Origin of the sequence: Actinomadura hibisca NBRC 15177 (genome assembly GCF_001552635.1) — a bacterium.
Classification (GTDB): domain Bacteria; phylum Actinomycetota; class Actinomycetes; order Streptosporangiales; family Streptosporangiaceae; genus Spirillospora; species Spirillospora hibisca.
Genome location: NZ_BCRO01000046.1, coordinates 1 through 49054, shown reverse-complemented (window position 1 = coordinate 49054; position 49054 = coordinate 1). Strand labels below are relative to the sequence as shown.

Sequence of the window (49054 nt, the reverse complement as noted above, 5' to 3'; positions counted from 1 at the left end):
GCCAGGCGAGCCCCCTGGGCCGGGACTTTGAAACACCGCTAGTCCAGGGCGTCGACGAACCGCTCGGCCTCTTCGCGGCTCATGCCGGTCTCGGCGCGCACCAGCGCGACGGCCCCGGCGAGGTTCTCGGCGGCCTTGAACGCCCGGACACGATCCGACAACGAGCCGTCGAGCCGCGGCGGCCGCGGCACGCGCCCCGCCTCAAGCGCGTCGACGTAGTCCTTGGCCTCCTTGAGGCCCATGCCGGTGGCCTCCCGGACCTCCTTGACGGCCTGGATCTTCCTGTTCTGGGCGAGCAGGCGCGCCGCCCGGTCACGGGCGGCGGCAGGCACCCGCTCCCACGGCGCGGGCGGCGCGACGGACGCGGCGAGCGTGGGGCGGCCGTCCTTGAGGGCGTCCACGTAGTCCTTGGCGTCCTTCAGCGACAGGCCGGTCTCCTGGCGGACCTCCTTGACCGCCTGGACCGGCAGGCCCTGGGAGATCAGTTCGAGCGCCCGCGCCTCGACGTGCGGCGGCATCCCGGCGCCCGGCACGGCTCCCTTGCCGAACAGCTCCTCGCGCCGCGCACGGGCGGCGCGCTTCGACCGTTCGCCCCACACGAGCATCACCACCGCGATTCCGAGGATCAGCAGAGAAAGGAGGATTTCACTCGGCATCGCGCCATCCTAACCAGCACGGCCGGACAACCTCGATGAGCTGTGGGACCAGCACAGAAGAGTGGCCCCGGTGGCCTGCGGGACCGGCTCGGCGCTAGCGCGGGCGGGCCGCCTCGATCGCCTGCGGGATCAGTTCGGCCAGCGCGCGGAAGGCGCGGCCGCGGTGGCTGATGGCGTCCTTCTCCTCGGCGGTCAGCTCGGCGCTGGTGCGGTCGTGGCCGTCCGGCAGGAAGATCGGGTCGTAGCCGAAGCCGCCGGTGCCGCGCGGGGCGTCGATGACGCGCCCGTGCATGCGGCCCTCCACCACGTGCTCGGGGCCGCCCGGCACCACCAGCACGGCGGCGCAGACGAAGTGCGCGGCGCGCCGGTCCTCGGCGACGTCGGCCAGCTGGTCGAGCACCAGCTCCAGGTTGGCGCGGTCGGCGTCGCCCGCGCCGAACCGGCCCGACCAGCGCGCCGACAACACGCCCGGCATGTCGTTCAGGGCGCGCACGCACAGGCCCGAGTCGTCGGCGACGGCGGGCAGGCCGGTGTGGGCGGCGATGGCGCGGGCCTTCAGCAGGGCGTTGCCCTCGAAGGTCAGCTCGGTCTCGGGCACCTCGGGGGCGTCCGGGAACGCCTCCAGCCCGACGACCTCGATGCCGGACAGGATGCGGTGCAGCTCGGCGACCTTGCCCGCGTTGCGGGTGGCCAGAACGATGGTGCTCAACGGCCCAGCGCTTCCTTCTGGAGACGGGTCAGGTCGGCGCAGCCCGCGGCGGCCAGGTCGAGCAGGGCGTCCAGCTCGGCGCGGTCGAAGGGCGCGCCCTCGGCGGTGCCCTGCACCTCGACGAAGCGCCCGTCGCCGGTGCAGACCACGTTCATGTCGGTCTCGGCGACCGAGTCCTCGGCGTAGGCGAGATCGAGCATCGGCTGCCCCTTGACGATGCCGACGCTGACGGCCGCGATCGAGGTGGTGAGCGGGTCGGTCTTGATCCGGCCGCGCTCGCGCATCCAGGTGACCGCGTCGGCGAACGCGAGGTAGGCACCGGTGATCGCGGCGGTGCGGGTGCCGCCGTCGGCCTGGAGCACGTCGCAGTCGAGCTGGACGGTGTTGTCGCCCAGCGCCTTGAAGTCCACGCAGGCGCGGATCGAGCGGCCGATCAGCCGGGAGATCTCGTGCGTGCGCCCGCCGACCCGGCCCTTGGTGGCCTCGCGGTCGTTGCGGGTGTTGGTGGCGCGCGGCAACATCGCGTACTCGGCCGTCACCCAGCCGAGCCCGCTGTCGCGCCGCCAGCGCGGCACCGAGTCCTGGACGGACGCGGCGCACAGCACCCGGGTCCCGCCGAACTCGATGAGCACCGAGCCCTCGGCGTGGTCGAGCCAGCCGCGCTGGATGCGGACGGGACGGAGCTGGTCGGGCGCGCGGCCGTCAAGACGGGACATGCGCTCCAGCCTAGTGCCCCCGCGCTCCGGCGGCGCGCCCGTCAGAGGTCGTAGACCGCGCCGACGTGGGCCAGCTCGATCGGCCCCTGGTAGGCGCTGCCCTTGGCCTCGGCCAGGGAGCGGTCGGCGTCGTTCCACGGCACCAGATGGGTCAGCACCAGCCGCCCCACGTCCGCGCGGGCGGCGTGCTCGCCGGCCTCGCGGGCGGTCAGGTGCAGGTCGGGCGGGTTGCCCGGACCGTCCAGGAACGACGCCTCGCACAGGAACAGGTCCGCGCCCCGGGCGGTGTCGACCAGCTCGGCGGCCGGGCCGGTGTCGCCGGAGTAGGCCAGCACCCTGCCGCCGTGCTCGACGCGGAACGCGAACGCCTCCACCGGGTGCGGCATCAGCGAGGTGGTGACGCGGAACGGCCCCAGCTCGAAGGTGCGCTCCAGGGTGCGGAAGTCGAAGGTCCCGGTCATGCCGGGGTCGGGGTCCAGGTCGTAGGCGCGGGCCATGCGGTCCGGGGTGTCCGCCGGCCCGTAGACCGGCAGCTTCGGCAGCGGCCCGTTCGGACAGTAGGTGCGCGCCACCCAGTACCCGCACAGGTCCAGGCAGTGGTCGGCGTGCAGGTGCGAGACGCACACGGCGTCGATGTCGTACAACGACTGGTGGCGCTGGAGCGGACCCAGCGCGCCGCTGCCCAGGTCCAGCAGCAGGGAGTAGCCCTCCGCCTGGACCAGGTAGCAGGACGCGGGGCTGTCCGGCCCCGGGTAGCTGCCGGAGCAGCCGATCACAGTGACCCGCACGCGCACTCCTCCTCTTTCGTCCCCCGAGGAATCAGGTGGTCAGAGCCTTGCCGGCGGTGGTCTCCACCGAAACGATCTTCGGTCCCAGGAACCGGCGGCCCAGGGTGGCGAACACCTCGGGGTCACCGGTGGCCCGGAACCGGTGCTGGGGCGCGGGCGACGCCTGCGCCCGCGCCAGCCCCCGGTCGCGCAGCACCCGGTACACGTCCTTGGCGGTCTCGTCGGCACTTGAGACCAGTGTGACCCCGTCTCCGACGACATACGAGATGACGCCGGCCAGAAGGGGGTAGTGCGTGCAGCCCAGGATGAGGGTGTCGCACCCGGCGTCCAGGATCGGCTGGAGGTACTCGCGGGCGGCGTCCAGCAGCTCGTCGCCCATCGTGACGCCCGACTCCACGAACTCGACGAAGCGCGGGCAGGCGACGCTGGTCAGCTCGATGTGCGGGGCGGCGGCGAAGGCGTCCTCGTAGGCGCGGCTGGTGACGGTGGCCTGGGTCGCGATCAGCCCGACCCGGCCGGTGGAGGTGGTGCGGGCGGCCCGGCGGGTGGCCGGGTTGATCACCTCGACGACCGGGACGTCGTAGCGCTCCCGGGCGTCGCGCAACATCGCCGACGACGCGCTGTTGCAGGCGATGACCAGCATCTTCACGCCCTCGGCCACCAGCTCGTCCAGCATCTCCAGCGCGTAGGCGCGCACCTGCGCGATCGGGCGCGGGCCGTAGGGCTGGCGGGCCGAGTCGCCCAGGTAGAGGATCGGCTCGTCCGGCAGCTGGTCGAAGATCGCGCGGGCCACGGTGAGGCCGCCGAAACCGCTGTCGAACACCCCGATCGGGGCCTGGGACCGCGGGTCGGGCGAGGCCCCGGGCGTGCGGGGGCCCACCTCCGCTGAGGACGCTGGCATGGTCCATAAGGCTAGGCGAGAACGCGGGATGGCTGCGCGTCATGCGGCCGACATCACATGGTCACATTCGTGAAACCGGACACTTTCCGGGGGGACGCGCCCGCCCTCGGGTCAGCCCGCCGGGCCCGCGGCGCCTACGCCGCCGGGCCTCGCCCCAGGCGGGCGATCTGGCGGCTCTGTGCCACCAGGCGGCCGGCCGAGTCCCACACCTCGACGTTCTCGTCGAACCAGCCGTCGGCGATCAGCCGGCCGTCGCCGTGCACCGCCAGCCAGCCGGGCGCGGGCACGGCCCGCATGTGCCAGGTCAGCTCGACGGTCGGCGACCAGCCCTTGGCCCCGGCGTTCAGCGCCACCGGCGGCAGCGCGTCCACCGCGAGCGCGAGGGCGTAGGCGTCGGGCTCGTAGCCGTCGCGCAGCCGGAACCAGGCGCGCACCTCGGGGCGGCCGCTGGGGTTGCCGTCCAGCCAGCCCATCGTGGCCGGGTCGAAGCGCATGTCCACGCGGTCGGCGAAGCCGCGGTCCTGCTCGCGCAGGTCGTCGCGGCCCTTGTCGAAGTCCAGGCAGTCGGCGAGCGGCGGCAGGGCGGGCTCGGGGGTCGCGCCGGCGAAGGAGGGCTCGACGGCGGCGTCCAGCGTGCCGGTGGTGATCAGGGCGTCCACCACGGGACGGTCGTCCTGCACCAGCGACACCAGCGCGGTGGCGGCGGTGCGGCCGGTCTTGCGGGCGTCCACGACGATCTCGGCGCGGCCGGGCTTGGCCACGCGCAGGAAGTTCGTCGCGGTCGCGATCGGGTGCGCGTGCGGGGACGCGTCGACGGCGGCGCGGCCCAGCACCGCCATCAGGTAGCCGCCGTTGATCGCCTCGGCGAACCCGAAGCCGGGGTCCAGCTCGACCTCGTAGCGCCCCTCGTCGACCCGCTTGACGGCGGTCGCGTCGCCGAACCTGCTCATCCGCACTCTCCCGGGACGTTCTAGAATCACGTTCGAGTACGCAGCCTACCCCGCCCACCCGATCGCGATCATGAGCGGACCGGGTGGAACGGGGCGGGACGGGGCGGTCACGCCCAGAGCTGGCCTTCCAGGCGCGCCTCGGCCTGCTCCAGCGTGCCCGCGTAGGCGCCGGTGGACAGGTACTTCCAGCCGCCGTCGGCCACCACGAACGCGATGTCGGCGCGCTCGCCCGCCTTGACCGCCTTGGCGGCCATGCCGAGCGCGGCGTGCAGCGCCCCGCCGGTGGAGATCCCGGCGAAGACGCCCTCCTGCTCCAGGAGTTGCCGGGTGCGGCGCAGCGCGTCGGCCGACCCCACCGAGAAGCGGGTGGTCAGCACCGACTCGTCGTACAGCTCGGGGATGAAGCCCTCGTCGATGTTGCGCAGGCCGTAGACCAGCTCGCCGTAGCGCGGCTCGGCCGCGACGATCCTGACGTCGGGCCGCTGCTCGCGCAGGTAGCGGCCGACGCCCATCAGCGTCCCGGTGGTGCCGAGCCCGGCCACGAAGTGGGTGATCTCCGGCAGGTCGGCCAGCAGCTCGGGACCGGTGGTCTCGTAGTGCGCCCGCGCGTTGGCCTCGTTGCCGTACTGGTAGAGCATCACCCAGTCGGGGTTCTCCGCCGCCAGCTTCTTGGCCACGCGCACGGCCTCGTTGGAGCCGCCCGCCGCCGGGGACGGGATGATCTCCGCCCCCCACATCTCCAGCAGCTGGCGCCGCTCGGCGGAGGTGTTCTCCGGCATCACGCAGACCATGCGGTAGCCGCGCAACTTGGCGACCATGGCCAGCGAGATGCCGGTGTTGCCCGAGGTGGGCTCCAGGATGGTGCGGCCGGGGGCCAGCACCCCGTCCTTCTCCGCCTTCTCGATCATGTAGAAGGCGGGCCGGTCCTTCACCGAACCGGTCGGGTTGCGGTCCTCCAGCTTGGCCCACAGCCGCACCTCGGGGCTCGGCGACAGCCGGGGCAGGCCGACCAGCGGGGTGCGGCCCAGGGAGTCCAGCAGCGAGTCGAAACGCATCGGCACGGGTTCCGGGACTCAGCCGCCGGCGACGGCCGGCAGGATGGTGACGTTGTCGCCGTCGGCGACCTCGGTCTCCAGGCCGCCCAGGAAGCGCACGTCCTCGTCGTTGAGGTAGACGTTGACGAACTTGCGCAGGCCCTTGGCGTCGACCAGCCGGTCGCGCAGGCCGGGGTGGCGCACGTCCAGGTCGGCGAACAGCTCGTCGAGCGTGCCGCCCTTGCCCTCGACGGCCTTGGCGCCATCGGTGAGGGTGCGCAGGATGGTGGGAATGCGGACCTCGATCGCCATGGCGATGATCTCCTTGCCTGCTCGGCGTGCGAGCACAGGGTCGTAAGGGCTCCCCGCCCACGGGGTCACTGGTGAAACCGGGCGGGGCATGGGGGAATTCCGGGCTGGGGTCGGCGCGTCAGCGACAGTCGTAGACGACCTCGGCGCGCGAATGCCCGAACAGGAAGCTCTGGACCGGGGACACGCGGACCGGCGGACGGCGCCGTGCGCCCGTCCCGCTCCCGCTCGTCCACATGGCCATCAGTTTACCGATCCGTCCCGGCCCCGCTCCCGTGCGCCCCGGCCCTGGTCAGGCCGAGGCCGCCGCGTCCCCGTAGGAGTCGACCACGACGACCTCCTCCTCGGTGATCACCCCGTCCACGATGCGGTAGGAGCGGAACTCGTCCTCCTCCGCGTCGCGGGTGGACACCAGCACGTAGTGCGCGTTCGGCTCGGCGGCGTAGGAGACGTCGGTGCGCGACGGGTAGGCCTCGGTCGCGGTGTGCGAGTGGTAGATCACCACGGGCTCCTCGTCGCGGTCGTCCATCTCCCGCCACACCTTGAGCTGCTCCAGGGAGTCGAAGCGGTAGAAGGTCGGGGACCGCTCGGCGTTGGCCATCGGGACGTACCGGGTGGGCCGGTCGGACCCGACCGGGCCGGCGATGACGCCGCAGGCCTCGTCGGGGTGGTCGGCGCGCGCGTGCGCGACGATCTGATCAACCAGGGCACGCTCGATCGTCAGCATGAGCGCAGGCTACCGCCCCTGCGCGCCCCGTCCGGAGGGGGCGTGGCCGGTGCGACGGAGGCCACGCCGGTGCGGGCGAGCCGCGCTGACGGGCCATGCCGACGAGCCGTGCCGGCGGACCGTGCCAGTGGGCGTCAGCGCAGCAGCATGTGGACGCGCACGCGGGTGCCCGCGTCCACGCCCCGGAAGCCCACGCCGCCGTCCGGCCCCTCCCCGGAGCGGATCTCCACGATGTGGCACAACCGCCGCACCGCCCAGAACGTCGCCTCGGCCGTCTGGTGCGGGGCGGGCGGCAGGTGGCCGAGGAAGTGGTCGGGCAGCCGCCCGCCGGGATCGGTGATGTCGCAGACCAGCTCGCCGTCGTGCGACCACACCCACACCGCGCCGTACCCGCCGCCCTCGCGGATGATCACGGTGGCGACCTCGTTGACCGCCAGCACGAACGGCAACATCTGCTCTTCGGGCAGGTCCAGCCGGGCGGCCTCGGCGTTCAGGAAGGTGCGCAACATCGGCAGCTCGCCCGCCGCGAACGCGCGGCGCGCGGCCGACAGCGGCGGCGGGTCGAGCGGGTGGGCGTTGCACTCGGCGTAGAACAGCGCCGGGTCGGCGTGGCGGGGGCTGGGCCGGACGGTGTCGGCGTCGGCCAGCTCGGGGTGGGCGCGGGCGGCGGCCGCCACGATCCCCGACGGCAGGCGGACCGCGTCGTAGGCGCACATCATGGTGGTCGGGGTGGCCGCCAGGGCGCGGGACACGACGGCCTCGTGCCGCAACCACTCGCGGACCTCCAGCTCGCTGCGGCCGTCCCAGACCGGCTCGGTCAGCACCCGCAACCGCCCCTGCGGCCACCAGTCGCGGGCGGTGCGCTCGTAGTACTTCGCCATCGCCTGCACCGGCGCGGTGTACCAGGACCCGGCGTCCACGAACTCCACCGGCCCGGCGCCGTCGCCCAGCCGTTCGCGCAACATCTCGGCGACGGCGGGCGAGACGATCGCGACGGTGGCGTCCCCGCTCGTCACGCCGTCCTGGAGGAACCGTCCGGCGACGGTGGTGAACTGCTCGGGCGAGCGGTACAGCAGCGCCCGGTGCACCAGGGTGCCGCCCTCGTGCGCGGTGTGCACCGGCGCGGCCATCATGCCGGGCGACGGGTCGGCGGACGCGCCGCCGAGAGGTCGTGCCGCTTTCATCGGGGCGCCCCCTGCCTGGGCGGGCCGGGAGTCACGTCCCAGCCGCCGATGCGCATCATCAGTTCAAGGTAGTCCGGAATCCCGCGCAACAGCACCTGCCGTCCGGGGCCGCCGGTGCCGGTGCCGGCCAGCAGCCGCAGGCCGGCCAGATCGCAGAACTCCAGGTCCGACAGGTCCAGGCAGAAGTGCCCGGCGCGGCCGGCCGCGCGGCGGATCTCGTCGCGCAGCGGCGGCAGCGTGGACTCGTCGATCGCCCCCGCCAGCCGCAGGCCGTAGGGGGTGAACATGGGGGTGATGCGCAGCACGCCGTCGTCGTACAGGTCGTCGACCCGGACGCGGCCGTCGTGGCAGGACGCCAGCGCGCGCAGCCGGTCGGGCGGGAACCAGCGCCGGTCGTACTGGCACAGCGCGATCGCGCGGAAGCGAGGGGCGCGCCCCGGGCGGCCCTGCCGCTCCAGGTCGGCCAGCCGGTCGCCGCCGGGCCAGCCGCGCAGCGAGAACGAGGTCTCGCCGGTGATGCGGGTGCCCGCGTAGCCCTGCGCCCGCGCCCGGTCGATCTCGGCGGCCAGCGTCGCGGCCCCGGCGTCGGGGTCGAAGCCGCCGGTGGCGAGGAAGGCGTCCACGATGGGGCGGATCACCAGGTCTCCGGCGTCGGCGGCGGCCCGCAGGTCGAGCCGGGCGGTGCCGGGCACGCCGGAGGCGGCCACCGCCGCCGACAGGCGGGCGAGCACGGCGTCGGGGTCGTCCTCGTCGGCGAGGTAGAGCACGCGGTGGCGGGCGGCCAGGCCGTCGCGGAGGTAGGCGGCCAGCACGGCGTAGCGCTCGGCGTCGGAGTCGTAGATGAGGCAGAGGTGGTCGCCGGGGACGACGTCGCCGACGGGGATCACCGCGTCGGGACCGGTGCGGGGCACGCGGACGGGCGCGGATCGGGCGGCGGCGGCCTCCCGCAGGGTGGCGGGACGTTCGCCGGACGGGTAGGACACGCCCGGGGACGTGCCCGGACGCTCACCGGCACCGGAATCCGACACGCGAACCTCCCGACCGGACCACCGCCCGCACCGGAGACGGACCGCGGCCCCTTGCAGAGAACGCTCGACGCCAAAGTACCAACACCCACCGCGAGGGGGACCGGACATCGCGTAATGGCTATGAATCGCGCACGACTCTGAACCCCGCCCCCCGGACATGGTTCCCAGCGGCCTCAGCCGTCACGCGAGTGACTAACCGGCCTGGTGGGGCAAGGCCGAAGGCGAGCCCCGCCGGGCCGGATCGCGAAGCGATGTGGCACTCGCCAAGGCGAAGTCAGGGGGCGAGCCGCCAGGCGAGCCCCCTGGGCTTCGACTCAATGAACGCTACGAATGATGCTCTCCTGGAGCATCGTCAGCCAGTCGTAGGCGGCGAACATCGCCAGCCTCGGGTCGTCGGGGTCCAGCCCGGCGGCCTCGTCGTACCAGTCCTCGGTGATGTCCAGCCGGGTGCCGAGCGCCAGCCGCACGTCGTTGAGCGCCTTCAGCCACGCCTGCGCCTGGTCGCGGTCCAGCACCGCGCGCACCTGGCCGGACGCGCCGGGCGTCTCCTCCCCCAGCGAGCCCAGCACGATGTCGGCGGCCTCGCGCTTGCCCTCGCGCAGCCCCATCTCGGTGTAGCGGCGGAACTCCCCCGACGCCTCGCCGTCGTCGCGGTAGGCGTCGGGGAACAGCCGGGCCAGCACCGGGTCGTCGGACTTGGCGGCCGACTCGGCGATGCCGAGCGAGGCCAGCTCGTCCCCGGCGTCCGGCGGGTCGCCCAGCAGTTCCTGGAGCTGCCCCATCAGCGCGCGGACCAGCGCCGCCTCCTCGGGCTCCAGGCGCACCTCCACGGCCCCGGGGCCGCCCCTCCTGACCTTCTTGACGCTGCTCATCGTCCTCAGTCGTCCCGTTTCACGGTCGCCCACAACCCGTAGGAGTGGAGGATCTCCACATCGCGCTCCATCTCCTCGCGGGTGCCGTTGGCCACCACGGCCCGGCCCTTGTGGTGGACGTCCAGCATCAGCTTCTCGGACTTGGCCTTGGAGTACCCGAACACCGTCTGGAACACGAAGGTCACGTACGACATCAGGTTGATCGGGTCGTTCCACACGATCGCCAGCCACGGCCGGTCGGCGCTCTGGTCCTCTTCGGTGTCCGGCCGGTCGAGCTCGACCGGCGCAGGCGCGGTCATGGTCCCGCGTCCCCCTTCCGCAGACTCGCTCCGCCCTCTGGATCCGATGCTATTCGCCCCGGCCCCGGGGCCGGGCCACCGGCCGGGCCGCCGGGCCCCGGCAAAAGTGATCATGATGGGCGCGGACGCGGCCCGACCTGCCCGTTCGCCCGCGCGCCGCAGGTCCTAGGCTGTGCAGCTGTGGACCATGGCGACGGCACGGCACTGCTGACCGACCAGTACGAACTGACGATGCTCCAGGCCGCCCTGCGCAGCGGCACGGCCGAGCGGCGGGCGGTGTTCGAGGTGTTCGCCCGGCACCTGCCGGCCGGGCGGCGCTACGGCGTGGTCGCGGGCACCGGCCGGGTGCTGGAGGCGATCGAGGCGTTCACCTTCGACGCGGCGGCCCTGGAGTTCCTCACCGGGCGCGGCGTGGTGGACACGCCGACCGCGGAATGGCTGGAGAAGTACCGTTTCTCCGGAAATGTCTGGGGCTACGCCGAGGGCGACTGCTACTTCCCCGACTCCCCGATCCTGACGGTCGAGGGCAGCTTCGCCGAGGCCGTCCTGCTGGAGACGGTCGTCCTGTCGATCCTCAACCACGACTGCGCGATCGCCGCGGCGGCCTCCCGGATGAGCCACGCCGCCCTCGACCGCCCGCTGATCGAGATGGGGTCGCGGCGCACCCACGAGCAGGCCGCCGTCGCCGCCGCCCGCGCCGCCTACGTCGCGGGCTTCACCACCACCTCCAACCTGGCCGCCGGCCGCCGCTACGGCGTGCCCACCGCCGGGACCAGCGCGCACGCGTTCACGCTGCTGCACGACAGCGAGCGGCACGCGTTCCGGGCGCAGCTCGACTCGCTCGGCGACGGCACCACGCTGCTGGTCGACACCTACGACGTCGAGCGCGCGGTGCGCACCGCCGTCGAGCTGGCCGGACCGGGCCTCGGCGCGGTCCGCATCGACAGCGGCGACCTCGGCGCGGTCGCCCGGCAGGTGCGCGAGCAGCTCGACGCGCTGGGCGCGCACGACACCCGCATCGTGGTCACCGGCGACCTGGACGAGTACGGCATCGCCGCGCTGGCCGCCGCGCCCGTGGACGGCTACGGCGTCGGCACCTCGCTGGTCACCGGGTCGGGCGCGCCGACCGCGTCGCTGGTCTACAAGCTGGTGGCGCGCGCCGACGGCCCCGCGCCGGGCGCGCCGATGCGGCCGGTCGCCAAGCGCTCCACCGGCAAGCCCAGCCGGGGCGGCCGCAAGAGCGCGGTGCGGCGGATCGACGGGCACGGCACCGCCTGCGCCGAGGTGGTCAGCACCGGCGAGCCGGTGCCGGGCGCGCGGGACCGGCTGCTCCAGGTGCCGCTGGTGCGCGCGGGCGAGATCGTCGGGCGCGAGCCGCTGGAGGCGGCCCGCGAGCGGCACCGGGCGGCGGTGCGGGAGCTGCCGGTGACGGCCCTGCAACTGTCGCGGGGCGAGCCCGCCCTGCCGACCGAGTTCACCGACGGCGGCCCGCGCCGCTGAGCGGCCCCGCGGGCCGGGTGACCGGTCCGTTCCGCTGGGGTAGCGTCCGGGATGTTCGGGGACATACCGGGGAACCGGATCTAGGAGCGATCATGGGCAAGGCTCTGATCATCGTTGATGTGCAGAACGACTTCTGCGAGGGGGGATCGCTCGCGGTGGCCGGCGGCGCCGGGGTGGCCGCCGCCATCTCCGCGTACGTGGCGGCACACCGGCCGGAGTACGCGCACGTCGTGGCGACCCGGGACTTCCACCTGGACCCCGGCGACCACTTCGCCGAGACGCCCGACTACGTGGACTCCTGGCCGCCGCACTGCGTGATCGGCACGCCCGGCGCCGACTTCCACCCCGACCTGGCGCTGGCGCCGATCGAGGTCGTGTTCAGCAAGGGCCGCGAGACCGCCGCCTACAGCGGGTTCGAGGGCGTCACCGACGACGACGTGCCGCTGGCGGACTGGCTGGCTGAGCGCGGGGTGACGGCGGTGGACGTCGTCGGGATCGCCACCGACCACTGCGTGCGCGCCACCGCCGTGGACGCCGCCCGCGCGGGCCTGGACACCACCGTGCTGCTGGACCTGACCGCCGGGGTGGCGCCCGACACGATGGACCGCGCGCTGACGCAACTGAAGGAGGAGGGCGTGACGCTCACCGGTGACCCCATCGTCGGGTCCTGACATGGCAGACGACCAGAAACCCCCGCTGGTCGTGGTGGTGACCGGCGTGTCCGGCAGCGGGAAGACCACCGTGGGCGAACTGCTGGCCGAGCGGCTCGGCTGGGAGTACGCCGAGGCCGACGACTTCCACCCGCCCGCCAACATCACCAAGATGCGCGCGGGCACGCCGCTGACCGACGCCGACCGGCGGCCGTGGCTGCACGCCATCGGCGCGTGGATCGACGGGCGGCTGGCGGCGGGCGCGCCGGGCGTGGTGACCTGCTCGGCCCTCAAGCGCTCCTACCGCGACCTGCTGACCGGCGGCCGGGAACGGGTGCTGCTGGTGTACCTGGACGGCGACAAGGAACTGATCGCCCGCCGGATCTCCGCGCGCTCCGGGCACTTCTTCAAGCCGGAGATGCTGGACAGCCAGTTCCGCGACCTGGAGCCGCCCGCCCCCGACGAGCCGGTGGTGCGCGTCCCGATCGACGCGCCCGCGGAGGAGATCGTCCGCCGCATCGCCGCCTTGGCCCGCACCGAATAACCCCGAACCGGCGTCGAGCAGCCCCGGACTCGGCCCGAGCAGCTTTGATCCGGCGTCGAGCAGCCCGAGGCTGAGCCCGAGTGGTCTCAGCCCCGGGCTGCTCCGGTTCTTGATCCGGCGTCAAGCGGCTCCCGGCCCGAGCAGTCCGGGCCCTGAGCCGCTAACCGCGGCGCTTGGTGGCCCACTCCCGGATCTTGGCGATGCGGGCGCGGACCTCCTCGCCGGACGCCTGGGCGAGCTGCGGGCCGCCGCAGGTGCGGCGCAGCTCGCTGTGGATCACGCCGTGCGGCTGCCCGGTGCGGTGGCTCCACGCGCCGACCAGGCCGTTCAGCTCCTTGCGGAGGGCGTGCAGGTCCTCGGCGGTGGTGCGGTCCTGGCGGGGGTCGCCGGTCTTGCGCTTGCGCTCGCTGGCGATCTGCGCGGCCTGCCGCTTGCGCAGCAGCTGGCTCACCTGGTCGGGCTCCAGCAGGCCGGGGATGCCGAGGAACTCCTCCTCCTCGACCGAGCCCGGCTGCGCCTGCATCCCGAACTCGCCGCCGTCGTACAACACGCGGTCGAAGGTCGCCGACGCCTCGACGGTCTCGAACTCGAACTCCTCGCCGACCGCGTCGGGCGAGTCCTTCTGCCGGTTGGCGTCGGCCAGCAGGTCGTCGTCGAGGCCGTCCTCGCGGACCGGGCGGTCGAGCACGTGGTCGCGCTCGGTCTCCATCTCGGCGGCGTGGCCCATCAGCGTCGGCACCGACGGCAGGAACACCGACGCCGTCTCGCCGCGCTTGCGCGCACGCACGAAACGGCCGATGGCCTGCGCGAAGAACAGCGGCGTGCTGGTGGAGGTGGCGTACACGCCGACCGCCAGGCGCGGGATGTCGACGCCCTCCGACACCATGCGGACCGCGACCATCCAGCGGTCCTCGGTCTCGCTGAACGCCTTGATCTTCTTGGACGCGGTGGGGTCGTCCGACAGCACGATGGTGGCGCCCTGGCCGCAGACCGCGCGGAGCATCTTGGCGTAGGCGCGGGCCGTCTCGTGGTCGGTGGCGATCACCAGGCCGCCCGCGTCGGGGATGGCGCGGCGCAGCTCGCTGAGCCGCCGGTCGGCGGCGGTCAGCACCTGGCGCATCCACTCGCCCTTGGGGTCGAGCGCGGCCCGCCACGCCTGCGACATCTGGTCCTGGGTGAGCGGCTCGCCCAGCGTCGCGGTGATCTCGTCGCCCGCCCGGGTGCGCCAGCGCATCTCGCCCGCGTACGCCAGGAAGATGACCGGCCGGACGACGCCGTCGGCCAGCGCCGGGCCGTACCCGTAGGTGTAGTCGGCGCGGCTGCGGCGGATGCCGTCGGGCCCCTCCTCGTACTGCACGAACGGGATCGGGTTGATGTCGGTGCGGAACGGCGTGCCCGACAACGACAACCGCCGGGCGGCGGGCTCGAACGCCTCGCGCACCGCGTCGCCCCACGACAGGCCGTCGCCCGCGTGGTGCACCTCGTCGAAGACGACCAGCGTCTTGCGCATCTCGGTGCGGTTGCGGTGCAGCGCGGGCCGGGCCGCCACGGTGGCGTAGGTGACGGCGATGCCGTCGAAGTCGGCGCCGACCTTGCCCTGGCCGTTCTGGAACTCGGGGTCGATCTTGATGCCGACGCGGCTCGCCGACTCGGCCCACTGCCGCTTCAGGTGCTCGGTCGGGCAGATGATCGTGATCTGCTGCACGACGCGCCGGTCCAGCAGCTCGCGCGCCAGCCGCAGCGCGAAGGTCGTCTTACCGGCGCCCGGCGTCGCCACGGTGAGGAAGTCGCGCGGGCCGGGCTGCTGTCCGTCTGATCCGAAGTACGCCTCCAGCGCCTGCTGCTGCCAGGCGCGCAGGGACGACGCGGTGCCCCAGGCGGCCTTCTGCGGGAAGGCGGGGGGCATGTCCGGTGCGGCGAAGGTGCTCACGGTCATCGAAGGCTACCCAGCCCCACCGACAGTTCGCGCCCCACCGGCCGCCAAGGGGGCCTTCCTCACATTCGGTTTGGCCGCGCGATAGGCGGCCCACACGGTGCGGACGCGACGCGCCTGACCCGCCGTGAACTCCTGCATACAGTCGTCCCATCCGTAGTTCATGAAGTTGTGCACCGGGTCGGACCCGGGCTGCGAGCAGGTGTCCTTGTAGGAGGGGCAGCCCTCGGCGGGCTCCGCCTCGTAGGGCGTGTCGTCGATCCCGTCGCCGGGCGGCTCGCATCCGTTCTCGAAGGTGTGGAACAGCCCGAGCCAGTGTCCGGTCTCGTGCACCGCCGTGTAGCCGCGGTCGAAGTTGCGGTAGGAACCGCCCGGCAGGCTGCGGTAGTCGACGACCACTCCGTCCCAGGCCGGCTTCTTGCGGTACCACTGGGGGAAGGTGGAGAAGCCCAGCACGTCGGCCCCGACCGCGGCGCTGTAGAGGTTGAGCGTATCGGGCCCGCCCTGGTGGAGCGCCGTCTTCAGCTCCCCCTCGTACCGCTCGGGCTCGCGGAACCAGCGGGCGTTGTCGGTCACCTCGTAGGAGACGAGCCGGAAGCTGACGCCGACGTCGGCCCCGCCCGTCCGGCCGCTGTAGGCGTCGTCGAGCGTGGCGACCTGCCGCTCGGCCGCCGCGCGGGGCAGCGCGCCCGCGGCGCCGTCGGCGATGACGTGGAAGCGGACGGGGATCTCGATGCGGCCGGTGCGGCGCTGGCCGGGGAACAGGCGGCCGAGGTCGAGGAGGGACTCGTCGTCGATGCCGAGGCGGTCGCGCATCGTGCGGCGGAGGTCGTCCAGCATGGCGAGCACCTCGTGACGGTCGAGGTCGGCACCGTCGCGCCGCACGCTTTCGCCGCGCGTCGAGCGCGCGTTGGAGGCCGCGTGCGCGCCGCGTCCGGCGAGGGGCGGGTCGACGCAGTCACGAGCGGCGGCGACGCCCGGGCGGGCCGTCGGCCCTGCGGAATGGTCACCCCACGAAGCGGCGGCGATGCAGAAGGTAGCCGACAGTGCGCACAGCGAAGCCGCGATGGCCCGTTCCATGAGTCCCCCGGAAGCGAAAAGCGTCGTGATCTCGTGCCCGATCGTTCCCGATCGGGCACAAGATCACCTCAAGGTTCGGCCCGGCTTCGGCCCGCGCGGCACGCGCCCGGCCGGGAGGGCGGCGCTACTTCTTGTCGCCGTCCCCGTCGCCGCCCTTCTTCATGCCCTCGTAGATCTCCTTGCACTCCGGGCACACCGGGTACTTCTTGGGATCGCGGTTGGGCACCCAGATCTTGCCGCACAGCGCCACCACCGGCGTGCCGGTCACCGCGCTCTCGGTGATCTTGGCCTTCTTGACGTAGTGGGCGAACCGCTCGTGGTCGCCGTCGCCGTGCGACAGGTCCGGGCGAGTGTCCTGCTGGAGATCGCCGTCGGGAAGGATCTTCGTGCTCACGTCAACACCTTACAACCTGTCCTTGGGCCCTCCCTGGGGCTTGACGGACAGCCTCCTTCTCGGAGATCCCACCGTCCCCGCCTCCGGTCTCGGAGTGGTGACAGGGGTTCCTGCCGTGTCGGCTCCGGGCCACGGCGGCGTCCATCCGCTAAGGGGCGGTGCCGGTGACGTGCCCGGGGCCACGGTCAGGCGTTGTTATCCCGGCCTGCTGCTTGCGGGTCCGGGGTCTGGGCTGGGGCCTCGGCCCAGACGTTCGAGGTCGCGCCCATAACAGGCGAGGTTGACGGCGGCGTTCAGGTCTCGATCCAGGGTCAGGCCGCGCGCGCTGCACAGGGGCACGGGTCTGCTCGACGCCGTGCTCGTCGGCGGCCACGACCAGGTCGACCAGGCCCATGTCCACTCCGGTCCATCCGGCCGGCCCCTCGGTGGTTTCGGGATGCCGGACGGACGGGTGCAGGTCGGCGGCCCGCACGGTCACCACCGCGACCCACCTGTCGCGACGTCGCCGCACGGTCACCGCGCAGATCCTCGCCCGTGCCGCCTCCGCCGGGCCGGGACGCAACATCCGACGCAGCTTGCGGGTGTCTTCACGAACGCTGAACACGCCCAACTTGGGCAACCGCAATGAACGTGGGTGTCCCGGAACGCCCACGACGACACAGCCGTTCCGGTTCCGAACACGGAAGCTGTAAGGCGTGGCGTGCTTCTTCTTGAAGCGGGGGAAGCACACCCTGGAGCCGCCGCGACGACCGGCGCGGGAGGCGGTGAACGCGGCGAGAGCGTGAGCCAGATCCACGGCGGCCTCCTCCAGGACCAGCGCCGGGATCATTCGATGCCAGGGCTGACCGGTGGCCGGGTCGATCGCCTGCACCAACGCGGTGCGCTTCCAATGGTTGGCAGCGTTGATCAGATCGAACGCCGACCACGGCACCCGCACGTCCGGATCTTCATGGTGCTCGTCCAAGCGCTCTTTCACGAGCGCGAGCAAGGTGTTGTAAGTCAGGCGCGCGGCGCCCCCGGCAGTACGCAGCAACGCCTCTTGCGCCGGGGTCGGCGCAAGAGTGAACCGGAATGCCGTCACGTGTGACATGGCCACCACGTTAGGTGATGAGAGTCGAACGCGCTGGCGAATGCCCCACAATCATCCGCCTGCCTCCCCGCTCCCTTAGTTCAGCGTGGGGTCGTCGGGGAAAGTCGAGACGAAGGCCAGGTCGCCGCCCTGGCGGCGCAGCACCTCCTGCCACAGGCGCTCGGGGTCGCCGGCGAACACGTCGCCGGCCTCGGCGGGCACCAGGTACCAGGAGCCGTCCTCGATCTCGGCGCGCAGCTGCCCGGCCGACCAGCCCGCGTAGCCGGCGAACACGCGCAGCTGGAGCAGTTCGGGGGCCAGCAGGGCGGGCGGGGCGTCCAGGTCGACCAGGCCGACCCGGGCCACCTCCGAGCCGCCGTCCAGGGCGCGCCAGCCCAGCGGCTCGTCCTCACCGGGCAGGCGGGCCAGGGCGAGCGCGTTGTCCAGGGCCACCGGTCCGCCCTGGAAGACGACCGGCGGGCCGGTCGCCAGCTCGGCCCACGGGGGCAGCACCCGGTCCACCGGGACCTCGGTCGGCCGGTTGAGGACAACCCCGAGCGTGCCGCCGTCGTGGTCATGCTCGACCACCAGGACGACGCTGCGTCTGAAGTTGGGGTCGTCGAGCTGCGGGGTCGCCACCAGCAGCAGCCCGACCCTGATGCCGTCTTCCATGGTCTCCATCATGCGTTGCGCGGACCTCCGGCGGCACGTCCCCCCGCTCGTTAGCCTGTTACGCATTCCTATCGCTGGGGATATCGGCACAAGACGGACCTAGGTTAAGAATGATCTAGGACCATCGGCCGCCCGGACGGCGCGCGCCCCCCAACGCGCGCCGGCGGGCCGGGGAGGACGCGATGCAGTTGCCCAGGGTCGTCATCGCCGCCGTGTTCTTCGTCATCGGGGCGCTGATCGCGATCCCCGCCCTGATGAAGGCGACCGGTGAGTCTCGCGCCTCCGGCGCACCGACCGCCACCACGTCCGCGCCGACGCCGTCACCGTCGCCGTCGGGCAGCACGGGACGGTCCTCGCCCGCCCCGACGCGCACCACCGCGCCGCCGACGCGCTCGCCGTCGCCCAGCGCGACCACCAAGCCGCCGACGCCCGCGCCGACGCGGACCACCACCCGGCCCCCGCAGCCGGTGCAGCCGCTGTCGGTGACGGTCGGGAACGTGCTCTGCCCCGCCCGCACGGTCGAGATCACCGTGCGCAACTCCGGGTCGCAGGCCGAGGACTTCGCCATCGTGCGCGACGACGGCTCGGCGTCGGTGCCGAGCCGGGTCGCGGCGGGCGCGACCCGGTCCACCACCGTCACGCTGCGCGAGGACCGGCGCACCCAGATCCAGGTGACCTGGAAGAACGAGCCGCTGCGCACCCAGTACCGGACGGCCAACTGCAAGAAGAAGGCCACCCCGGCGCCGAGCCGGACGCCGCGCGACGAGCTGCCGCACACCGGCGCCGACGACACGGTGTTGTGGGCGCGGACCGCCACCGGCGCCGCCGCCATGGTCACCGGCCTGATCATCTTCTGGTACGGCGGGATCTGGCCGCGCCGCCGGGACAAGACGCTGACCGCGGGCAAGCGCGGCGGCGAGTGACGAGCGTCCAGGGCCGGTCGGGGAACCCGTGCGTTTCTCGACCGGCCCTTGGTGTTCGGTTGCCCCCTGAAGGGTCAGGAAACCGGTGAGACGGCCTTTCCGTCCTACTTCGGGGGTCAATCCGTGCTGTTGCTCGCGCTGGCGGCGTCCGCCGCGCTCGGGGCTGCGACGCCCACGCCGTCGCCCGCCGGGTTGTCGGCGACGGTCGGCGAGGTGCGCTGCCCGCAGCGGCAGGTGGCGGTCACCGTCGTCAACGACACCGGGCGGGCGCGCACGTACACGCTGCTCCAGAACGACCGGGAGATCCGCACCGAGCGGGTCCAGGCCGACAAGGTGATCAACGGGCTGGCGCAGCTCCGCGAGGACGAGCGCACGCGCGTGGTGGTGCGCTCGGAGGGCCGCACGATCGCGTCGGTCGTGCGGACCGCCGACTGCGACAGCTCCACCGCGCCGGACGAGGAGTCCGGGGAGGACGAAGGCGGCGGCACGGGCGGCGGAAGTGACGGCGCCAGCAAGGACGGCGGGGGCGAAAACGACGCAGGCGGCGCCCACGGCGGCGGGACGCCCGACAAGTTGCCCCACACCGGCCCCGGCACCGACGGCTCCCTGCGCGTCCTCACCGCCCTCGGCGGCCTCGCCGGCGGCGCGGTGCTGCTGTTCTGGGGCTGGCTCTGGCCCGGCAGCGGCCGGGGAGACTGGTGCTCCCCGACCCGCCGCCTGTGACCCGGCCCTACGCCTCCGTGCGCGGACGGCCGCCGGCCGCCTCGCGGACCGCGCCCGCCACCCGCGGGCTCACGTCCGGGTGGAACACGCTCGGCACGATGTAGTTGGGGCCCAGCTCGTCGTCGGTCACCACGCCCGCCAGCGCCTTGGCCGCCGCCAGCAGCATGTCCTGGGTGACGCCGTTGGCCTGCGCGTCCAGCAGGCCGCGGAAGACGCCGGGGAAGGCCAGCACGTTGTTGATCTGGTTCGGGTAGTCGCTGCGGCCGGTCGCGACCACGGCGGCGTGCTCGCGGGCCTCGTCCGGCGACACCTCCGGCTCCGGGTTGGCCAGCGCGAACACGATCGCGTCGTCGCGCATGGTCGCGATGTCGTCGCCGTTCAGGATGCCGGGGGCCGACACCCCGACGAACACGTCGGCGTCCTTGACCGCGCCGCGCAGGTCGCCCGCGTAGCCGGAGGCGTTGGTGTGGTCGGCGATCCAGCGCAGCGAGTCGTCCAGGTCGTCGCGGCCCCGGTGCACCGCGCCCCGGTAGTCGCAGACCACCACGTCGCGCGCCCCGGCGTGCAGCAGCAGCTTCAGGATCGCGGTGCCCGCCGCGCCCGCGCCCGCCATCGCGATGCGCACCCGCCCGATGTCCTTGCCGACCACGCGCAGCGCGTTGGTGAGGGCGGCCAGCACGCAGATCGCGGTGCCGTGCTGGTCGTCGTGGAAGACCGGGATGTCCAGCAGGTCGCGCAGCCGCGCCTCGACCTCGAAGCAGCGCGGCGCGGAGATGTCCTCCAGGTTGATGCCGCCGAACGCGGGGGCCAGGATCTGCACGGTCCGGACGATCTCGTCGGTGTCCTGGGTGTCCAGGCAGATCGGCCAGGCGTCGATGCCCGCGAAGCGCTTGAACAGCGCGGCCTTGCCCTCCATCACCGGTAGCGCGGCCTCCGGGCCGATGTTGCCGAGGCCGAGCACCGCCGAGCCGTCGGTGACGACCGCGACGCTGTTGCGCTTGACGGTCAGCCGCCGCACGTCCTCGGGGTTGCGCGCGATGGCGAGCGACACCCGCGCGACGCCGGGCGTGTAGGCCATCGACAGCTCGTCGCGGGTGCGCAGCGGCACCTTCGACTGCATCTCGATCTTGCCGCCCAGGTGCATCAGGAAGGTGCGGTCGCTGACCTTGTGGATCTTGATGTCGGACAACGTCTCCAGCGCGGCGGCGATGGCCTCGGCGTGCTCGGTGTCGCGGGTGGCGATGGTGACGTCGATGCGCAGCACCTCGTGGCCGGCGGTGTTGACGTCGAGCGCGGTGACGATGCCGCCGGCGTTCTCGACCACGTGGGTGATCTGGCTGACGGCCTTGCCGCCGGCGGGGACCTCCAGCCGGACGGTGATGGAGTACGACACGCTGGGCACGCTGGCCACGACTTGCTCCTTCTTCCCGGGTACGTCCTTGTACCGCCCGCATCGTCCCACGCGGGAGCGGTGCGCCGGGGACCGTGGCCCGGCTCCGCGGCGGCTCAGACCGCGCGCGCCGCGGTCACGATGATCTCCACGGCGGCGGGCTCGGGCACCCGGGTGGTGTCGATCACGAGGTGGTAGAGCCGGGGATCGGCGGGATCGGCCCCGTAGAAATGCTTCACGTAGGCCGCGCGGGCGCGGTCGTTGGCATCGAGCATACGCTCAACCTCCCGCTGGGGCGTCCCGTCCGGGCCCGTCGCGGCGGCACGTTCCAGACGCCGCGCGCGCGGGCCGTCCAGCCGCACGTGCAGCGCGTCGCCGCGGTCGGCCAGCACCAGCGCGGCGGCCCGGCCGAGCAGCACCCCGCCGCCCGCGTCGGCGGTGCGGGCGATGATCTGCTCGGTGCGGGCGACGAACTCCTCCTCGGGCACGATCACCTGGTCGGGCACGTGCACGTCCATGCCGCCGAAGCTGACGCCGGGCAGCCGCGCCGCGCCCGCCAGGACGCGGCCGAGCCCGCTCTCGGCGCGGCCGTCGTGGGCGAGGGCCTCCTCCAGCGAGCAACCGATCTCGGCCGCGACCGCCACGGGGATCGCCCGGTCCACGAACGGCAGGCCGAGCCGTGCGGCGACGGCGGGGCCGAGCACGGCGCCGCCCGCGCCGAACGTGGCCGAGATCGTCACGACGCGAGCGCTCATGCGGGCATGATGCCCGTTTTGCGACATAACGACCGCGAGACCGCCCCCGGATCGGGGACGATCTCGCAGCGGCCTTCACGGGGCGGATGGACTAGAACAGGGCGGCTAGAACAGAGCTGACTGGAGCGAGCGGCGGGCTTTGCCGACGCGCGGGTCGTCGGCGGGCAGCGCCTCGAACAGCGCGAGCAGGTGCTTGCGCGCGGCGTCGCGGTCGTCGCCGGCGGTGCCGCGCACGGCCTTCAGCAGCCGGTCGAAGGCGTGGTCCACGTAGTCGGAGACCATCTCCACGTCGGCGGCCTGGATCTGGAGCGGCACGTCCAAGGGGCGCTCCTCGGCCTCGGTGAGCACCCGCTCGGCGTCGATCGCGCGCACGCGCAGGGCCAGGTCGATGCGCGCGAGGCTCACCTTGGCGTGGGCGTCGGCCGGGTCGGCGTCGAGCACGGCCTGGAAGGCGGTCCGGGCGCCGTCGAGGTCACCGGCGCGCAGCGCGTCCTCGGCCGCGGCGTACACCGGGTCGGCGGTGGGCTGCGGCTCGCCGGGCTCGGCGACGGGGGCGTCGTCGAAGCCCTCGGGCAGGATGCCCTCCTTGCGCAGCGCGTCGAAGAGCTGGTCGATGGCGTCGCGGATCTGCGGCTCGGGCGCCGCGCCGTTCAGGAACGGCAGCAGCTGGCCGGCCACCACGACCGCCACGAACGGGATGCCGCGCACGCCCATCTGCTGCATGTAGGCGTTGAGCTGCGGGTTGGCCTCGATGTCGACCTTGGCCAGCACCCACTTGCCCGCCGCCTCGGCGGCCAGCTTCTCCAGGATCGGGCCGAGCTGCTTGCACGGGCCGCACCAGTCGGCCCAGAAGTCGACCAGCACCGGCACCGTCTTCGACCGCTCCACGACCTCGGTGCCGAAGGTCTGGTCGGTGACGTCCATGACGGCGGGCCCGGCCGCGCCCGCGGCGGCGGCGGGCGGCCCGCCGGACTGCGCCCGCGCCTGGCGTTCCTGCTGCTTCTTAGCGGCCGCCTGGCGGGCTCCCAGGTCGATGGCCCCGTGCAACGAAAAGTCCCGAGAAGACATGGCTCCATCCTGCCTCATCGTCCCCCTCGCCCGTGCGCGCGTCCGCTGGGAGCGGAGCGGCACCGGGAGGCGGCCCGACGGCGTACTTCGCGCGTCCGCCTCGCGCGCGCAGGGGAGGCGGAGTCGCGGACCGGACGGACAGAGCGGCACAACCCGTGAATTCCCTCCCTTTCGGTGAGGCAAAGAATCGCGCCTTCCCGGACAACGGCAAAAGCGGGCTGACAGCGAACACCAAGGCTGGTTATAGTCACGAGGTCGATGCCTGACGCGACGACAAAGAGGGACGACGCCGGATCTCCGCAGGGAGACCCGGCCGGGCGGACGGGCGGCGCGTGGCGGGGAAAAGCCACCGGCCCGGTACTCATGACCGGCGCGATCTCAGGCGAATAACGGGGGGTAACAAATGATCGCGGACCATTCCGCGATCGTGGCCAGAGGGATGGGGGTCCGCCGCGGGGGGCGGTGGCTCCTGCGCCCGGTGGCCTTCGGGATCACCGAAGGCGTGGTCGGCCTGGCCGGTCAACCTGGGGCCGGAAAGTCCACTCTGCTTGCCACGTTCGCGACCTTGCGCCGGCCACAAACCGGCGCGCTTGAGATTCTCGGCCATGACGTCGGGAATTCCACCGGGCTGCGCGCCGTACGCGCGCGGATCGGTTATCTGCCGGGGAAATTCTCCTGGGCGGAGAACATGACGGCGGGCGAGTTCGTCCGCTATGCGGCGTACTACAAAAGGGTCCGCGAACCGCAGGTGCGGGAGGTGCTGAAACGGTTCGACCTGACCGAGGCCGCCGCTATCGAGCTGGCGCTGCTGCCGCCGGACGTGCGGTTGCGCGCCGGGCTGGCGGCGACCTGCGTGCACGAGCCGGAGCTGGTGCTGCTGGACGACCCGTTCGGCGAGCTGGCCGCGCACCCCGCCGCGGCCGCCGAGCTGGTGCCGGTGGTCCGCACCATGGCGCCCGCCGTCGTGGTGGCCGACACCGACGAGGCGCTCGCGGGCTGGTGCGACCGCCTGTTCACGCTGGACCGGGGCAGGCTGACCGAGCTGCCCGAGCACGCCCCGGCGCAGGACCGGGCCGCCGCCGCGCAGGCCCGCCGTCCCGCCGCGTCGCCCGTCCGGCCCGCATCGGAACGGTCCGACGCTGAACGACCCGCCCCTGAACGGTCCGCCGTCATCCAACGGCTCCGCCCCCTGCGCGCGCGCATGAGCGCGGGCCTGGAACTGCTGGCGGCCGGAAGCAGTGCTGGTGGCTGAACTCGGACAGGTGCTCCGGCTGGACGCCCGTCGAACGGCGTTACTGGTCGCGGTGCCCGTGCTGGCCGGGATCGGGGTGGTGCCCGCCTGGCTGTCGCTGGTGCCGGGCATCGGCTACTGGGACAACTCGGTGGTCGCGCTGGCCGACGCGGTGCGCACGCTGGGCCCGGTCGCCGCCGCGCTGTCGGCGTGGGCGGCGCTGCGCGAGCGGCGGCTGGACTACCTGCGCGACCTCACCCCGCGCTCCCCCGCCACCGGCTCGCTGCACGACCTGCTGCTGCTGTCGGCGGCGGCGCTGGTCGCCTACGGCGTCGTCACCACGGTGGTCGTGTTCGAGACGATGTCCCGGCTGGAGGCGGGCCGCCCGAACCCGCTGGGGATGTTGTCGGGCGCGGCGGCGCTGGTGCTGCACGTGGTGGCCGGGTACCTGGTGGGCCGCTCCGTGCCGCGCCCGGCGACCCCGCCGCTGGTGGGCGCGGCGACCGGGTCGTGGGCGGCGCTGCGCGCGCCGGACGGGTCCTGGCTGAGCCTGCTGCCGCCCGCCGCGCTCGGCCGCGTCGAGCTGTTCACCACGCTGCGCACCGAGGTGCTGGCATGGCAGACCGCGTGGTCGCTGGGGCTGGTCGCGGCGCTGGTGTGCGGGCACGTGGCGTGGATGACGCGGCGGTCCCCGGCGATCGTGCCGCTGGCGGCGGCGCTGGCGGTCTCGGGCCTGGCCACCGTGCGGCTGGAGGCGTCCGGCGGCGAAGCGGCGGCGGCCGTGCCGACCGCGCGCGTCTGCCGCGAGTGGCCGCTGACGGTGTGCGTGCACCCGGCGCTGCGGGCGGCGCTGCCGACGCTGTCGGCGGCGGTGACACCGCTGGCCACCCGGCTGACCGGGACGCCCGGCGAGTTCACCCGGGTCGAGCAGCGGCCCGCCGCCGAACCGGCCGGGGTGGCGGGCGGGGTGGCCGCCGTGCACCTGGACGACGAGCTGCCGGCCGGCTACCAGACGCGGGTCGTCCAGCAGATCGCCGGCGGCCTGGTGACGGCGCCCACCTGCACGGGGCGGCCCGCCCAGTACCGCGCGCTGGTGGACGCCTGGCTGCTCGGGCAGCGCCCGCCCGAGATCGCCGACACCCGCGCGGCCCGCCGCTTCGCGGCCCTGTCGGAGGACGGGCGGCGCACCTGGCTGACCGCCCGCTACCCGCGCTACCGGACGTGCAGGCTGGGCCCGGCCGACTTCCGCGCCCCGGCGCGGAAACAGCCGGGAAAGACGAAGGCCGCGCCCGTGAAGGCGCGGCCGGAAGACCGTTGAGGTTTCCTGCATGACCACAGCCAGACCCCCCAGTCGGCCGCGGCCACGCAGGAGTTCCGGGGAAGGCTAGGCCGGCTGCTGGGCCCGCTCGGCGGGACGCTCGGTCCACTTGCGCTCGACGTAGAACGGCGCGACCGGCAGCACCGACGCGACCAGCGCCAGCAGCGTGCGCGTGCCGTCCCAGGCCAGCGGCCCGCGGACCAGGAAGACCAGCGCCACGTAGGCCATCCACAACACGCCGTGGATCGGCCCCACGATCGACACCACCTGGGGCACGTCGGCCACGTACTTCAGCGGCATGGCGACCAGCAGCAGCAACAGGAACGAGATCGCCTCGACGACCGAGACGAGACGGAAGGAACGCACGATGTCCACGGCCGACCAACGTACCGGCACCCCGCCGGGGTTTCGACCGGGACTATGGCACTGCTCACAGCGGGTTTCCGGCGGTTCCGCACCGCGCGGTGAGGTGAGGGCGCCGTTCTGCGGGGAATGCCCCTTGCATGGCACGCTCAGGCAAGCGCCCCGCCGCCGACAAGGCCACCGAGCCCGCGCCCGAACCCGCGCCGGCCCCCGCCCCGCCGGGCATCGACCGGCGGCGCGGTCTGCGCACCGCCCTGCTGCTGGTCGTGGCCACCGTGGCCGTCGTGCTGCTGGCGCAGCAGACGTTGCGGCTGCTGCCGGGCTGGCTGAACCCCTTCGCCGAGGAGACCAAGGACCGCAGCGGCCCGGTGCTCCTCCAGTCCATCCGCGACATGTCCCGCTTCGAGGCGGCCAGCGGCAACTACCAGGTGATCGTCGACCTGGAGAAGGACGCCAAGTGGCTGCCGGACTCGGTGCGCGGCCAGCGCACGCTGTTCGTGGGCAACGGGTCGGTGGACGCCTACGTGGACTTCTCCAAGCTCGGCTCCGGCGCCATCACGGTGAACGCCGACCGCACGGCCGCGACGGTCCGCGTGCCGCGCGCGCAACTGGAGCCCACCAACCTGGACCCCAAGCGCAGCTACGTCTTCCAGGCGCAGCGGGGGCTGCTGAACCGCGTCGGCGACTTCTTCAGCAGCAACCCCAACGACCAGCAGCAGCTCTACGTGCTGGCCGGGCAGAAGATCCAGACCGCGGCTACTGAGAGCGGCCTGCGCGAGCGCGCCGACCAGAACACCAAGCAGACGCTGACGAACATGCTGAAGGCGCTGGGGTTCAAGAGCGTGACGATCGAGCAGGTGAACGCGCAGTGAAGGTGGGGTTAGGGCAGAGCCTTCGGCTCCCTTAAAGCATGACGCTGCCGTTGGGCACCCCCTCGCCTGGCGGCTCGGGGGTGCCCAACGGCAGCGTGTAGTGGTGCACAACGGCGCAGCGTGTAGTGGTGCCCAACGGCGCAGCGTGTAGTGGTGCACAACGCCAGCGTGTGGTCAGGCCCAACGCCAGCGTGCAGGTAAAGCGCCTGTGCTTAGGGCACTCGGATCAGCAGCGCGTCGCCCTGGCCGCCGCCGCCGCACAGGCCCGCCGCGCCCAGGCCGCCGCCGCGGCGCTTCAGCTCGTAGGCCAGGTGCAGCACGATCCGCGCGCCCGACATCCCCACCGGGTGCCCCAGCGCGATCGCCCCGCCGTTCACGTTCACCTTCTCCGGGCCGACGCCCAGGTCCTTCATCGACTGGATGCCGACCGACGCGAACGCCTCGTTGATCTCGATCAGGTCCAGGTCGGCCACGCCCAGCCCCGCCTTGCCCAGCGCGTGCTTGATCGCGTTGGACGGCTGGGACTGGAGCGAGTTGTCCGGGCCCGCCACGTTGCCGTGCGCGCCGATCTCGGCCAGCCAGGTCAGGCCCAGCTCCTCCGCCTTGGCCTTCGACATGACGACCACGGCGGCCGCGCCGTCGGAGATCTGCGAGGACGAGCCCGCCGTGATCGTGCCGTCCTTGGCGAACGCCGGGCGCAGCCGCCCCAGCGACTCGGCGGTGGTGTCGCCGCGCACGCCCTCGTCGGCCGCGAACACGACCGGCTCGCCGCGCCGCTGCGGGATCTCCACCGGGGCGATCTCGTCGTCGAACACGCCGTTCTTGACGGCCTCGGCCGCGCGCTGGTGCGAGCGGGCGGAGAACTCGTCCTGCTCGGCGCGGCTGATGCCGAGGCGGGTGTTGTGCCGCTCGGTGGACTCGCCCATCGAGACGCCGTCGAACGCGTCGGTCAGCGCGTCGTGGGCCATGTGGTCCAGCACCTCGACCGAGCCGTACTTGTAGCCGCCGCGCGACCTGGGCAGCAGGTGCGGGGCCTGGGTCATCGACTCCATGCCGCCCGCCACCACGATGTCGAACTCGCCCGCGCGGATGAGCTGGTCGGCCAGCGCGATCGCGTCCAGGCCCGACAGGCAGACCTTGTTGATGTTGATGGACGGCACCGTCATCGGGATGCCGGCCTTGACCGCGGCCTGGCGGGCGGGGATCTGGCCCGCCCCGGCCTGCAGGACCTGGCCCAGGATCACGTACTGGACCTGGTCGCCGGTGACGCCGGCGCGCTCCAGCGCCGCCTTGATGGCGTGCGCGCCGAGATCGGCGGCGGAGAAGTCCTTCAGCGAGCCCAGCAGGCGGCCGACGGGGGTGCGCGCTCCGGCGACGATCACCGAGGTTGCGGACATGAGGGGGCCTCCATCAAGGTTCGGCGGCGACGTTTGCCACCATACCCACGGTGGACGCGCCCGCCGTTCACCGGAGGAGGCCGTCCATGCTGACCCGCATCGACCACATCGGCATCGCCTGCCACGACCTGGAGGCGACCGTCGAGTTCTACCGGGAGACCTACGGGTTCACCGACGTGCACTTCGAGGTGAACGAGGAGCAGGGCGTGCGGGAGGCCATGCTCAAGATCAACGAGACCGGGGACGGGGCCGCCTCCTACATCCAGCTCCTCACCCCGATCCGCGAGGACTCCACCGTCGCCAAGTGGCTCGCCAAGAACGGCGAGGGCGTGCACCACATCGCCTTCGGCACCGACGGCGACGTCCAGGACGAGGCCGACGGCATAGCCGCCAGGGGCGTGCGGGTGCTCTACGACACGCCGCGGTCCGGCTCGCTGGGCTCGCGGATCACCTTCCTGCACCCGAAGGACTGCCACGGCGTGCTCACCGAACTGGTGCAGAAGAGCTGACCACGAAGGCGGATCTGATCGTTCCGCGGGCGCGTCCCGGCGCAGCGTGGGACGATCGTGACGTGATCGATATCACAGGCCTCGCGGGAGGCCGGGGCGTCCGGCGCTCTGTGACCGTTCGGACACTTCTGGTGCTTTTTCGCACCGGACCCCCCGGCCTCCCTGCGCCGCCGCACCGGCGCGACAAAAACGACAAACTGCGCAGCGCGTCAAGATGAGCCCCCAACAAGGCAGCTCCCGGAGTACGCTTCTTTCGCCGGAAGAGGTCTGGGGCCCAGCGCCCGTTCAGCCAGCGATCAACCGGTCCCCGGTACAAACGTGCTCCCCGCCCCAGCGCGGGGATGGTCCCCACCCGTAGCCCCGTCACATCAGGATTGAGCCACATGCAGTCCGACATCGACGCCCAGCTCAGCAACTTCTTCGAAGACACGCCCCCACGCGAGTTCGACGTGGTGCTCCGCGGCTACGACCGGCACCAGGTCGATGAGCACATCAAGCAGCTCGACGCCGAGGTCCGGCAGACCCGCGAGCAGACGGGGGCCCTGCAGCGCGAGCTGTCGGACGCCCACCGCCAGCTCCAGGAGCAGGAGCGCCCGACCTACTCGGGTCTGGGCGCGCGCATCGAGCAGCTGCTGCGCCTCGCCGAGGAGCAGGCCACCGAGCTCGTGCAGGCCGCGCGCAGCGAGGCCAACGAGATCAAGGCCGCGGCCAAGGTGGACGCGGCCGAGCTGCGCGCCACCGCCGAGAACGAGGCCGCCGAGCTGCGCGCCACCGCCCAGCGCGAGGGCGACGACATGCGGGGCGCGGCCGAGCGCGAGGCCGAGGAGGTGCGCACCTCCGCCCGCCGCGAGGCCGACGAGCTCACCTCCACGACCGAGCGCGAGGTCGCCAAGCTGCGCGCCACCGCCGACCACGAGGTCGCCGAGAAGCGCGCCGCCGCCGAGCGCGAGATCGCCAAGCTGCGCACCACCACCGAGCGCGAGGTCGCCCAGCTCCGGGCCTCCACCAAGCGCGAGCGCGACGAGATCCTCACCACCGCCAAGCGGCAGGCCGACGAGATGCGCGCGCAGGCCCAGCGCATCCTGGAGGAGTCCGAGGCCCAGCGCGCCCAGGCCGAGGCCGAGTTCGAGATCCAGCTCGCCGCCCGCCGCGAGGAGGCCGACCGGCAGGACGCCGAGCGGCACTCGGCGGCGCAGGCCGCCACCCAGAAGCTGGTGGCCGAGGCCGAGCAGCGCGCCGCCTCCGCCGAGCAGCGGGCCGCCAAGGCGACCCAGCAGGCCGAGCAGACCCGCCGCGAGGCCGACTCGCACGCCAAGCAGCTGATGTCCAACGCGCGCAAGAACTCCGACCAGGTCATCGCCGAGGCCAAGTCGCAGGCCGAGCAGCTGCTCGCCGAGACCAAGGCCGAGGCCGACCGGGTCCGCACCGCCGCGCAGCGCCAGGTGGACGAGCTGACCCGCCAGCGCGACAGCATCACCAGCCACCTCAACCAGCTGCGCCAGCTGATCGGCGGGGTCGCCCCGGCGATGGGCGGCGTGGAGGAGGTGGCCGCCCCGGTCGACAAGCCCGCCATCCCCGCCGCCGAGCCCAAGCCCGCCCCGGCCCCGCAGGGCGGCGGCCAGCAGGCCCAGGCCAAGCCGCAGGGCGGCAAGCCCGGCCCCGCCAAGGGCCAGAAGAAGGACGAGGACGACGAGGACTGGTGGCAGGAGTAGCCGCCCGCCCGTCGCTCTGACGGACCCGTCCCGGAGGGGGCGTCCGGCCATCGCGGCCGGACGTCCCCTTCGGCGTCACCGCCGGAACGTGGCCGCCGGAGCAGCACGGACAGACCGTTGCGATTGGGACGTTCCGCCCGGGGCATGACGGGAGCCTGCCGCCCGACGGACACGTCGAACAGGCCGTAGGCTTCCGTCATCTCACCGGGTGGCCCCCGGCGCCCCGGTGGATGCGACGAACGGACAGAGGAGATCGGCGTGCCCGACGAGACCCCCCAGCAGGATCGGTCGGCGTCCCCCGGCGAGAGCGCGCCCGGAGCGGGCGGCGGGATCCCGCCCGGCCACGTCCCGCCCCCCAGCCCGCCGTCCGACCCGCCCCGCAGCGGCGGCGATGACAACGACGACGCAGGCGACGACAACGGCGACGAGCACGACGCCGGTTCCAGCACCGGCGGCGGCGAGAGCGACACCGGCGGCTCCGGCCCCGCCAAGCGCGGCACCGGCAAGCACCGCACCGGCCGCCCCCGCATCGGCCGACGCGCCCCCGCTCCCCGCAACGGCGGCACCGGCGACGACGAGCGCAACGGCGGCGGCGACGGCCAGGACGAGGCCGCCCCCGACGACAGCCACCTCCCCGTCACCCGCGCCGTCGCCACCCGCACCACCGACCCCGACCCCGCGCCCGACCCCGCCCACGACATCGAGCAGCGCAAGATCGAGGCCGGTGTCGAGGAACGTTTCCCCTTCGGCCGCCCCGGCCTGCCGCTCGGCAAGGCCCACCCGTTCGTCTTCGGCTTCACCGCCGCCCTCGGCGTCATCACCGCCTGGTTGCTGGTGCGCGCCGCGACCAGCGCCAAGTCGGTCATCGTGATGATCGTGGTGGCGCTGTTCCTCGCCGTCGGCCTGAACCCGGCGGTGGAGCGGCTGAAGCGCTTCGGCCTGTCGCGCGGCTGGGCGGTCGGCGTGGTGTTCCTCGGCGTGATCCTGTTCTTCGCCGGGTTCGTGGCCTCGCTGATCCCGCCGCTGGCCGAGCAGGTCGCCGACCTCACCAAGAGCGCCCCGGCCTACATCGAGAAGCTCCAGAACAACAAGCGCATCGCCGACTGGGACCGCCGCTACCACCTGCTGGAGCAGCTCCAGCACAAGATCAGCGACGCCAAGTTCCAGGAGACGATGGCCAAGCGCGCCCTGGACGTCGGCAAGCAGGCCCTCAGCGGCACCTTCCAGACGCTGACGATCCTCATCCTGACGTTGTACTTCCTCAGCTCGCTGCCGCAGATCAAGACGTTCTTCTACCAGCTCGCGCCGCGCACCCGCCGGGCCCGCGTCGCGCTGCTGGGCGACGAGATCCTGCAGCGCATCGGCGGCTACGTCGCCGGGCAGTTCACCATCGCCTTCATCGCGGGCGTGACCTCCTACATCTTCCTGGTCATCCTGGACGTGCCCTACGCGCTGGCGCTGGCGCTGATCGTGGCGGTGACCGACCTGATCCCGCTGGTCGGCGCGACCATCGGCGCGGTGATCGTGTGCCTGGTGGCCTTCCTGACCAGCACCACCGCCGGCATCGTCGCGGTGATCTTCTACGTGGCCTACCAGCAGATCGAGAACTACCTGGTCTACCCGCGGGTCATGAAGCGCACCGTGGACGTGGCGCCCGCGGTGACGATCGTGGCGGCGCTGATCGGCGGCACGCTGCTGGGCGTGGTGGGCGCGCTGCTGGCCATCCCGACCGCGGCCGCGATCTCGTTGCTGATCCGGGAGGTCGTGCTCCCCCGCCAGGAGACGATGTAGCGCGGCGGCGCGGGCTCGGCTCGCGGCGCGGCCTCAGCCCAACGTGCGCGGCGGCGCGGGCTCAGCCCGGCGTGCGGGCCAGCGCGGCGGCGAACTCCGCCACCGCCTGGTTGAACAGGTCCGGCTGCTCCACCGCGCACAGGTGCCCCGCGCGCGGGATCACCAGCAGCTCGGCGTTCGGCAGCGCGTCCACCATGGCGCGCGCCTCCTCCTCGGTGGCCAGGGTGTCCTCCGCGCCGACCATGACCAGCGCGGGCACCTTCAGCCCCCGCAACGTCTCGAACGCGTCGCCGCGCGCCGCCATCGCCCGCTGCGCCCACGCGGCCGCCCGCGCCGGGGTCGCCTGCACCAGGCCGCGCACCCGCCCGTAGATCAGCGCGCGCTGCCGGTAGGTGGTGGGCCCGACGAGGTTGGGCAGCACCTCGTCCACCAGCACGCGCACCGAGTCCTCGGTCTCCAGCTGCTCGGCCTGCCGCAGCCGGACGGCCCGGACCTCGTCGCTGTCGGCGGTGGCGCGCGTGTCGGCCAGTACCAGCCCCCGGACCAGGTCGGGGTGGCGGCGGCACAACGCCATCGCCACGTACCCGCCCATGGACAGGCCGCCGACCACCGCGCGCGGCACGCCGATCCGCCGGAACAGCCGCGCGACGTCGTCGGCCATGGTGTCGATCGACGGCTCGTCCCCGCCCAGCGTGGACCCGCCGAACCCGCGCAGGTCGGGGGTGACGACCCGGAAGCGGGCGGCCAGCCCCTCGCGCTGGGCCAGCCACATCGCCGACGACAGCGGGAACGCGTGCAGCAGAACGAGCGGCGTGCCGGTACCGACATCCCTGGCGTAGAGCTGCACCGTCATGGTGGCGGAGTCCTCCCCGTTCTCGTCCCCGACGACCACCGTGCACACGGCGGCCCGCCAATCGTCACCCCAGATCGCCGTTCAGCGGGGCCGGTGGCCGTGATCGGTCGCGCGGGTTTAGTTGTCCGTTTCGTCCCATTCGGTGGGCAGCGGGAACGTGCCGGGCGCGACCCGCCGCACGATCTCGTCCAGCACGATCCGGACATACGGCTCACCGACCCACAGGTGCTTGGCGCCGTCCACCGCGACCACCTCGGCCTGCGGGACGGCCTTGAACCGCTCGCGCGCCTCGGCGGGCCGCAGGTAGTCGTCGAACTCCGGCACCAGCGCCGCCACCGGCCGCCCGTCGGCGGCCCAGGCGGCGAGGTCGGCGTCGCCCGCGCGGTGCAGCGGCGGCGACAGCAGGATCAGGCCCTTGACCAGCGGATCGCGGCCCCACTTCAGCGCCAGCTCGGTCCCGAACGACCAGCCGAGCAGCCACACGTTCGGCAGGTCGTGGTACTCGGCGTACTCCAGCGCGGCGGCCACGTCGTGGCGCTCGCCCTCCCCGCCGTCGAACTCGCCCTGGCTCGTGCCGTGCCCGGAGGAGGTGCCGCGGGTGTTGAAGCGCAGCACGGCGACGTCGGCCAGCTCCGGCAGCCGGTGGGCGGCCTTGCGCAGGACGTGGCTGTCCATCATGCCTTCGGCGGTGGGCAGCGGGTGCAGGCAGACGAGGGTCGCGACGGGCGGTCGCCCGGCGGGCCGCGCCAGCTCGCCGACCAGTTCCAGCCCGTCGGCGGTGTGCAGCGTGATCGGCTCCCGCTCGGCGGGCAGGACCGTTCCCGACCTGATCTCCCCCATCGTGCCCCTTCCCTCCCTTTGACCGGACCTGTCCAGCCTAGGGGGGTCGGGGAGGCGTCAGACGCAGCCGTCGAGCCGTCCCCAGACGCGCAGCAGCCTGTCGGGCACCACACCGCAGAGCCAGCCGCCGGTGTCGCCGAGGTAGGTCCAGGCGCCGGCGCCCTTCTTGCGCCAGACGTGCGGGCCGTCCTGGCGGCTGACCGGGTCGTCGGAGAACCCGGTCTCCCCCGCCGCCCAGTAGACGGTGGTCGCCGCACTCGTCCCGACGATCTTCCCGTAGTAGACCTGTTCGGGGCCGACGACCCGGTCGCGCGTCTCGCGCGGGTGGTCGCGGCGGACGGCGGCGAAGTAGGTGTCGCCCAGCGCGCGCCGCACCTGCGGCGTGACCCGCAGGTTGACGGCGTTGCCCGGGGCCGAGCGCAGGGCGCGGGCGGTGATGGCGGTGCCCGCCGAGGCGGTGCCCTCGACGGCCACGGTGACCGACAAGGCGGACAAGGCCGACAGGGCCACGACGGTGGCGACGGCCCGGCGCGAGCGTGCGGAGGTCCTCATGCCCGGTGAGACGGCCGGGGCATCGCCGAAGTTCGGAAGATCCGCAGGTCAGCCGTAGCGCGGCGCGTTCCGGCCGCGCAGCTCGCGCGGCCCGCGCCGGCCCCGGGCCCGCCAGCAGGGGCTGTGCCAGTGCCGCCGGTCGTCGGCGTCGCCCCACCCGCCGGCGGGCCAGGCGACGACGTGCGGGACGCCGGGCGGGATCTCCTGGTCGCAGCCGGGGCAGCGGTAGGGCTTGGTCGCGTTGGCCCCGGCGACCTGCCGGACGTTCCACTCGCCGTCCGGGCCCTCCTCGGTCTCCTGGTCGCGGTAAGACGCCGCGCCGCCCTGCGGGCGTCCCCGGGCGGCGCGGCGGTTCTTACGCGGGCTCATGCGTCCAGAATATGGGGCTCAGCGGAGCGTGCGGCCCGCGGTGCGGTACTCCTCCAGCAGCGGCGCGGGCGCGAGGGCGGGCTCGCGGGCCTCGTCGTACAGGGCGTCCAGCACCTCCACCGCGCGGTCCAGGCCGAGCCGGTCCAGGTCGGCGATCGGGCCGGTCGGGTAGCCGCAGCCCAGCTTCATGGCGGCGTCGATGGAGTCGGCGTCGGCGTACCCGGCGCCCAGCATGGCGGCGGCGTCGTTGAGGTAGGGGAAGCGCAGCGCGTCCACGATGCCGCCCGCCCGGTCGCGGCAGTGCACCGGCGTCAGGCCGAGCGCGGACACCAGCGCGGCGGCCTTGTCGGCGACGCCCTCTCCCGTGACGACGGTGGAGACGATCTCGACCAGCTCGCCGTCGGCCTCGGGGAAGTGCAGGCCCACCACGTCGGCGGCGCGGTCGAGGCCCGCGGCCTGCCCGATCACGCGCCCGGAGGAGTCGGTGACGGCCAGCACCGCGCCGGGCTTGGCCTCGGCGGCGGCCGGGGGCAGCGGCGCGTCGTGCGGCGCTCCGGGGCCCAGCACGATCACCAGGTCGGCGTCGCCGATCGCGACGTCGGGCACGTCGGCCAGGCGGGCCGGGCGCGGGCCGTCGCCGACCACGCACACCACCGGCTGCACGGTGCCGTTGCCGCCCGCCGTGGGCTCGGCCGCCGGGGCGCCGTGGTCGTAGAAGCCGCGGCCGGACTTGCGGCCCAGCAGCCCGGCGGTGACCAGCTCGCGCAGCAGCGGCGACGGCGCGTGCCGCCGGTCGCGGGACTCGGCGTAGATCGCCTCCAGGACCTCCAGGCAGGTGTCCAGGCCGATCAGGTCCATCAGCGTGAACGGGCCCATCGGTAGGCCGCCGCCGACCTTCATGGCGGTGTCGATGTCGTCGTGGGTGGCGTGCCCGGACGCCAGCATCCCGGCGGCCTGGTTCAGGTAGCCGAACAGCAGGCGGTTGGCGACGAACCCGGCGCGGTCGCCGATGACGACCGGCGTCTTGCCGAGCCCGGCGACCAGGTCGGCGACGCGCGTCACGGCGTCCGGCTCGGTCAGCACCGTGCCGATCACCTCCACCAGCCTCATCACCGGCGCGGGGTTGAAGAAGTGCACTCCGACGATCTTGGTGGGCCGCCCGGTGGCCACCGCGATGTCGGTGACCGACAACGACGAGGTGTTGGTGGCCAGCACCGCGTCCGCGCGGCACACCCGGTCCAGCTCGGCGAACACCTTCCGCTTGAGGTCCAGCCGCTCGGGCACCGCCTCGATGACCAGGTCGCAGTCACCGAGGTCGCCGAAGTCGGTGGTCAGCGCGATGCGGTCCAGGATCGCCCGCTGCCCCTCCTCGGTCAGCTTGCCGCGCTTGACGGCCCGGCCCGTGGACCTCTCCAGGTGCCCGCGCCCGCGCTCCAGCGCCTCGGGGTTGATCTCGATGCCGACCACGGCCAGCTCGCCCCGGGCCAGCACCTCGGCGATGCCCGCGCCCATGGTGCCCAGCCCGACCACGCCGACCTTGTTGAAGGAAACGCCGCTCATGCCCGGAAGTCTCCCAGAGCGCTCGGTCCGCGCCCAGCCGGGGTAGGCCCCTGGGGTGCGCTTCGGAATCTTCCTCCTGGCGGCCCGCTACCCGGGCCAGGACGACGCGGCGGCCCTGGACCGCACGGTGCGGGCGGCGCTGGCCGCCGAGCGGGCCGGGTTCGACGACGTGTGGGTGGCCGAGCACCACTTCATGTCCTACGGCGTGGTGCCGTCGGCGGTGACGCTGGCGGGCCACCTGCTCGGGCTGACCAGCCGCGTCCACGTCGGGACGGCGGTCAGCGTGTTGTCCAACCAGCACCCGGTGGCGCTGGCCGAGCAGGCGGCGCTGCTGTCGCTGGTGTCGGGCGGCCGGTTCCGGCTCGGCGTCGGGCGCGGCGGCCCGTGGCGTGACCTGGAGGTGTTCGGAACCGGGCTGGACCGCTACGAGCGCGGCTTCGCCGAATCGCTCGACCTGCTGCTGACCTGGCTGCGCGCGGACCGGCTGGCCTGGGACGGCGAGCACTTCGCGTTCCGGGAGGTGCCCGTGGTGCCCCGGACGCCGACGCCGCCTCCGGTCGCGGTGGCGTGCACGTCCCCGTCCACCGAGGCGCTGGCCGCCGGGCACGGCCTGCCGATGTTGCTCGGGATGCACGTGGGCGACGCCGAGAAGCAGGCCGCGATCGCCCGGCACGGCGTCCCGGCCCCGCACCTCTCGACCCACCTGGCGCAGGTGGCGAGCTCCCGCGCCGAGGCCGAGAAGTTGCTGCTGCGCGAGATGCCGCGCTGGCTGGGGCCGGGCCTGGACGGCTACGTCGCCGTGGACGACCGCCCCCGCGCCCGCCGCGACCCGGTGGAGTACGTGCGGCGCCTGTGCGGCCTGCACCCGATCGGCACGCCCGAGGACTGCGCGGAATCGCTGGTCAGGACGGTCGAGCGCACCGGCGTCCGGCACCTGCTCCTGCTGGTGGAGGCGGCCGGTTCGGACGCGGCGACGCTGGAGAACATCGCGGCCCTGGGCGCGGAGGTCCTGCCGCGCGTCCGCGCCGCGCTCGACCGCGCCGGATAGCGAAAGCGGCCCGGCCCCCGTCTCCGGGGCCGGGCCACGATCACTCAGGTCAGCAGTCGCGCAGCTCCGGCGACTGGTTGAGGATCTGCTCGCGGGCGGTCACGAACGTGCGGTAGTCGTCGGAGTCGGCGGTCGGGAAGACCGCGACGCGGTGGCAGTTCTGGAAGGCCAGCTTCACGCCGTAGTGCCGCTCCAGCGCGCCGCGCATGGCGTCGCTGGCCAGCACCCGCAGCAGCTGGCCGCGGGCCTGCTCGTCCGGCGGCGGGGTCAGGTTGTCGGCGAACGGGCCGCCGTCCACCTGCAACCGCGCCACCAGTCCGCTGATCATCTCCCAGGCGTAGGGCAGCGACGTGCGCACGCATTCGACGAAGGCGGCGTCGTCGACCTCGCCGCGTCGGGCGGTGTCCAGCAGGTCAGGGCTGACGTCGAGGGACATCGGGGTTCCTTTCACCGGCGGGGAATGGGCACCACCCGTGACGCTAATCTTGACCCCCGGATAATTCCACCCTTGACAGCCGCCCCGCCGTGACCTTCCCCTGCTCAGCCCCGGCCAAGAGCGATCAAGGGAAGGTCAGCCGGTGGCGGGCCGCCGCTCGGCGCGGGCGCGCCGCACGCGCCGCGACGCCAGCCGCTCGGTCTGCTCGGCCCAGTAGGCGCGGGCGCGGCGTACCCGGGCGGCGTCGCGCCGGGCCCGGCCCTCCTCGCGCATGTCCCGGGCGCGCTCCTGCATCACCGCGTACACGATGTCGTTGTGGAACATGGCCCCTCCTCGTTCGGTGCGGACCACCTGGCCCGACACCTAAAGGTTCGTCCTAAGACCCCCACCCCCACATCAGCAGCAATCCCTATTTCCAAAGCCCTGGCCCAGGGGGTTCGCCTAGGGGCTCACCCCCTGACCAGTGCTTGGCGAGTGCCACATCGCTTCGCGATCTGGCCTGGTGGAGCTCGCCTTCGGCCTTGCTCCACCAGGCCAGTTAGGCACTCGCGCGGTGGCCGGGGCCTTAGGAAAAAGGTTGAGCCTCCGCCTTAGCCGAGTCCTGCGGCTTAGGCACGAACGCTCGCCCGGCTCACTAAGCTGCTTCCTCGTGCGTCTCGTTATCGCCCGCTGCAGCGTGGACTACGCCGGCAAGCTCACCGCCCACCTCCCGCTGGCCCTGCGCCTGGTGCTGATCAAGGCCGACGGGTCGGTGAGCATCCATGCCGACGACCGCGCGTTCAAGCCGCTGAACTGGATGAACCCGCCCTGCTCGCTGCGCGAGGAGCCGTTCGAGGAGAACGGCGCGACCGCGCGCTGGACCGTCACCCACACCAAGTCCGGCGAGCGCCTGATCCTCACCGTCCACGAGGTCCTGCACGACTCCAGCCACGAGCTGGGCGTGGACCCCGGCCTCATCAAGGACGGCGTCGAGGCTCACCTCCAGGAGCTGCTGGCCGAGCACATCACCACCCTCGGCGACGGCTGGACGCTGATCCGCCGCGAGTTCCCGACCGCGATCGGGCCGGTGGACATCCTGTGCCGGGACGGCCGGCAGGGCACGGTCGCGGTGGAGATCAAGCGGCGCGGCGAGATCGACGGCGTCGAGCAGCTCACCCGCTACCTGGAGCTGCTGAACCGCGACCCGCACCTGGCACCGGTCCGGGGCGTGTTCGCCGCCCAGGAGATCAAGCCGCAGGCCCGGGTGCTGGCCGCCGACCGCGGCATCGACTGCGTCACCCTCGACTACGACGCGCTGCGCGGCATCGAGCACGAGGGCACCCTCTTCTAGCGGTCAGTACCCTGTCCCCATGCCCCCCGTGACGGCCGACGGCACCCGCGAACGGATCATCGACGCGGCGCAGGAGTGCTTCGCGCGCTTCGGCGTGGCCAAGACGACGGTCGAGGACATCGCCGCCGCCGCCGGGTTGTCGCGGGCCACGGTCTACCGCAGCGTCACCGGGGGCCGCGAGGAGCTGATCCTCGCGGTGGTGCTGCGCGACCTGCGGCGCTTCCTGGACCTGCTGGCCGAGCGGCTGCGCGCGCAGCCGTCGGTGCCGGACGCGATCGTCGAGGGCTGCGTCGACGCGGTCGCGTTCGTGCGCGGCGATCCGACGATCGCGCGGTTCCTGGTCCCCGAGGCGGCCGGGCACATGCAGGCCGCGGTCGCCGGGGCCGCCGAGCACGTGCTCGCGCTGTGCTGCGAGTACGTGCGGCCCGCCTTCGACCTGGCGCAGGCGCGCGGGCTGCTGCGGGCCGACATCGAGGCGGAGGGCGCGGTGGAGTTCCTGTTCCGCATCATCACCTCGCTGATCGTGATGGACCGCGACCGGGACGCCGACGGGCTGCGCGCGTTCCTGCGCGGCTACGTGGTGCCGGTGATCGCGGCCCCTTGACGCGGGCCCTACCGCGGAGGCGGTAGCGTCGTGATCAGGCGCGTCGCGCCGCCGAGCATGAGAGTAGGGACGGGGCATGGATTCGGTACACCACCAGCGGGGCCGTTCGGCGGTCCGGCCGAGCCCGGTGTTCCTCGCCATCGTGGGCGCGACCGTGCTGTGCGGCCTGATCACCTGGCGCTACGGGATGATCGTGGAGACGCCGGCGCGGATCGCGGTGTTCGCGTTCGTGGTGCTCGGCTGGGTGTTGTCGCTGTGCGTGCACGAGTTCGGGCACGCCTACCTGGCCTACCGGTCGGGCGACCACAGCATCGCCACCCGGGGCTACCTCACGCTCAACCCGGTCAAGTACGCCGACGCGGTGCTGAGCTTCGTGCTGCCGGTGTTGTTCATGCTGCTGGGCGGGATCGGCCTGCCGGGCGGCGCGGTGTGGATCGACCGGGGCGCGATCCGCGGCAGGTTGCGGCACAGCCTGATCTCGGCGGCCGGGCCGCTGTCGAACGTGCTGTTCGCGGTGATGCTGGGCGTGATCTTCAAGAACTTCGCCACCAAGGAGCACGCGGTGTTCTGGGCGGCGATCGCGTTCCTGGGCTTCCTCCAGGTCACCGCCGCGCTGCTGAACCTGCTGCCGATCCCGGGGCTGGACGGCTTCGGGATCATCGAGCCGTACCTGCCGCGCTCGTTCGTGGCGCAGGCCGGGCAGTACGGCAACTACGTCTTCCTGCTGCTGATCGCCGCGCTGTGGTTCATCCAGCCGCTGAACGAGGCGTTCTTCGGCCTCACCTATGGCATCGCCGACGTGTTCGGGCTGAACGAGTTCTGGGTGCGGCTCGGCCACGCCCTGTTCCAGTTCTACCGCGACTGACCGGAGCCCCCGGCCAGGTGCCGGACGATGCGGCGCAGTTGCCCGGCGTAGCGTTCGCGGAACTCGGCCGACCTCGGGTCCAGGCCGAAGACCTCCACCACCGCGTCGGGCATCAGCGTCGGCGCTGACACCATCGCCATCATCACCAGCATGACCGCCGCCGGGTCCAGGTCGTCGGCCAGTTCCCCGGCGGCCTGGCGGCGCTCCAGCTCCGACAGGTCCTCGTGCGGCGCGTCGGCGGGCGCGGGCGGCTCCTCGGTGAGGGCCCGCCAAGCGCCGAGGCGGGTGCCGCGCGGGTCGTTCATCGAGTTGTCCAGGTAGCGGATGATCAGATCGTGCAGCGGCACGTCCGGGTCGTTGAACTCCTCCTCCGCCGCCAGCCAGCGCGCCATGATCGCCTCGTAGAGGCCCTGCTTGCCGCCGAAGTGGTAGCTGATGAGCTGCTTGTTGACCCCGGCGCGGTCGGCGATGTCCTGCACCCGCGCGCCCGCCAGGCCCTTGGCGGAGAACTCCTCCAGCGCGGCGTCCAGCAGCCGCCGCCGGGTGCGGTCGGCGTCCAGCTTGCGGTCCTGCGGCGCGGGGGCGCGGCGCGGTGCGGCGGTCATGGCGGCAGCCTAGCGCAGAAGTTCATCCATCTATTTGGTTGACATCTTCATCCGTTTGGTTGAATGCTGGCCGTCCACCAACCGAGGAGATCCGCATGTTCGTCATCACCGGCGCCACCGGCAACGTCGGCCGCCCCCTGGTCGAGGCGCTGCTGCGCGACGGCCACAAGGTCCGCGCCCTGACGCGCTCGCCCGCCATCGCCGACCTGCCCGCCGAGGCCGAGGTCGCCAACATCGCCGACCTGCCGTTCACCGGGGCCACCGCGCTGTTCCTGAACCCGGCCGTCGTCTGGGGCGGTTCGGACGCGCTGCTCGCCCGCGCGAAGGCCGACGGCGTGCGACGCATCGTGACGTTGTCGTCCTCGTCCGCGTTCTACCCCGACAACCCGCTCGCCGGCCACCACCTGGGGCTGGAGCGCGCCGTCGAGGCGACCGGCCTGGAGTGGACGCACCTGCGGCCGGGCGCTTTCGCCTCCAACGCGCAGGACTGGGCCGACCAGATCCGCGCGGGCGACGTCGTGCGCGGCCCGTACGCCCGCGCCCACTCGACGCCGATCCACGAGCGCGACATCGCGGACGTCGCCGCCGTCGCGCTGACCGGCGACGACCTGGTCGGCGCGCGCCCGCTGCTGACCGGGCCGCAGTCGCTCACCCACGCCGACCAGGCCCGCGTCATCGGCGAGGTCCTCGGCCGCGAGGTTCGTTACGAGGAGAAGGCCCCGGCCGACGTCGTCGCGGGCATGGTCGAGCGCGGCGCGCCCGCGCCGATCGCCGAGGCGCTGCTGAACCTGTGGGCCGAGGCGGTGGACCGTCCCGAGCAGGTCTCGCCCGAGGTCGAGCGGATCACCGGCCGCCCCGGGCTGACGTTCGCCGAGTGGGCCGCCGACCACGCGGGCGACTTCCGGTAGTCCGTCCCGTCCCGCCGAGGGTCACGAGCCGTCGCGCTCGTGGCCCTCGATCTCTTTGGCGGCCCATTCGTACCAGTCGCGGCGCATGGCCATGAAGCGCTTGCCGTACTCCATGGCGAGCCGCCCGTAGACGGCGAGGTTGTCGTCGTCCCACTTGATGCGGCCCTCCAGGTCCAGCAGGTCGGCAAGCCGCCGGTCCAGCTCCTTGCCCTGTTTGGTCAGGAAGTCGCGAGCGGCCTCGGGGCCCACCTGGCCGAGGAAGAAGACCCGCAGCAGGGTGTCGTCGCGGCGGGCGGGCTTGGGCGGCACCTCCAGCAACCAGTGCAGCAGCTCGGCGCGCCCGGCGTCGGTGAGCTCGTACTCCTTGCGGCCGCGCGCACCCTCGGCGGCCACCTCGATCATGCCCTCCTTGGCGAGCTTGCCGAGTTCGCCGTAGAGCTGGCTCTGGGTGGCGGGCCAGACGTTGTCGAGCGAGATCTCGAACATCTTGAGCAGGTCGTACCCGCTGGCCCGGGGCAGTTCGGCGAGCAGTCCGAGGACGGCGTGGCGAAGACTCATACTCCTAACTCTACACGTCACAGTTGACATGTCACTTTAGGAAGGTCTACGTTCGACATGTCAGAACAGGAACGTCCCCCGAAAGGCCCCCGGCGATGCCGAAGTACTACGCCCTCACCTTCCTCCCCTGGATCTCCCTGGCGATCATGGGGGACGTCAACGAGCGCGCCGCCGCGCCGGTCGGCCTCGCCGTCGCCCTGGCCCTGCTGGTGTGGCACCGCCGGGCCGGGCAGCGCTGGGACTCGCTGATCCTGGAGTGCTCCACCGCCTTCTACATGGCGGCGTTGAGCGTGGTCGCGCTGGTCATGCCGGACGCCGCCGTGCTGGACTACGGCGCGTCGCTGGCGATCGGCTGGCTGGCGCTCACCGCGTGGGGCACGCTCGCGGCGCGCCGCCCGTTCACCGAGGGGATCGCGCGCCGCCAGGTGTCGGCCGAGATCGCGGCGACCGACCTGTTCAAGCGCATCAACACCGTCCTCACCCTCGCCTGGGCGACCGGCTTCACCGTCACCGCCGCCGTGCTGGCCGCCGTGCAGTACCTGGCCCCCGACAACACCACCCTGCTGATCGCCTGCAAGATCGCCGGATTCGCCCTCCCCGCGCTGTTCACCGCCCGCTACCCCGACGCCGCCCGCAAGCGCCACTTCGCCGAGCACGGCATCAGCGAGTCCGCGTACGAGCGGATGCGCTGAACCCCTCCCCCCTCACGAAAGGCCCGGTCATGACGACGTCCGACACCTCCCGCACCTGGCTCGAAGGCCACCTCGCCCCCGTCCCCGACGAGATCGACGCGGTGGACCTGGCCGTCACCGGCGAGCTTCCGGCCGAGCTGACCGGCCGCTACTTCCGCAACGGCCCCAACCCGCTGCCCGGCAAGCCCAGCTCGCACTGGTTCACCGGGCACGGCATGATCCACGGGCTGCGGCTGCGCGAGGGCCGCGCCGAGTGGTACCGCAACCGCTGGGTGCGCACCCGGGCGTTCACCGACGGCGCGCCGTTCCTGCGGCCCGACCTCACCTTCGACCGCACCGCCGTGCAGGCCAACACGCACGTCGTCCCGCACGCGGGCAAGATCCTGGCGCTGGTCGAGGTCGGCTTCCCCTACGAGATGACGACCGGCCTGGACACGGTCGGGCCGTGCGACTTCGACGGCCGCCTGACCGGCGCGATGACCGCCCACCCCAAGGAGGACCCGGTCACCGGCGAGCTGCTGTTCTTCGGGTACGGGTTCACGCCGCCGTACCTGACCTACCACCGGCTGTCGGCCGACGGCCGCCTGGTGGAGAGCCGCGAGGTCGAGGTGCCCGGCCCGACGATGATGCACGACTTCGCCATCACCGAGAACCACGTGGTCTGGCTGGACCTGCCGGTGGTGTTCGACCTGGCCCTGGCGGGCGGCGGAATGCCCTACCGCTGGGACGACGGCTACGGCGCGCGCGTCGGCGTCATGCCCCGCGCGGGCGGCCCGGTCCGCTGGTTCGAGGTGGACCCCTGCTACGTCTTCCACGTGGGCAACGCCTACGAGGACGCGGCGGGCCGGATCGTGCTGGACGGCGCGCGCTACCGTCCGGCCGACTTCGCCGCGATCTGGGGCGACGTCGGCGGCAGCGCCGACCCCGCCGCCGGGGCCGCCGCGTCCGGCACCGCGCGCCTGCACCGCTGGACGCTGGACCCGTCGTCGGGCACGGTCGCCGAGCAGGCGCTGGACGACCGGGGCGTGGAGTTCCCGACGCACGACGACACCCGGACCGGCCACGGGCACCGCTACCTCTACACCGTCGCCGACGACGCGATCGTCAAGTACGACCTGGCGTCCGGCACGTCCCAGGCGCTGGAGCTGGGCGCGGGCACGGCGGCCGGGGAGGCGGTGTTCGTCCCCGCCGGGCACCGCACGGCCGAGGACGAGGGCTGGCTGCTCAGCATCGTCTCCGACCGCGCCGGGACGACGTCGGAACTCCTGGTCCTGAACGCCGCCGACCTCTCCCGGGCCGCCTCCATCGCGCTCCCCCGGCGCGTCCCGGCGGGCTTCCACGGGAGCTGGATTCCGGACGCATAACGCATCCGTCACTCGCCGGACATAGAGTGCTTTACTAAGCGGTAGCAAATGCAAGCGCCCACTTACTGAGCTGGCCGAGCCCCACCCGGAGGTTCCCTCATGTCCGTGGCCACCGAGAAGCCCACCACCTTCGCCTCCCTCAACCCCGCCACCGGCGAGACCGTCGCCGACCACCCGGTGCACGACGCCGCGGCGGTCGGCGCGGCGATCGACCGGGCGCGCGAGGCGGCGGAGTGGTGGCGCGCGCTGGGCTGGAAGGAGCGCCGGGTCCGGCTGCTCAACGTCAAGGGCGCGCTGACCCGCAACCTCAACCGCATGGCCGAGCTGATCCACCAGGAGACCGGCAAGACCCTGCAGGACGCCCAGATCGAGACGATCATGGCGATCACGCACCTGGACTGGGCGGCCCGCAACGCGCAGAAGACGCTCGGCCCGCGCTCGGTGTTCCCGGGCGTGATGGCGATCAACCAGAAGTGCGTGCTGGAGTACCAGGCGCTCGGCGTGGTCGGCGTCATCGGCCCGTGGAACTACCCGATCTTCACCCCGATGGGCTCGATCGCCTACGCGCTGGCGGCGGGCAACGCGGTGGTGTTCAAGCCGTCGGAGTTCACCCCGGGCGTCGGCACGCTGGTGGCCGAGCTGGTCGCCGGGGTGATCCCGGAGCAGCCCGTGCTCCAGGTCGTCACCGGCTTCGGCGAGACGGGCGCGGCCCTGGCGTCCTCCCCCAAGGTGGACAAGGTGGCCTTCACCGGCTCCTACCGCACGGCCAAGCGCGTGATGGCGGCCTGCGCGGAGAACCTGACCCCGATCGTGGCCGAGTGCGGCGGCAAGGACGCGTGCATCGTGGACGCCGACGCCGACCTGGACGCCGCCGCGGGCTCGGCGCTGTGGGGCGCGATGTCGAACGCGGGCCAGACCTGCATCGGCGTCGAGCGGATCTACGTGGTGGACGAGGTCTACGACGCGTTCCTGGCGAAGCTGACCGCGAAGGCGAAGGACCTGCGCCCCGGCTTCGACCGCGAGGCGGCCTACGGCCCGATCACGATGCCGGGCCAGCTGGACATCATCGAGCGCCACATCAAGGACGCGCTGGACAAGGGCGGCAAGGCCGTGGTCGGCGGCCCGGACTCGGTGCGCAAGCCGTACGTGGAGCCGGTCGTGCTGACCGACGTGCCGGACGAGTCGTCGGCGGTGAGCGAGGAGACCTTCGGCCCGACCATCACCGTGCACCGCGTGCGCGACCTGGACGAGGCCGTCGAGAAGGCGAACAAGACGAACTACGGCCTGGCGGGGAGCATCTTCTCGGGCAACAAGACCCGCGCGCTGGAGGCGGCCCGCAAGATGCGCTCGGGCATGACGTCGATCAACGCGTTCGCGGCGTTCGCGCAGGTGGCGGCGCTGCCGTTCGGCGGCGTGGGCGAGTCGGGCTTCGGCCGGATCCACGGCGCCGACGGCCTGCGCGAGTTCGCCCGCCCAAAGGCGATCACCCGCCAGCGCTTCACGGTCCCGCCGAACCTGACCTCCTTCGACCGCACGGAGAAGGACATGGCCCGCGTCCTGCAGCTGATCACGATGGTCCACGGCAAACGCTACAAGCGCTGACCCGCCCCGGCCCGCCCCAACTTCCGGGGGCGGGCCTGCCGGTAGTGGCCACAGGGATGGCGCACCTCGCACGGCGAAGCGATGATCTTCCTCGATCGTGTTGATCAAGCGAGGGAGATCCCGTGCGAGTACGCACCCTGACCCTGTCGGCCGTCCTGCTGGCGGCGTCGCTGCCGGCGGTCGGCACGGCTCACGCGGCCGCGCCCCTGACCGCGTCGATCGTCTGCGACCCGGCCACCGGGACCATCTCCACCCGGCTGTCGGGCGACATGGCGCCCAACTACGCCTACAAGGTCGAGTTCAGCACGCTGAAGGGCAGCACCGTCGACACCGCCGGCGCCCACAACGTGATCTCCTCGACCGGCGTGCTGGCCACCGTCCCGGTCACCAGCGACGCCGGCGCGTTCATCGACGCCGCCGGTTACAGCAAGACCTGGCAGCCCGCCGGCTACCGCTTCTACACCGAGACCGTGCGCGCCATCGTCCGCCGCCCCAGCGACAACGCCGTGCTCGCCCAGCGGGAGGGCACCTGCACCTACGACACCCGCACGCAGTTGACCCTGACCTGTGACAAGCAGGCGGGCGTCTTCGCCGCGCGCAGCCAGGCCACCGCCATGCGCCCGAGCACCACCTACCGGGTGGAGTACCTGCTCAAGTCCAGGCACCAGTCGGCCCCCGGCGAGCCGGTGTGGTCCACCGGCCCCTTCCTGTTCAAGACCGTGGAGACCGCCACCGCCGCCGACGGCACCCTGGACGTCACCGGCTTCTCCCAGACCAACACCAAGGACAACCACCTTCAGGAGTACTGGGTGACCGCCGAGGTGAAGGAGCGCCGGAACAACGTGATCGTCGGCCGGGCCGATGCCTACTGCCTGTACTCTTCCCCCGCCTGAACCACCGGCCTGGGTTCGGGGCCGTGGCCCCGAACCCAGGCGTCCAACACGTCGGCGTCGTCACGCCTATGGTCGGTCACGGCACCGACGAGCACGGACCGTCCACATCGAACCCCACGAGCCTGAACAAGCGCTAAGGGTTCGCCCCACCTCTGTCGCCACCATGGCTGACCGGATCGTTCCGGTCAGAGGCTGGATGGTGCCTGTCAGGCTGCCGCTACGGGCACAATGATCGAAGCATGACCCGAGCGCTTCTCGTCATCGACCTCCAGGAATCCTTCCGGCAGCGCCCCAGCTGGCAGGCCGTCTCCAACCCGGACATCGTCCAGAAGACCACTCGGCTCGTCACGGCCGCGCGGGAGCGGGAAGACCTGGTGATCTGGATTCTGCACACCGCCCCCGGAGCCGGAACCCCCTTCGACCCGGCGACCGGATACGTCCGACTCCTGGACGGCCTGGAGACGCGAGAAGGAGAGCCCGTCCTCAGCAAGACCTCCCGCAACGCCTTCACCACGACCAACCTCCAGCAGATCCTCACCGCGCACGGCGTCCGCGAACTGGTCATCTGCGGTATCCAGACCGAGCAGTGCTGCGAGACCACGGCGCGGCTCGCCGGGGACTACGGCTACGACGTCACCTTCGTCACCGACGCCACCGCGACCTTCCCGATCCCGCACCGCGACGCCCCCGCCGACCGCGACTACGCCGAGGTGCTGGCCGACCCTCGTACGCTGCAGGTCGAGGAAATCATCACGCGCACCGAATACGCGCTGGCCGGGCGCTTCGCCACCATCGCGTCGGTGGACGACCTCGTAGGAGCCTGATCTCACGTGCCGCAAGTCGTCTTCCTGCTCGTCCCCTACATCCACTTGCTCGATCTGGCAGGCCCGGCGCAGGTGTTCTCGACCGCCGCCGACAAGGGCCTGGACTACCGACTGAGCTACGTGGCCGAGCAGGAAGACGTCACGACCGCCCAAGGAATCTCGCTGAACACAACGATCGAGTGGCCCGACCTGAAAACCGAAGACCTGCTCGTGGTCCCCGGCTGGCGATGGCACCACGACGCCCCGGGGCACACGGCAGGCCACCCAAAGATCAGCGCGGCAACCGCCCGTCGCATCGCCGAGCACCACGCAGGAGGCGGCACCGTCGCATCAGTCTGCGCCGGAGCCTTCGCACTCGGCCAGGTCGGCCTACTCGACGGCCGCCGCTGCACGACCCACCACGCTCTCCAGAACGAGCTAGCGCAGCGCCATCCCCGCGCCTCGGTCGCCCGCGACGTGCTCTACGTCGAAGACGGCCGGATCATCACCTCAGCAGGCATCGCGAGCGGCATAGACCTGGCCCTCCACCTGGTCGCCACCCGACACGGCCCCGGCGCGGCGGCCCGCGTCGCACGGACCATGGTCGTCTACACCCGCCGCAACGGCGACGAGCCCCAAGCCAGCGCGATGCTGCGCCACCGCGCCCACATGAACGACGCCGTCCACCGCGCCCAGGACCTGATCGACGCGCGATACACGCACTCCCTACCCCTGGCCGAGTTGGCAGCCGCCGCCGGAGTAGGCGAACGGACCCTGACGCGCCACTTCACGACCGCGACAGGCCACACACCACTGCGCTACCAACAAGAACTACGCCTAGAGCGAGCCGAGCACCTGATCTCTCAAGGGGCAACGGTGGAGTCCGCAGCCCAAACAGTCGGCTTCCAAGACGCCCGAATGCTACGCCGCCTACGCGCCCGCCACTAACCTCGAGCAGCCCCTAACTCCTCGTGAGAGACGGGCGGAGCCCCCGCACATCCCAGGGGGTGCAGGGGGACGGAGTCCCCCTGCCGGGGGCGCGGGGGCAGAGCCCCCGCCTCAGTAAGAAAACACAGCAGGGCTTCGCCCTTCCGTTGCGGGGTGT

At 72.8% G+C, this 49054-nt stretch carries 55 protein-coding genes; 22 read left to right on the top strand and 33 right to left on the bottom strand.

Translation table 11 applies throughout. The features are described 5' to 3' along the window. Positions 1 to 38 precede the first annotated feature (38 nt). The 13 genes from AH6_RS42645 to clpS form a co-directional block, all read right to left on the bottom strand. Complete coding sequence (locus tag AH6_RS42645) at positions 39 to 656, bottom strand: ribosomal protein L7/L12 (RefSeq protein ID WP_083983355.1); 618 nt, start codon at positions 654 to 656, stop codon at positions 39 to 41. 94 nt (positions 657 to 750) lie between these two features. Then, positions 751 to 1365: an RdgB/HAM1 family non-canonical purine NTP pyrophosphatase gene (gene rdgB / locus AH6_RS22975; RefSeq protein WP_067483215.1), complete on the bottom strand. Its 615-nt coding sequence runs from the start codon at positions 1363 to 1365 to the stop codon at positions 751 to 753. Next, positions 1362 to 2081: a ribonuclease PH gene (gene rph / locus AH6_RS22970; protein WP_067483213.1), complete on the bottom strand. Its 720-nt coding sequence runs from the start codon at positions 2079 to 2081 to the stop codon at positions 1362 to 1364. Before rph ends, rdgB begins: the two co-directional genes overlap by 4 nt. A gap of 41 nt (positions 2082 to 2122) precedes the next feature. Beyond that, positions 2123 to 2869, bottom strand: a complete 747-nt coding sequence (locus AH6_RS22965) for an MBL fold metallo-hydrolase (RefSeq protein ID WP_067483211.1) — start codon at positions 2867 to 2869, stop codon at positions 2123 to 2125. 31 nt (positions 2870 to 2900) lie between these two features. Then, a complete protein-coding gene (gene murI / locus AH6_RS22960) occupies positions 2901 to 3770 on the bottom strand; it encodes a glutamate racemase (protein WP_067483209.1) in 870 nt (289 codons plus the stop codon). Between the two features lie 134 nt (positions 3771 to 3904). After that, on the bottom strand, positions 3905 to 4720 hold the full coding sequence (locus tag AH6_RS22955) for a thioesterase family protein (RefSeq protein ID WP_067483207.1): 816 nt from the start codon (positions 4718 to 4720) through the stop codon (positions 3905 to 3907). A 107-nt stretch (positions 4721 to 4827) separates the two neighbouring features. Beyond that, a complete protein-coding gene (locus AH6_RS22950) occupies positions 4828 to 5775 on the bottom strand; it encodes a PLP-dependent cysteine synthase family protein (protein WP_067483205.1) in 948 nt (315 codons plus the stop codon). 18 nt (positions 5776 to 5793) lie between these two features. Next, positions 5794 to 6066, bottom strand: a complete 273-nt coding sequence (locus AH6_RS22945; RefSeq protein ID WP_067483203.1) for a MoaD/ThiS family protein — start codon at positions 6064 to 6066, stop codon at positions 5794 to 5796. Positions 6067 to 6355: 289 nt separating this feature from the next. Next, positions 6356 to 6790: a M67 family metallopeptidase gene (locus AH6_RS22940; protein ID WP_067483201.1), complete on the bottom strand. Its 435-nt coding sequence runs from the start codon at positions 6788 to 6790 to the stop codon at positions 6356 to 6358. Between the two features lie 134 nt (positions 6791 to 6924). Next, positions 6925 to 7974 (bottom strand): anti-sigma factor RsbA family regulatory protein, encoded by a 1050-nt coding sequence (locus AH6_RS22935; protein WP_245679427.1) that lies wholly within the window; start codon positions 7972 to 7974, stop codon positions 6925 to 6927. Further along, a complete protein-coding gene (locus AH6_RS22930) occupies positions 7971 to 9002 on the bottom strand; it encodes an MEDS domain-containing protein (protein ID WP_169807892.1) in 1032 nt (343 codons plus the stop codon). Before AH6_RS22930 ends, AH6_RS22935 begins: the two co-directional genes overlap by 4 nt. A 314-nt stretch (positions 9003 to 9316) precedes the next feature. Further along, a complete protein-coding gene (locus AH6_RS22925; RefSeq protein ID WP_067483195.1) occupies positions 9317 to 9874 on the bottom strand; it encodes a DUF2017 domain-containing protein in 558 nt (185 codons plus the stop codon). Positions 9875 to 9879: 5 nt separating this feature from the next. Beyond that, entirely contained in the window at positions 9880 to 10173 is a 294-nt protein-coding gene (clpS, locus tag AH6_RS45390; RefSeq protein WP_067483193.1) for an ATP-dependent Clp protease adapter ClpS, read from the bottom strand. A 180-nt stretch (positions 10174 to 10353) separates the two neighbouring features. On the opposite strand from clpS, the gene AH6_RS22915 reads away from it, so the two are divergent. The 3 genes from AH6_RS22915 (at position 10354) to AH6_RS22905 (ending at position 12867) form a co-directional block, all read left to right on the top strand. Continuing rightward, the gene (locus AH6_RS22915) at positions 10354 to 11673 is read left to right on the top strand and encodes a nicotinate phosphoribosyltransferase (RefSeq protein WP_067483191.1); all 1320 of its coding nucleotides are present in this window, start codon (positions 10354 to 10356) and stop codon (positions 11671 to 11673) included. Between the two features lie 92 nt (positions 11674 to 11765). After that, positions 11766 to 12344, top strand: coding sequence for an isochorismatase family protein (locus AH6_RS22910; protein WP_067483189.1), 579 nt, complete (start codon positions 11766 to 11768; stop codon positions 12342 to 12344). 1 nt (position 12345) lies between these two features. Further along, positions 12346 to 12867 carry a gluconokinase gene (locus AH6_RS22905; protein WP_067483186.1) on the top strand — a complete coding sequence of 174 codons (522 nt, stop codon included), beginning with the start codon at positions 12346 to 12348 and terminating at the stop codon, positions 12865 to 12867. A gap of 160 nt (positions 12868 to 13027) precedes the next feature. On the opposite strand, the gene AH6_RS22900 is transcribed toward AH6_RS22905, so the two are convergent. From AH6_RS22900 to AH6_RS22875, 6 genes are all read right to left on the bottom strand, one after another. Further along, positions 13028 to 14773, bottom strand: coding sequence for a DEAD/DEAH box helicase (locus AH6_RS22900; protein WP_067483221.1), 1746 nt, complete (start codon positions 14771 to 14773; stop codon positions 13028 to 13030). A gap of 36 nt (positions 14774 to 14809) precedes the next feature. After that, a complete protein-coding gene (locus AH6_RS22895) occupies positions 14810 to 15880 on the bottom strand; it encodes a zinc metalloprotease (RefSeq protein WP_067483184.1) in 1071 nt (356 codons plus the stop codon). 124 nt (positions 15881 to 16004) lie between these two features. Further along, entirely contained in the window at positions 16005 to 16274 is a 270-nt protein-coding gene (locus AH6_RS22890) for a DUF3039 domain-containing protein (protein WP_067483182.1), read from the bottom strand. A 148-nt stretch (positions 16275 to 16422) separates the two neighbouring features. Further along, positions 16423 to 17364, bottom strand: a complete 942-nt coding sequence (locus tag AH6_RS22885) for a helix-turn-helix domain-containing protein (protein WP_067483180.1) — start codon at positions 17362 to 17364, stop codon at positions 16423 to 16425. 75 nt (positions 17365 to 17439) lie between these two features. After that, on the bottom strand, positions 17440 to 18015 hold the full coding sequence (locus tag AH6_RS22880; RefSeq protein ID WP_067483219.1) for a YqgE/AlgH family protein: 576 nt from the start codon (positions 18013 to 18015) through the stop codon (positions 17440 to 17442). A 115-nt stretch (positions 18016 to 18130) separates the two neighbouring features. After that, a complete protein-coding gene (locus AH6_RS22875) occupies positions 18131 to 18544 on the bottom strand; it encodes a hypothetical protein (RefSeq protein ID WP_067483178.1) in 414 nt (137 codons plus the stop codon). Between AH6_RS22875 and AH6_RS22870 the strand changes: the two genes are divergently transcribed. Both AH6_RS22870 and AH6_RS22865 read left to right on the top strand, forming a co-directional pair. Continuing rightward, entirely contained in the window at positions 18513 to 18938 is a 426-nt protein-coding gene (locus tag AH6_RS22870; RefSeq protein ID WP_157431641.1) for a hypothetical protein, read from the top strand. The genes AH6_RS22875 and AH6_RS22870 overlap by 32 nt on opposite strands. A gap of 123 nt (positions 18939 to 19061) precedes the next feature. Beyond that, the gene (locus tag AH6_RS22865) at positions 19062 to 19661 is read left to right on the top strand and encodes a hypothetical protein (protein WP_067483174.1); all 600 of its coding nucleotides are present in this window, start codon (positions 19062 to 19064) and stop codon (positions 19659 to 19661) included. Positions 19662 to 19668: 7 nt separating this feature from the next. Here AH6_RS22865 and AH6_RS22860 read toward each other — a convergent pair whose 3' ends face one another. The 3 genes from AH6_RS22860 to AH6_RS22850 form a co-directional block, all read right to left on the bottom strand. Next, positions 19669 to 21072 (bottom strand): NAD-dependent malic enzyme, encoded by a 1404-nt coding sequence (locus AH6_RS22860; RefSeq protein WP_067483172.1) that lies wholly within the window; start codon positions 21070 to 21072, stop codon positions 19669 to 19671. A 95-nt stretch (positions 21073 to 21167) separates the two neighbouring features. After that, entirely contained in the window at positions 21168 to 21806 is a 639-nt protein-coding gene (locus AH6_RS22855) for a cytidylate kinase-like family protein (RefSeq protein WP_067483170.1), read from the bottom strand. Positions 21807 to 21911: 105 nt separating this feature from the next. Beyond that, positions 21912 to 22874: a tetratricopeptide repeat protein gene (locus AH6_RS22850; RefSeq protein ID WP_067483168.1), complete on the bottom strand. Its 963-nt coding sequence runs from the start codon at positions 22872 to 22874 to the stop codon at positions 21912 to 21914. 403 nt (positions 22875 to 23277) lie between these two features. On the opposite strand from AH6_RS22850, the gene AH6_RS22845 reads away from it, so the two are divergent. Together AH6_RS22845 and AH6_RS22840 are read left to right on the top strand one after the other, a co-directional pair. After that, positions 23278 to 24126: an ATP-binding cassette domain-containing protein gene (locus tag AH6_RS22845; RefSeq protein ID WP_083983350.1), complete on the top strand. Its 849-nt coding sequence runs from the start codon at positions 23278 to 23280 to the stop codon at positions 24124 to 24126. Then, entirely contained in the window at positions 24119 to 25423 is a 1305-nt protein-coding gene (locus AH6_RS22840) for a hypothetical protein (RefSeq protein WP_157431640.1), read from the top strand. Before AH6_RS22845 ends, AH6_RS22840 begins: the two co-directional genes overlap by 8 nt. 66 nt (positions 25424 to 25489) lie before the next feature. Here AH6_RS22840 and AH6_RS22835 read toward each other — a convergent pair whose 3' ends face one another. Beyond that, entirely contained in the window at positions 25490 to 25798 is a 309-nt protein-coding gene (locus AH6_RS22835; RefSeq protein ID WP_067483162.1) for a DUF3817 domain-containing protein, read from the bottom strand. Positions 25799 to 25926: 128 nt separating this feature from the next. Here AH6_RS22835 and AH6_RS22830 point away from each other — a divergent pair, with 128 nt between their 5' ends. Next, positions 25927 to 26658, top strand: a complete 732-nt coding sequence (locus AH6_RS22830; protein WP_067483160.1) for a DUF4230 domain-containing protein — start codon at positions 25927 to 25929, stop codon at positions 26656 to 26658. A 212-nt stretch (positions 26659 to 26870) separates the two neighbouring features. Here AH6_RS22830 and AH6_RS22825 read toward each other — a convergent pair whose 3' ends face one another. Continuing rightward, entirely contained in the window at positions 26871 to 28055 is a 1185-nt protein-coding gene (locus AH6_RS22825) for an acetyl-CoA C-acetyltransferase (RefSeq protein ID WP_067483158.1), read from the bottom strand. An 86-nt stretch (positions 28056 to 28141) separates the two neighbouring features. Here AH6_RS22825 and mce point away from each other — a divergent pair, with 86 nt between their 5' ends. The 3 genes from mce to AH6_RS46730 all read left to right on the top strand — a co-directional run bounded on the left by mce (position 28142) and on the right by AH6_RS46730 (position 32067). Then, entirely contained in the window at positions 28142 to 28564 is a 423-nt protein-coding gene (mce, locus tag AH6_RS22820; RefSeq protein ID WP_067483156.1) for a methylmalonyl-CoA epimerase, read from the top strand. Positions 28565 to 28947: 383 nt separating this feature from the next. Continuing rightward, on the top strand, positions 28948 to 30276 hold the full coding sequence (locus AH6_RS22815) for a DivIVA domain-containing protein (RefSeq protein WP_067483154.1): 1329 nt from the start codon (positions 28948 to 28950) through the stop codon (positions 30274 to 30276). Positions 30277 to 30534: 258 nt separating this feature from the next. Further along, positions 30535 to 32067: an AI-2E family transporter gene (locus AH6_RS46730; RefSeq protein ID WP_067483152.1), complete on the top strand. Its 1533-nt coding sequence runs from the start codon at positions 30535 to 30537 to the stop codon at positions 32065 to 32067. A 61-nt stretch (positions 32068 to 32128) separates the two neighbouring features. Here AH6_RS46730 and AH6_RS22805 read toward each other — a convergent pair whose 3' ends face one another. The 5 genes from AH6_RS22805 to AH6_RS22785 all read right to left on the bottom strand — a co-directional run bounded on the left by AH6_RS22805 (position 32129) and on the right by AH6_RS22785 (position 36241). Then, positions 32129 to 32968: an alpha/beta fold hydrolase gene (locus tag AH6_RS22805; RefSeq protein ID WP_307190395.1), complete on the bottom strand. Its 840-nt coding sequence runs from the start codon at positions 32966 to 32968 to the stop codon at positions 32129 to 32131. 69 nt (positions 32969 to 33037) lie between these two features. Next, entirely contained in the window at positions 33038 to 33760 is a 723-nt protein-coding gene (locus AH6_RS22800; RefSeq protein WP_067483150.1) for an alpha/beta hydrolase, read from the bottom strand. A 57-nt stretch (positions 33761 to 33817) separates the two neighbouring features. Further along, the gene (locus tag AH6_RS22795; RefSeq protein ID WP_067483148.1) at positions 33818 to 34312 is read right to left on the bottom strand and encodes a hypothetical protein; all 495 of its coding nucleotides are present in this window, start codon (positions 34310 to 34312) and stop codon (positions 33818 to 33820) included. A gap of 48 nt (positions 34313 to 34360) precedes the next feature. Beyond that, positions 34361 to 34681, bottom strand: a complete 321-nt coding sequence (locus tag AH6_RS22790; protein WP_067483146.1) for an Rv1322 family protein — start codon at positions 34679 to 34681, stop codon at positions 34361 to 34363. Between the two features lie 18 nt (positions 34682 to 34699). Further along, entirely contained in the window at positions 34700 to 36241 is a 1542-nt protein-coding gene (locus tag AH6_RS22785; RefSeq protein ID WP_067483144.1) for a 3-hydroxyacyl-CoA dehydrogenase family protein, read from the bottom strand. A 55-nt stretch (positions 36242 to 36296) separates the two neighbouring features. Between AH6_RS22785 and AH6_RS22780 the strand changes: the two genes are divergently transcribed. Continuing rightward, the gene (locus AH6_RS22780) at positions 36297 to 37289 is read left to right on the top strand and encodes an LLM class flavin-dependent oxidoreductase (protein ID WP_067483142.1); all 993 of its coding nucleotides are present in this window, start codon (positions 36297 to 36299) and stop codon (positions 37287 to 37289) included. 49 nt (positions 37290 to 37338) lie between these two features. On the opposite strand, the gene AH6_RS22775 is transcribed toward AH6_RS22780, so the two are convergent. Together AH6_RS22775 and AH6_RS22770 are read right to left on the bottom strand one after the other, a co-directional pair. Then, complete coding sequence (locus AH6_RS22775; protein ID WP_067483140.1) at positions 37339 to 37725, bottom strand: SCO5389 family protein; 387 nt, start codon at positions 37723 to 37725, stop codon at positions 37339 to 37341. Positions 37726 to 37860: 135 nt separating this feature from the next. Beyond that, entirely contained in the window at positions 37861 to 38049 is a 189-nt protein-coding gene (locus AH6_RS22770; RefSeq protein ID WP_067483138.1) for a hypothetical protein, read from the bottom strand. A 325-nt stretch (positions 38050 to 38374) separates the two neighbouring features. Between AH6_RS22770 and nucS the strand changes: the two genes are divergently transcribed. From nucS to AH6_RS22755, 3 genes are all read left to right on the top strand, one after another. Then, the gene (gene nucS, locus AH6_RS22765) at positions 38375 to 39055 is read left to right on the top strand and encodes an endonuclease NucS (RefSeq protein ID WP_067483135.1); all 681 of its coding nucleotides are present in this window, start codon (positions 38375 to 38377) and stop codon (positions 39053 to 39055) included. 19 nt (positions 39056 to 39074) lie between these two features. After that, positions 39075 to 39659, top strand: a complete 585-nt coding sequence (locus tag AH6_RS22760; RefSeq protein WP_067483133.1) for a TetR/AcrR family transcriptional regulator — start codon at positions 39075 to 39077, stop codon at positions 39657 to 39659. Between the two features lie 76 nt (positions 39660 to 39735). Continuing rightward, positions 39736 to 40524 (top strand): site-2 protease family protein, encoded by a 789-nt coding sequence (locus tag AH6_RS22755; protein ID WP_067483131.1) that lies wholly within the window; start codon positions 39736 to 39738, stop codon positions 40522 to 40524. On the opposite strand, the gene AH6_RS22750 is transcribed toward AH6_RS22755, so the two are convergent. Beyond that, on the bottom strand, positions 40512 to 41129 hold the full coding sequence (locus AH6_RS22750; protein ID WP_067483129.1) for a TetR family transcriptional regulator: 618 nt from the start codon (positions 41127 to 41129) through the stop codon (positions 40512 to 40514). The two genes, AH6_RS22755 and AH6_RS22750, sit on opposite strands and share 13 nt — an antisense overlap. Before the next feature lie 95 nt (positions 41130 to 41224). Between AH6_RS22750 and AH6_RS22745 the strand changes: the two genes are divergently transcribed. Then, positions 41225 to 42037, top strand: a complete 813-nt coding sequence (locus AH6_RS22745) for an NAD(P)H-binding protein (RefSeq protein ID WP_067483126.1) — start codon at positions 41225 to 41227, stop codon at positions 42035 to 42037. Between the two features lie 21 nt (positions 42038 to 42058). On the opposite strand, the gene AH6_RS22740 is transcribed toward AH6_RS22745, so the two are convergent. Then, positions 42059 to 42595, bottom strand: coding sequence for a PadR family transcriptional regulator (locus AH6_RS22740; protein WP_067483125.1), 537 nt, complete (start codon positions 42593 to 42595; stop codon positions 42059 to 42061). A 95-nt stretch (positions 42596 to 42690) separates the two neighbouring features. Here AH6_RS22740 and AH6_RS22735 point away from each other — a divergent pair, with 95 nt between their 5' ends. The 6 genes from AH6_RS22735 (at position 42691) to AH6_RS22710 (ending at position 48897) form a co-directional block, all read left to right on the top strand. After that, positions 42691 to 43287, top strand: a complete 597-nt coding sequence (locus tag AH6_RS22735) for a hypothetical protein (RefSeq protein ID WP_067483123.1) — start codon at positions 42691 to 42693, stop codon at positions 43285 to 43287. Between the two features lie 29 nt (positions 43288 to 43316). Beyond that, positions 43317 to 44651, top strand: coding sequence for a carotenoid oxygenase family protein (locus tag AH6_RS22730; RefSeq protein ID WP_067483121.1), 1335 nt, complete (start codon positions 43317 to 43319; stop codon positions 44649 to 44651). A gap of 99 nt (positions 44652 to 44750) precedes the next feature. Then, on the top strand, positions 44751 to 46253 hold the full coding sequence (locus tag AH6_RS22725; RefSeq protein WP_067483119.1) for an aldehyde dehydrogenase family protein: 1503 nt from the start codon (positions 44751 to 44753) through the stop codon (positions 46251 to 46253). Between the two features lie 122 nt (positions 46254 to 46375). Continuing rightward, on the top strand, positions 46376 to 47146 hold the full coding sequence (locus AH6_RS22720; RefSeq protein WP_067483117.1) for a hypothetical protein: 771 nt from the start codon (positions 46376 to 46378) through the stop codon (positions 47144 to 47146). Positions 47147 to 47385: 239 nt separating this feature from the next. Beyond that, on the top strand, positions 47386 to 47970 hold the full coding sequence (locus AH6_RS22715) for a cysteine hydrolase family protein (RefSeq protein WP_067483115.1): 585 nt from the start codon (positions 47386 to 47388) through the stop codon (positions 47968 to 47970). A gap of 6 nt (positions 47971 to 47976) precedes the next feature. After that, positions 47977 to 48897 carry a GlxA family transcriptional regulator gene (locus AH6_RS22710; protein ID WP_067483113.1) on the top strand — a complete coding sequence of 307 codons (921 nt, stop codon included), beginning with the start codon at positions 47977 to 47979 and terminating at the stop codon, positions 48895 to 48897. Positions 48898 to 49054 lie beyond the last annotated feature (157 nt).

Excerpts from the sequence above, each read along its gene's own strand:
- AH6_RS22845 (WP_083983350.1), top strand. The coding sequence starts at position 23,278 with ATGATCGCGGACCATTCCGCGATCGTGGCCAGAGGGATGGGGGTCCGC.
- AH6_RS22905 (WP_067483186.1), top strand. The coding sequence starts at position 12,346 with ATGGCAGACGACCAGAAACCCCCGCTGGTCGTGGTGGTGACCGGCGTG.
- AH6_RS22725 (WP_067483119.1), top strand. The coding sequence starts at position 44,751 with ATGTCCGTGGCCACCGAGAAGCCCACCACCTTCGCCTCCCTCAACCCC.
- AH6_RS22790 (WP_067483146.1), bottom strand. The coding sequence starts at position 34,681 with ATGAGCCCGCGTAAGAACCGCCGCGCCGCCCGGGGACGCCCGCAGGGC.
- AH6_RS22795 (WP_067483148.1), bottom strand. The coding sequence starts at position 34,312 with ATGAGGACCTCCGCACGCTCGCGCCGGGCCGTCGCCACCGTCGTGGCC.
- AH6_RS22950 (WP_067483205.1), bottom strand. The coding sequence starts at position 5,775 with ATGCGTTTCGACTCGCTGCTGGACTCCCTGGGCCGCACCCCGCTGGTC.
- AH6_RS22760 (WP_067483133.1), top strand. The coding sequence starts at position 39,075 with ATGCCCCCCGTGACGGCCGACGGCACCCGCGAACGGATCATCGACGCG.
- AH6_RS22745 (WP_067483126.1), top strand. The coding sequence starts at position 41,225 with ATGTTCGTCATCACCGGCGCCACCGGCAACGTCGGCCGCCCCCTGGTC.
- rph (WP_067483213.1), bottom strand. The coding sequence starts at position 2,081 with ATGTCCCGTCTTGACGGCCGCGCGCCCGACCAGCTCCGTCCCGTCCGC.
- AH6_RS22900 (WP_067483221.1), bottom strand. The coding sequence starts at position 14,773 with ATGCCCCCCGCCTTCCCGCAGAAGGCCGCCTGGGGCACCGCGTCGTCC.
- AH6_RS22830 (WP_067483160.1), top strand. The coding sequence starts at position 25,927 with ATGGCACGCTCAGGCAAGCGCCCCGCCGCCGACAAGGCCACCGAGCCC.
- AH6_RS22825 (WP_067483158.1), bottom strand. The coding sequence starts at position 28,055 with ATGTCCGCAACCTCGGTGATCGTCGCCGGAGCGCGCACCCCCGTCGGC.
- AH6_RS22855 (WP_067483170.1), bottom strand. The coding sequence starts at position 21,806 with ATGAGCGCTCGCGTCGTGACGATCTCGGCCACGTTCGGCGCGGGCGGC.
- AH6_RS22715 (WP_067483115.1), top strand. The coding sequence starts at position 47,386 with ATGACCCGAGCGCTTCTCGTCATCGACCTCCAGGAATCCTTCCGGCAG.
- murI (WP_067483209.1), bottom strand. The coding sequence starts at position 3,770 with ATGCCAGCGTCCTCAGCGGAGGTGGGCCCCCGCACGCCCGGGGCCTCG.
- clpS (WP_067483193.1), bottom strand. The coding sequence starts at position 10,173 with ATGACCGCGCCTGCGCCGGTCGAGCTCGACCGGCCGGACACCGAAGAG.
- AH6_RS22785 (WP_067483144.1), bottom strand. The coding sequence starts at position 36,241 with ATGAGCGGCGTTTCCTTCAACAAGGTCGGCGTGGTCGGGCTGGGCACC.
- mce (WP_067483156.1), top strand. The coding sequence starts at position 28,142 with ATGCTGACCCGCATCGACCACATCGGCATCGCCTGCCACGACCTGGAG.
- AH6_RS22885 (WP_067483180.1), bottom strand. The coding sequence starts at position 17,364 with ATGTCACACGTGACGGCATTCCGGTTCACTCTTGCGCCGACCCCGGCG.
- AH6_RS22925 (WP_067483195.1), bottom strand. The coding sequence starts at position 9,874 with ATGAGCAGCGTCAAGAAGGTCAGGAGGGGCGGCCCCGGGGCCGTGGAG.
- AH6_RS22880 (WP_067483219.1), bottom strand. The coding sequence starts at position 18,015 with ATGGAAGACGGCATCAGGGTCGGGCTGCTGCTGGTGGCGACCCCGCAG.
- AH6_RS42645 (WP_083983355.1), bottom strand. The coding sequence starts at position 656 with ATGCCGAGTGAAATCCTCCTTTCTCTGCTGATCCTCGGAATCGCGGTG.
- AH6_RS22955 (WP_067483207.1), bottom strand. The coding sequence starts at position 4,720 with ATGAGCAGGTTCGGCGACGCGACCGCCGTCAAGCGGGTCGACGAGGGG.
- AH6_RS22800 (WP_067483150.1), bottom strand. The coding sequence starts at position 33,760 with ATGGGGGAGATCAGGTCGGGAACGGTCCTGCCCGCCGAGCGGGAGCCG.
- AH6_RS22755 (WP_067483131.1), top strand. The coding sequence starts at position 39,736 with ATGGATTCGGTACACCACCAGCGGGGCCGTTCGGCGGTCCGGCCGAGC.
- AH6_RS22750 (WP_067483129.1), bottom strand. The coding sequence starts at position 41,129 with ATGACCGCCGCACCGCGCCGCGCCCCCGCGCCGCAGGACCGCAAGCTG.
- AH6_RS22735 (WP_067483123.1), top strand. The coding sequence starts at position 42,691 with ATGCCGAAGTACTACGCCCTCACCTTCCTCCCCTGGATCTCCCTGGCG.
- AH6_RS22945 (WP_067483203.1), bottom strand. The coding sequence starts at position 6,066 with ATGGCGATCGAGGTCCGCATTCCCACCATCCTGCGCACCCTCACCGAT.
- AH6_RS22935 (WP_245679427.1), bottom strand. The coding sequence starts at position 7,974 with ATGAAAGCGGCACGACCTCTCGGCGGCGCGTCCGCCGACCCGTCGCCC.
- AH6_RS22775 (WP_067483140.1), bottom strand. The coding sequence starts at position 37,725 with ATGTCCCTCGACGTCAGCCCTGACCTGCTGGACACCGCCCGACGCGGC.
- AH6_RS22740 (WP_067483125.1), bottom strand. The coding sequence starts at position 42,595 with ATGAGTCTTCGCCACGCCGTCCTCGGACTGCTCGCCGAACTGCCCCGG.
- AH6_RS22850 (WP_067483168.1), bottom strand. The coding sequence starts at position 22,874 with ATGTCTTCTCGGGACTTTTCGTTGCACGGGGCCATCGACCTGGGAGCC.
- AH6_RS22940 (WP_067483201.1), bottom strand. The coding sequence starts at position 6,790 with ATGCTGACGATCGAGCGTGCCCTGGTTGATCAGATCGTCGCGCACGCG.
- AH6_RS22815 (WP_067483154.1), top strand. The coding sequence starts at position 28,948 with ATGCAGTCCGACATCGACGCCCAGCTCAGCAACTTCTTCGAAGACACG.
- AH6_RS22770 (WP_067483138.1), bottom strand. The coding sequence starts at position 38,049 with ATGTTCCACAACGACATCGTGTACGCGGTGATGCAGGAGCGCGCCCGG.
- AH6_RS22895 (WP_067483184.1), bottom strand. The coding sequence starts at position 15,880 with ATGGAACGGGCCATCGCGGCTTCGCTGTGCGCACTGTCGGCTACCTTC.
- AH6_RS22910 (WP_067483189.1), top strand. The coding sequence starts at position 11,766 with ATGGGCAAGGCTCTGATCATCGTTGATGTGCAGAACGACTTCTGCGAG.
- AH6_RS22730 (WP_067483121.1), top strand. The coding sequence starts at position 43,317 with ATGACGACGTCCGACACCTCCCGCACCTGGCTCGAAGGCCACCTCGCC.